Source organism: Mycoplasma hafezii (assembly GCF_049942695.1).
Lineage (GTDB): Bacteria > Bacillota_I > Bacilli_A > Mycoplasmatales > Metamycoplasmataceae > Mycoplasmopsis > Mycoplasmopsis hafezii.
In genome coordinates, this window is sequence record NZ_CP187940.1 from 288357 (window position 1) to 346027 (window position 57671).

The following is a 57671-nucleotide window of genomic DNA, read 5'->3' on the forward strand; positions in this document are numbered from 1 at the left end:
AACTACAAATTAATTTTTACTGCTTGATTAAACAGAAATAAACAATTTAAAGAACTTGAATTAAAGAGAAAGGAGAGTTAGATGACTACTAAAGAATTTAACAGAAAATATGGTTTAAACTTATCAGATAACTCTTCTGATCTGTTTAAAAGAGTTCCTAACAAATCTAAAAACTTTGTTAACGTTGCTGGTAAACCAAAGAAAATGGTTGCTGAGATTTTCAAAAGATATTTCACAAACTGAGCAATCGTATTATTTACAGTAATTTTCTTATTTGTTTTAATTACTTCAATCGTAGTAACTGTATCAGCAAAACACAGTCCAAATGAACCTATTTCTGATACTATGTTTTTTAGAGTTCCGAAAACTTGAACTTTAGATGCTAAAACAAATACATACGTACCAAGTAATTATGAGTGAGTTAAAGGAAGTGGTGAAATTAGAAACTTACCTCCAGCATATAAGCAATGAATTCCGCTTCGTGCGTTTATGGAACAAAGTAACTACGCTAAATATATGCAAGCTTTTAACTCTAATTACGGTGGTTACATTGCAAAAGAAATTATCAAACCAATTACTGATAATGATTCAGCAATAAAAATCGTAAAAACCGAGATTATCCAAAGTGATGGAAAACCTGCCGTTAAAACAGAAATTTTAATTAATGCCTTTAGATTTTATGAAGCAATGAATTTAAACATTTTCTTAAGTGAAGGTAATTTCCCTAAAAATGCTTCATTACCTCAAACTCAAGCAGCTGTGAATACATTATTAAGTGTTAATGGTGGTAGTTTATACCCAACAACAATTTTAGGAACAAATCAAGCTGGTATTGATATTTGAACTTCTTCATGAATTGGTACTTGAAACGCTATTAGACTTGCTTTAATTGTTGCTACATTACAAACAATCATCGGAGTAGCTGTTGGTTCATACTTAGGTTTCCACGTAGGTTCATGAATTGATACAGTAATTATGCGTCTAATTGAAATCTTTGTTGCTCCACCAGGACTTATTTGATTACTTCTTTTTGCTTCTACATTCGGTACAAGCGACTTAACACTTATTTTAGCTCTTGTATTCACAGGTTGAACAGGTGCTGTTGGTGGAACTAGAATGTTTATCATCACAGTTAAAGATTCAGAATTCATTACAGCTTCTAAATCAGTCGGTGCTTCAAAAGCTAGATTAATTTATAAACATGCTTTACCTGCAATTATTGGAAAAATCGCAAACAGCTATGTTTCTAGAATTCCAGGTATCATTCTTTCAGTTTCATCACTTGCCTTCTTAGGATTTTTCAAAGGTGATAATACTAACCTTGGAGCATTACTTTCAAGTGCTGCTGGTGAAGCTTCACAAAACTTCTGAATTTTACTTTTACCTTCATTAATATTATTATCAATTTCAGTTTCATTACACTTTATGGCTTTAGGTATTCATGATGCTCTTGATCCTAAAGTTATTAGAGGAAAATAGGAGATTTATGGAAAAAGAAACTTTACTAAGAGTTAGAAACCTTAGGGTTAACTTTAAAACAGGTCGTAACAAGTTTATTAACATTGTTCGTGGTGTTGACTTAAACATTAAAAAAGGACAAATTGTTGGACTTGTAGGTGAATCTGGAAGTGGTAAAAGTGTTACAAGTAAATCTTTAATTAATATTAATGAAAATGCCTTCATCACTGCTGATGAAATGGTAATTAATGGTATTGACTTAACTCAATCTCAAAAAGAAAAATTCTGACAAACTATTCGTGGACACCAAATTGGATATATTCCACAAGATCCTCTTACATCATTAAATCCAACTAGAAAAATTGGTAAACAATTACTTGATGCTTTAAATACTAATGCAGAATGAAAAAGTAAACCATATGTAGAAAAAAGAAAATACTTAGTTGATTTACTTACTCGATTTGGAATTAGATCTGCAGATCAAGTGTTTGATATGTATCCACACACACTTAGTGGTGGAATGAAACAACGTGTTGTTATTACAATGGTTGTTGCTTTAAAACCAAGTTTAATTATTGCTGATGAACCTACTACAGCACTAGACCCAACTGTGCAAGCATCAGTTTTAGCCTTATTTGAAGATATTCGTAAACAAATGGGTATTTCAATTATTTTAATTAGTCACAACATTAGTGTTGTTGCTAAATTCTGTGATTATATTTATGTAATGTATGCTGGAAAAATCGTTGAAAAAGGTACAAAGAGAGATATCTTTGCTGAACCTGCTCACCCATACTCTTGAGCTTTAATTTCAGCTATTCCAGAAAATAAAGAAGATCGTTTATATAGTATTAAAGGTACTCCGCCAGATATGTCTAACTTACCTCTAGGAGATGCTTTTGCACCTAGAAATGATTATGCTTTAGAAATTGACTTTATTAAAGAACCACCACTTTTCAAAATTAGTGAAACTCACGCTGCAGCAACTTGATTGCTTCACCCTGATGCACCTAAAGTGGAATTACCAGAAGAATTAGTACAAAGATTAGATAGTTTTAGAAAGGTTTTTGACAATGAAAAATAACGAAGAACAAAAAATATTAGATATTTCTGGACTTAAAAAATACTTTGTTAACGGAAGCAGAGTTAACAAAGCTGTTGATAATGTTAGTTTTGATGTTAAAAAAGGTGAAATTGTCGGACTAATCGGTGAATCTGGAAGTGGTAAAACAACTGTAGGTCGTTCATTACTTAGACTTTATGATGACTTTAGTGGTTTTGTTACATTAGGTGATCAAATTATTTCTGGTAAAAGAATTTCTAAAAAACGTGCAAAATATATGCATAAAAATATTCAAATGATCTTCCAAGACCCAATGGCTGCATTAAACGGTCAAAACAATATCTTTGGAATTTTAAAGGAACCACTTGTAGTTAATAAAATTATTAAAAACAAGATTGATGATATTAAAGTTGACTGAACTGATGTAGCTCACAACTTCCACTATACATTTTTAGAACAAGCTTTAAAATTAAAACTTGAAAACCTAAAAATTACTAACAAATTGTACGAACCATTTATTAAAAAATGACAATCAGTTAAATTAAATGATTTTAATTTAAACGAATCATTAGACGACCAATTTAACTCATACTTTGCTTTCTTAGAAGAAAAAAACAAAATTAACTCAATCATTATTAATAACCTTTATAAAAACTCTGAAACATTAATTAACTTATTTGAAACTAAACAAAATGATTTTAGAAACAAACAAATTGATTTTGATGAAATTGAATTAGCTGCTGCAAAAGAAGAATATTTATATCAAAAGAAACTTAGATTTAATACTGAAACATATTTACGTGCAAAAGGAAAAAGACGTAGAGATTGACAAGAATGAAGAAAATATGTCAATTATACTAATGACTTTAAATCTGTTTCTAAAAACGCAATTAAAAACTTTAAATATGAAGCAAAAAACGAAGCAAGCATTCATAAAAATGAAGCACTTAGCACTTCTAGCTTAGGATACTTTTTCCACCAATATAAGCTTTACAAAATTAATCAGCAAATCAAATCTGAGTTAAGTCGTAATGCAAAACATTTATACTTTTTAAAATTAAAAGATTTGAAAAGATTAATGAATGAATTACAAGAATATGGAATTGAGTTTTATGAAAAAGAACTAAATGTTGATGAAACCTCAAAAGCTTCAGTTGCTGAAATTAAAAGAATAATTAAGAATAGATTTAGTTTTGACTTTGAAATATATGAAGATATTTCAGAAAGAAGACAATTTATACTGCGTGAATGAAAAAAAATAACATTCCAAAGGTTACTTAGCAGTTCTTTATTTACATTTAGACAATGATTCAAGTTTCCTAAACCAAATAAAGAAAAACTAAATGAAGCTAAAGCAAAATATGAAGCAGCACAAGAAGTGTTCCAAAGAGAACTTGATAAATTCGTTGCTGAATATAACAAGAGAATTAAAGAGTACCGTGCTGAAATTCAAAAATTAGAAGCTACTAAAAATGAAGTTTTACAAATTGAAAAAGAAGAAACTAAAAAATTCTTCGAAATTCATAAAAAATTCAATGATTTCTACAAAAAAGAAGTTATTTTACCTGCTAAAAATAAATATTTAGAAGCAAGCAAAGAAGCAAACTTTATTTTAAGATTAAAAGAACTATTCATTAAAAACAAAAAAGAAGTTGCAGAACCTAAAAACAAAGCTGATCATTTAAAAAATATATATAGACAAAAAGTAATTGATTTAAAAATTTACAACACAAATATTGTTGATAAAGTAAATAGTAATAAATCGTTTAATGTCGAAATGAAATATGTTAACAGAGACATTAAAAATATTTATTTATTATTAGGTGTTTCGCGTTTTGACCAAAAAGTAGTTAAATTTAAATCTAAGAAATTACTCCAAAAATTATTCTCATGCTATAGAAATCATAAGTTAGCACAATTATTTACCCAAACTACAATTTATAAAGCACTTGAAGATGTTGGGTTGCTTAAACAATTTGCTTACCGTTATCCACACGAATTCTCAGGTGGACAACGTCAAAGAATTGTTATTGCACGTGCTTTAATTACACAACCAAGTGTAATTGTTGCTGATGAACCAATTGCTTCATTAGATATTTCTATTCAAGCTCAAGTTGTTAACTTACTTAAAGACTTATGTAAAGAAAAAAACATTGGTATGGTATTTATTGCTCACGATTTATCAATGATTGAATATATTGCTGATAGAGTGCAAATTATGCACCTTGGTAAAATTGTTGAATCTGGAGACACTGAGAAAATTTATAACAACCCTGTTCACCCATATACAAAGAATTTATTCAAAGCAATTCCGAAAATTTCAAATGCTAACGAAAAATTCAAGGATGTTTCTTTTGAAACTTCATATTTACTTGAACAACAATATCCAAATGTTCCAAAAGTATTTGAAGTTGAAGAAAATCACTATGTCTATGGTACAAAACAACAAGTTAAAAAATGAACATCTAAATAAAAGCTGGTATAATATACCAGAGCCGACATCGAGCAAAGCAAACGCTTTAAATGATGTTAACAGCCATCGTAGATGGCTTTTTTAATAAAATTAAATTAAAGTAGGTAACCAATGACTAAATATAACGATATTATTATTTGCACCACAGACACCGTTTTAGGAATAGGTGGAAAAATTACAGATGAAGTGCTTAGTCAAATTTATGAGCTTAAAAAACGTCCACTTGAAAAGAAAATTATGATTCTAGTTGGAAGTATTGCTCAAGCTGAAACCTTTCCACAATGAACAAAAGCAGCTACTCAAAAGGCTCAAGAAGTCTGACCAGGAGCAAATAGTATTATTATTAATAATCAAGGTTTCAGAATGCCTAATCAACCTCAATTAATTGAATATTTATTAAAAAATGGACCTATTTATATGACTAGTTGTAATCTTTCTGGTCAACAACCTTTATCACTCAAAGAGGCTCATGAAGTTTTTCCAGAAGTTAAGCATTTTTATGACTTTGGTCCAATGTCTGGAAAACCAAGCACAATTTATAACTTAGATACAAATGAAGTAATTGAAAGAAATTAAGATGAGTGTGGTTAAAGTTTCAAATAAAAGCAGAACTATATTATCATCACTATCGTTCTTTTTAGGTTGCTTTGGTGCTGATCGTTTTTACGCTGGAAGAATTACTTTAGGAATTATTAAGATTTTCGGAGTATTCTTAACTTTTGGTATTTGAGCAATTGTTGATTTTGTTTTAGCTCTTATTGGTAAACAAAAAGATGCTAACAGTGCTTATATTCAAAACTGATAATTATTAAAAAGGTTAGTTTAAAGTTGATTTTTACTATTTTTTAGCGTTATAAGTAAAATATTACTTAATAAAAAATGTTTGTAAATTTATTATTTTGCTTTATAATTTAGTAAGAATTGTTAACAATAAAAAATAAAGGAGCATTATGGCTAGAGAAGGATACACACTTGTATGTACAGAGTGTAAAATGGAAAATTACATTTCAAAGAAAAATAAAAAGAATACTCCTGAAAAAGTAGAACTTAAAAAATATTGCTCAAAATGTAATTGTCACCAAACACACAAAGAAAAGAAATAATAATTTATTTGAATAGTTTCTACTATTCATTTTTTTATTAACCACGAAAGGAATAATTATGGATAGAAAAAAATTAGATGAAATGTTTGATAAATTAGGTGTTGAAGTTTTAATTTCAGAAGCACCTCAAACACGTTTATGATATGCTGGAATCCAAACAACAGATGGAATGATTGCGATTGAAAAAGATAAAGCTACTTTATTTGTTGATGGAAGATATATCGAATACGCAAGAAATAATGCTAAAAATGTAGATATTGTTTTAATTAAAGGGAATTCAATGTCTGAATGATTTAAAAACCGTGGATACAAAAAAATCGCTTTAGAAAAGAACTACTTAACTAAAGAAGTTGAAAATAGAATTATGAAAATGGTTAATCCAGAAGTAGTTGAATGAGTTGATGCTCAAGAACTTAGAATCGTTAAGTCAGATGAAGAACTTCAAATTATGCAAAAAGTTATCGATATTACTTTAGAAGCATACGATGAATTTATGCAAAATGTTAAAGAAGGAATGACTGAAAAAGAAGCAGCAGCACTACTTAACTACTACCTTAAAATGCACGGTGCTGAAAAAGAAGGATTTGATGAAATTATTGCAGCAGGTCCATCATCAGCTGAACCACACCACCACCCTACAGATAGAAAAATTGAAAAAGGTCAATTACTTAAAGTAGACTTTGGTGCTAGATACAAAGGATATACAGCTGATATTACACGTACAAGCATTTTCGGTGGAGAAGAAACAGCTAAAAATCCTAAGTTAGTTGAAATCTTAAATATTGTTAAAGAAGCAGCTTACGAAGGAAGAAAAGCAGTTAGACCAGGAATTAAAGCTTCAGAAGTTGATAAAGTTTGTCGTGACTACATCGCTTCAAAAGGTTATGGAGAATACTTTGTACACTCAACAGGACACGGTTTAGGAATTGATGTACACGAATGACCTTCTGTATCACCATTATCTAACTTCGTGCTTGAACCAGGAATGATTTTAACAGTTGAACCAGGAATTTACATTGAAGGACTTGGAGGTGCTAGAATTGAAGATGACGTTCTAGTTACTGAAGATGGACACTATGTATTTTCAAGACCTAACGAAAAATAATAATGTCAAAACTTTATAATGAAATCGAACCTTTTGAACAAGGTTGATTAAAAGTTTCTGAATTACATTCAATTTATTATGAAGTAAGTGGTAATCCAGAAGGAATACCACTTTTATTTGTACATGGTGGTCCTGGTGGCTCAACAAGTCCAAAATGTAGAAGATTATTTAATCCTGAAAAATATAAAATCATTCTTTTTGATCAAAGAGGTACAGGTAAAAGTTTACCGCTATTTGAAACAACAAATAACAACACTTGAGAATTAGTTAAAGACATTGAAAAATTAAGAGAATATTTAAATGTCGAACAATTTGTTCTTTTTGGTGGTAGCTGGGGTACAACATTAGGTTTAACCTATGCAATTAATCATCCAAATAGAGTAAAAACATTAGTTTTACGTGGTGTCTTTTTAGCAAGACAAGAAGATATTGACTTTTTATACGAAAAAGGTGCTGATGCTTTTTATCCTGAGTATTTTAAAGACTATGCAGATTTTGTTAAAGATGTCCCAGAAAGTTCAATTTTAAGAAAATATTACAAAGTATTAAATACTAATGAATATGATGTTGAAACTAAAGAAAGAGCAGCATACTTATTTGCTAACTGAGAAGGTTGCTTAGTGAGTGTTAATCATCCAAAACTAAGTGATGAAAAAGATGGAAATATGTCTATTGCTAAATTAGAGTCACACTATTTTTATCACGGTTCATTTTTCCCAACTGATAATTACATCTTAGAAAATACCGATAAAATTAAAAATATTCCAACTTACATTGTCCATGGCCGTCAAGATATGGACACTAGACCAATTGGAGCTTATTTATTAAATGAAAAGCTTAATAACTGTGAATTAAACTTTATCGACACAGCAGGCCACACAATGTGAGATGAAAATAATTTAAGTAAGTTAATTGAGATCTTTGATCGTATTTAGAAACAAGAGTTCCTTTTATAAGGAACTTTTTATTTAACAAAATTGCGAAAAAAACTTGCTAAGCAAGTTTCGGTCAAATTAATGAAATGGAGCGAGTGAAGGGAATCGAACCCTCATAGTCAGCTTGGAAGGCTGAAGTTCTGCCATTAAACTACACTCGCATCTGATTTGCTTTAATATTATAACAGCATTTATTTTAAACACAAATATTTTTTTAAAATTTTTTTATGCATTTTTAAAGCTGAAATAAATGTTAAAAAATATTATATTTTTTATTTGACTTAATGTTAATTATTAATTAATTTGTCCACCTGGATAGATACTAAAACTATAATTGTATTAGTGTCTTGAAAGGTGGTTTTCTTATGAAAATAGAAACTAGAACAGCGTATGAAGTACAAAGAATGCATAAATACGAAATGATAGGTAGATACTTTGAATTATCAAATCAAAAACTTGCAACAATGCTTAATGTTTCAACTAAAACAATACAAAGAATTAAAAAGGATATTTTAATCAAGAAAGAAACTAAAGAAATCTTTTATTCTTTTGTTCACGGAAATAGATTTAAGACAAAAGAAAATTGCGGAATAACCCAAGAAATTTATAACAACGCAGTCGACAAATATAACCAAATCAAGACTGCTATTTTTCCGCATCAAAATTCTACTTTTTCAGATATTACAGTAAGTGATTTCGTAGACAGATTAAATTTAAGCGAAAGACAGTTCTATTCAAAATCTCATTTTAAAAAGCTTTTACGTAAAAATGGGTTTGCTAATTCTTTTTCTCATAAGAAAACTAAAAGATATGCAAAGAAATTACTTCAAAACAAATTAAAACAAGAAGTGTCAAAACTAACAAAAACAGAAATCAACAGATTAACCAAAATTATCGAGCACATAAATCAAACAGATGAAAAAATAGAAAAGAGACAATATTTAAATATTAAGGAAAATAGAAAATTTGGAGAATTTATTGAATTAGATGCTTGTATCGAAGTGTTTTGAAATAACGAAACTGTGCTCTTATTTCACGCAGTAGATTCTGCAACTGGTAAATTATTAGCTATTCATTGTGAAAAAACCGAAACTGCAATAGGATATCAAAGACTACTAGATAAAGTTTTTAAAAAATATGGTTTTCCACAAAATATTTCAACAGATAGAAGAAGAAATTTTTGAATCAATGGTGAAACAATGACAAATTTTGAAAAAGCTTTAAATAAAAGAGGTATTAAGTTATTAACTTCAAGCAATCCAACGTTCAAACCTAATGTTGAGCGTTCTTTTTTAACAGCACAAATGAACTATCCTTTATTTTTTTACGAAAATCAAATAAATTCTATTAAGTCATTAAATGATAATTGAGAATTTATTGTAGATTTTTACAATAATAAATTCAATAAAAACAACATATCAAAATCAAATGTTTTTGAAAAAGGAAAGTTATTTGATGATAATCCTGATTTTTTAATAGAAATTAAAAGAAAAATTACATCTGGTGTTTTTAAAATGAACGGTAATTATTACGCACCTTTTGATAAAGAAGGGAAAAGAATTTATATCAGAAGTAGTGTCGAAGCAACATTGGTTACTGATATAAATCAAAAAATTTGATTTTTAATAAAAGGTCAAAAGTTTGATGCAAGAATACCAAACGGAAAACAATTAAGTGAACAAGAATTATGATCACTAGCTAAAAATTTAGATATTAATATTCCTTTAGTTCAATGTTCTTTCAAATGAAATTAAGAAAGCGAGAGAGTTCCATAAATTTTTACATAAAGTTAAAGAACTGTTGCAAAAGAAAAGAGAACTCCCTGACGAAATTCTCTTTAAAATTCAAAGTGTTCTTGAAAGGTTCTCTAGTTCTCTTGATAACATAGAAAACCAAATTAAATTATGCTAGAAATATCTAGCATTAATATGATATTATTTTTTTAATAAAACAGGTGGACAAAATAAATAATAATTCATATAAATGTTAAAAAATATTATATTTTTTATTTGACTTAATATATATTTGTGTTAAAATATTAAAGCAACAACGAAAGACGTTGCAAATCACAAAAAAGCTTAAAATAAAAAAATAAAAAAAATGTTTTGATTTTATAAAATTTGATTTATAATATTAAAGCAAACAAAAGCCCAGGTGGCGGAATGGTAGACGCAAGGGACTTAAAATCCCTCGGTAGCAATACCGTGCTGGTTCAAGTCCAGTCCTGGGCACCAATGATGTGCGTCCTTAGCTCAGCAGGTAGAGCAAATGGCTTTTAACCATTGGGTCAGAGGTTCGAATCCTCTAGGACGTACCATTTCAAGAGATTGACCAAAGAATAGCGAAAGCTATTCTTTTTTTATACATTTTAGGTTAAAAAATAAGCAGACTTGCTACTTATTGTTTATTCATTAAGATATTTTCAATGATTTGAACTTGTTTATTTAAAATGTCTATTTTAATATTAGTTGAGTATTTATTAAGAGATTTAACAAATCTAGCATCTTGCAGTAAATTTACTTCGGAAAAAATAAGAATTAAATATTTTTGATCGATAAGTTTTTTATCATTTAGTTTTTGATAATAATTAATATATTTTTGATAATGGTTTATTTTGTAGAATAAAAATTGGTCAGTACGTTTTTCAATGAAAATAGAAATTAAGATATCAATTGCTTTTTTAATCGCTTTGTTTTTCTTTGAATTTGCAAAGAGGATAAATAGAACTACAATGATTAAACCAACGTGCAGTGAAGCTTTAAGGCCTAATTTTAAGAAGTCAAACTTAAAATCTAGTGTTGCTAAAATATCTAAAAAGAAAAATAGAATTAAAAAGAATAATGAGATTCTAATTCAAACATTAATATATTTAAAGCGAATATTTTCATAAATTGATTGTATTCCTAAATTACAAAAGTTATCTAGTTCAGTTAATAATTGGCTAACTTTATTAAAGTTAAATTTATCAGTGTATTCTAATAAATCAATTGTACGAACTGAACGCTCAGTTTGGTTTAATAAGTCTTCTAGGTATTCTTTTAGTTTAATATCAGTTGTTTGTTCCATATAAGCATCAACCTTTTTTAATACTTGTTTGGAAAGTAAAACGATTGCGAATGAAAAAGCAGATTTGACAATCATTCAAATAAATGAACAAATTGCAGCTAAAATTAAGATTGCTACGTATAAATTAAATGTTATTTTAAAATCGGTAGCAATTTTAACTAGTGGTACAATCGGCAAGAAAATTAAATAAAACAATAATCCAAAAAATAGGAATTGCAACGTTAAGGTTAACAAAATCTTATAATTCCATTCTTTAGTATCGTCTGCTTTTTTAGCAAATGATATTGTTTCTAAGTTTTGCTTAATAATTAAATTATTAAGCTCACTTTTCTTTAGTTTAATTAAATTAAATAAATGCATAAAATTATTATAGAATAAACAATAAAAAATGTAATTTAGAATACTAATTTTTGTATCTAAATTACATTAGTTAATTATTTATTTAATAACATAGCAATTTCTGCTTTATAAGGAGAAATACCATCTTCTCAAGGCGTTTCTAAAATTTTTGAAACAGTTTCAAAATCTGGGTCAAAGACTATTTTTTGCAGAGTTGCTAATCCGATAGTTCCAACATTAATATTGGCGTGACAATCTTTATGAGAACCTAAAATATTTTTAGAGTCGTTTAGGTGAATGACTTTAATATGTTTTGTTAGGTCTCATTTTTTTAATTCTCCTGAGTTTCCGAGTTGGAAGCTCAATTTTTTATTCTAATTTTTTCTATTATTTACTATGTAAATAATAGGTAACACTAATTTTCTTATTTTTTTACTTGTATTACTTGTATAAAATGATATAATGAAAATATGGAAAAATTCATTGTCATCAAACATAAAAGAAAAAATCATACATATGTTTCGGTAGCAGTTTCAAACGGTTACGGAAAAGGTTATAGTAATCAAGTAGGAATTGGTAGGTTGGAAAAGTTAATGGAAATTGTTTCTGACCCAATTAGTGTTCTCAAAAAAGAAGCAGAAAAAATCCCTACTACTGAAAGCAAGGAAAAAGTTAAAGAAATTTTACTGAAATCATTAAATAGTCAAACCGTAGAAACAAAAACAGTTAAATATGGTGTTGAAACTATTTATAAAGTAATTGATAGTATGAATTTATTTTCAAACATTCAAAAATCTAAACATAAAGATTTAGATAAATTGTTGAAATACACAATTACTTCACGTATTTTAGACCCTACAAGTATGATCGGAATTTTTCAAAATAAACATAAATTTGTAGAAACTCCAGATGTTAAGAAAACGTCATTTTACGGTTTATTAGATTATATTTTCGACAAAAAGAATCAATTATTAATTAATTTAAACCAAAGAATAGGTGAATTAACAAATAGAAATGTGAATTTATTTTTCTTTGATTCAACCACAACTTACTTTGAAAGTTTTGTAAGAGATGGTTTAAGATATCCTGGTTATTCAAAAGATGGAAAATTTAAAGAAGATCAAGTTGTGATTGGAATGGCGACTGATATTAATGGAATACCAATACATTTTAAAGTATTCAAGGGTTCTACTGCAGATTGCAAAACAATGATACCTTTTATGTTGGAAATAATGTCAATTTACAAAATTCAAAATGTCACAATTATTGCTGATAAAGGTATGAGTATCAACTCTAATATTCGTTTTTTAGAGCAACATAAAATTAACTATATTATTTCTTATAGACTAAAAACAAGTAGTAAAAAGTTTAAGGAATATGTTTTGGATGAAAGTGATTACATCGAAAAAAATAATATTAAATTTAAAGAAATGACATATGCTTCGCTTTTTAAAAGTAAAAGACCTAACGGTGAAGTTAGAAAAAGAATTATTACTTTCAGCGAAAGTCGTGCAGCAAAAGATAGAGAAGATAGAAAAACTTTAATAAACAATTTTAACAAAAGAAAAAATAAAGATGGTTATGTTAATGCAAATGACTTAACCGGTTCTAAAAAGTGTCGTTTTTTCAAACAAATTGGTAAATCTTACTATGAGTTAGATGTAGAAAAAATTCAACAAGATGAAAAATATGACGGTTATTACATTTACGAGACAAATAGATTTGATTTATCTCCGTTTGAAATAATTGATATTTACAGTCAACAATGACAAATAGAAGAAAACTTTAGAACATTGAAAACAGCTTTAGAAGTTAGACCAATGTATGTGTGAAAAGATGAACACATCATCGCACATTTTACATTATGCTTTATGTCGTTAGTTATTTTAAAATACTCACTTTATTTAGTAAATTCAACTTTGGAAAATAGTGGAGTTTTATATGAACATTACACAAACAAAAGATTTATTGAAGCTATTGTTTCAGCTGAATATTTTGTTAAGTATATAAACTCAAAAGAAGTAGAAAAAACTTTCATTGAAAATGAAGATAATAAAAAACAAGTACAAGATTACAAAACAATATCAAATATTGTAAATGCAATTTTGTACAAGTAATTTTATTTTAGGTTTACGAATACACCTATTTTTTAGGTGTATTTATTTTTACCTAGTTACAACTCGGAAACCCAGGAAAATTATTATAGAATAAACAATAAAAAATGTAATTTAGAATACTAATTTTTGTATCTAAATTACATTAGTTAATTATTTATTTAATAACATAGCAATTTCTGCTTTATAAGGAGAAATACCATCTTCTCAAGGCGTTTCTAAAATTTTTGAAACAGTTTCAAAATCTGGGTCAAAGACTATTTTTTGCAGAGTTGCTAATCCGATAGTTCCAACATTAATATTGGCGTGACAATCTTTATGAGAACCTAAAATATTTTTAGAGTCGTTTAGGTGAATGACTTTAATATGTTTTGTTAGGTCTCATTTTTTTAATTCTTGTTTAAATGCACCGTATTGATGTAAATCATAACCTGCATCATAAATATGACAAGTATCTAAACAAATTTGAATTCTCTCGTCATTAACTTTATCAAGAATGTATCTCATTTGCTCGAAATTAATACCAATTTCAGTTCCTTTACCAGCCATAGTTTCCAAACAAATTACAACATCTTTGGTGTTTTTTAAAATATATTTTAGACTATCTACTAAAGTATCTAGTGCTGTTTCGCTGCTATATTTAGTGTATGCCCCAGGATGCAATACCATATATTTGCAACCGATATAATTCATTCGTTCAATTTCAGAAATTAGAAAATCGCATGAGTATTTACTTTTTTCTGGGTTAGCTGGATTAATAATATACGGAGCATGCACGATAATGTTTTCTTTTGGAATTAATTTTTCATATTTTGCTTCGTATTCAGCTAATTTATATTCACTAACTGGTACACGTTTAGTAGTTTGAGGAGCTCCTAAATAAATCATCATAGTATTTGCGTTGTATGAGAGAGCTTCTTCAACTGCACCTACTAAATAATCTGGTTTTTTAAAAGAAACAAAGCTTCCTAATTTAATCATTAGATACCTCTGTATTAGTTTGAGAGTTTGAATTATCATCTAATTTATTTTCGATTTGATTAACATCATCTTCAACTTTTTCAATTACAGTTTTCTTTTGACGTTTTTGTTTGCTGCGTTCTTGCATTTCTGAAAGGAATGAACTTGCAATAACCCCAGAAGGAATAGCGATAATAGCAATAGCAAGAAGTGAAATAAACATTACGATAATTCTTGTAACAGGTGCATGTGGTACATAGTCACCATATCCGATTGTTGTTAATGTGATAGTTGTAAAGTAAATAGCAGTTCAAAAATCAGTTACATAACCATTACTTAAAGCTAAGTAATCAGAGTTTTGAATTCTGTTTAAAAATTCCATTGTAAGAGTAATTAAACCGTTTGTTTCTTGATCGATAGCGTTACGGTCTTGTAATTTATCAAATGGTGTAACTAATAAGTTATGTACAATAACTTGATCGGTAGCTTTACTTAAATCAAATCCTTGAGTTTCTAAGAAATGAATTCATTCTTTGTTTTCAAGAGTTTTAGCAGCCATTGGAAATTCTTTGTTATTTTGTAGACTTAAAATTCAGTTAATTGCGAATTCTCTTTGAGTTACATCTTTTAAGTAAGCTGTTTCATTGTTTCAAATAACAAGTGAGAATAAAATAATTAAAATTACAATTAATCCAAACACAGAAATTAAAATTCTTTTTTGACTTTCAAATACTTTTGCAACAGACATAAATGGTGCAAAAATAGTTAATACCATAAATAATCTAATAATACGTGCGATGTTTAAAGTTTTAAATGCATCAAATGATTTTTTAGTTTCAAGAGATACGTTTCCAAAGTGTTGAATAATGTGCATTGATGCTAAAATACAGCAAAAAATAATGATAGCATTTCAGCTGATTAAATATCTAAGATAACTTTTTCAAAATTGTCCTTTATAATTAGATGCATAACTATAAGTTAGCATATGTGCAACATAGTCAATAATAAAGATAAAGAATGTTAACACAGAAATTAAACTAATAATAACTTTTAATCATGTTGCAGTAATATCAAATAATGATGAAAATGATATTAAACAAGATATTGAAATTGTAATTGCATAAATTCAACGCAGTGTGGTAATTAGTTTATCGTATTTTTTTAAGTCAGGATGTGTACTTTTACGATTTCAAACAATATCTGTTAAACCAAATCATAAAGTACTCTTGCTGACGTTTTTCAGTTGTTCTTTAAGTTTTTTGATCATAAATTTCTCCTTTTCTAAAATTATATTAAATAATAAAACAAAAAATTGATGCTATTGCATCAATTTAAATAACTTGTAATCTAATAAATTTAGTTTGTATTTGATTATCATTTGATTCGCTGATAAATAACATTCTTTCAATTTCGTACCCAATTTTAGCGTAATCAATGAAAATTTTAGATTTATAGTTATTAATGTTATCGTAAATTGAAGTATAACCTATATCTGTAAGTCTTAAACTTCTTGTACCAATAACGGCAAGAGAGATGAAAGATTCGTGGGTAGAACAAACAATGTTTGAATATCCGTGTTTTTTAGTAAATTTATCAAATTCAACAATATCTTTTTGTTGTTTACGGTTTCCAATTGCGTAGTATTCGTATTCAATCGCTAAATCTTTACATGCTTTTTCAAATCCTCTAAAACGATCTGCTCGTTGTTGTGGAGCAAGTTTTTCATCGGCTAAAAATAACATTTTTTGGTTATCTTTACCAAGTTTTTCAAAAAAGTTACGTGTTAGCTGTTCAAAAGAACTAGTTTCATCTGGTTTAATTCAAGATACACCATCTACTTGATGTCCATAAACTACGAAGTTAACATCATCGATTTCTTTAATGTAATTAAAAACTTCAGGATCATTGTGTGGAATAAATAAAACCACTGAAGTAGGACGTCAAGAAAGAATGTATCTAATTGTTGCGATGTAATCTTCTGTGGTAGTACCAGTGTATGATGTATTAACTCTTTTACCATTTTTCTTGGCAGAAATAATAATACCATTAACAATTTGTGAGTAGGCTACATCACCTCAGATAGGCATAATCACAAAAATAGATCTGTCTTTTCCACGGATTAATCTAGCACCATGGTTAGGGAAATATTGATGTTTTTTTACCACAGCTTCAATTTTTGCTCTAGTAGCTTTTGAAACGTAACCTTTATTATAATAACGACTAATTGTAGATATTGATACTCCAGCAATATCTGAAATATCCTTATATGATATTTGTTTTTTCATAGCAAAATTATAGCAAATGTGAAAAATTTTCCACATTTTTTCAATAAAAAAGACTACATAACGTAGTCTCTAATCATTCTGTGAATGGCGGGATATATCGCAAGCAGTGATAACTTATAGTTATCTCAACCTTGTTTTTCAACAAGCATCGTTAATATTATAACAGTGTTTTAAAAAAATAGTAAAAAAATATTTTTTTATTTAAATATTGCGACGTACATATAACTCCTAATTTAATTATTCAATTATGTTTTACAATCCTTTTATAATATATTATAAAAAACGCATATAAGTGTTAAAATATACTTTTAATAAGTTATAATTTTTTAGCATTAGCAGAATTGAGGTTATTTTGTGAAATAATAGTTTGCTTAAATTTAAAAATTGATGAACTGATTTTTGAGCTCACAAAGACTTATTTAGGAAGTTTATTTACACAACAGTTTTATTAACATTGTTTGTTATTGGTACTACAATAACTTTACCTTTTGTTAAAGTTTATACCAATTCAATTGATAATAACTCTTTTGTAAGTACACTTAACTTAATTGGTGGTGGAGGTTTAAGACAATTCTCTATTTTTGCATTAGGAATTAGTCCATTTATTAACGCTTCACTTATTATGATGATCTTACAAACTAAGATTTTTCCACCAGTTTATAAATTAAGTCAAGCAGGGCCACAAGGAAGAAAAAAGATTAATGTTATAACTAGATGTTTAACATTAGTAATTGCGTTTCCGCAAGCAATCTTTTTAACAAAAGGTTTAGCTGCTGGAGATAATCCATTCATTAGAATTATTGGAAATGAATATCTTTCAGCTAACTTTTTAGCTTACTTTTTACTTCCATTAATGTTGATTAGTGCTTCATTATTTGCACTTTTCATTTCAGAAGAAATTACATCAAAAGGTGTGGGAAACGGAACCAGTTTAATTATTTTTGTCGGAATTGCTGCACGTATTCCATTCCAATTCCAAACAGCATATACAACTTATGTTGCAGGAGCTAATACAAACGGAACAGCTGTTGGGATTATTAATTTCGTTACTTATCTTTTAGTTTATCTAATTGTTTTAATGGTTGTTGCGATTGTTTATGTCGCTGAAAGACATATACCAATTCAACAAGTTGGGGCTGGACGTTCTAAATCAGTTAAAGAAATTGGAAAATTACCAATTAAACTGAATCCAGCTGGAATTATGCCGATTATTTTTGCAATGATGGTACTTTCATTCCCAGGAATGATTGCAAACATTTTGCCTAATACATCAGGTGCAAAACAATGAATTAATCATAATTTACAATTTACTCAACCATTAGGTTTTGCTCTTTTAATTATTATCATTTTCTTTTTCTCATTAATTATGGGTATTCAACAATCTAAGGTTGATAAAATTGCTGAAGACTTTGCGAAAAACTCAACATTCATTCCAGGAGTTCGTCCTGGTGAAGAAACTCAAGACTACTTAATTGCTGTAGTATTCCGTTTAAGTGTGTTTTCATCAATTTATTTATTAATTTTAGGAAGTATGCAATTTGTTGAAATTATGACTGGAATTTTAAACCCGGCTATTGCGTTTGGTGGAACATCAATAATGATTTTAGTTTCTACATCAATCGAAACAATTAGCCAAATTCAAGCACGTAGAAAATCTAATAAATTAGCAAAAGCTAAACGGCTAACAACTCAAAACCTCGAAGCTGGTAATCTAGAAGAAAACGAAGGGTTATTATGATAAACAAAAATATTATTTTCATGGGAATGCCTGGAGCTGGTAAGGGAACAGTTGCAAGCATCATCAAAGAACAAGGTAATTTAAAACACCTTTCAACTGGTGAAGTATTTAGAAACGAAATTAAAAATCAAACAGAATTAGGTAAAAAAGTTCAAGAATTCGTTACAACAGGTGGATATGTTCCTGATGAAATTACTAACCAAATCGTTGCAAACGCAATTGATAAAATGGTTGCAGAAAAACAAAGATTTATTTTAGATGGTTATCCTAGAACTTTAGCACAAGTAGAATTTTTAGCAGATAAATATGGAGATAAATTTATCGCTATTGAATTAAAAGTATCTGAAAAAGAAGTTTTAGAACGTCTTGGTGGACGTAGAATGTGTCCAACTTGTCAAGCTGGTTACCACGTTAAATTTAAACAACCTAAACAAGAAGGTGTTTGTGATAACGATGGTACACAACTTTTAGTCAGAGCAGATGATGAAGCTGCTAAAATTGTGAAACGTTTAGAAATTTACAAAAAAGAAACTGAACCACTTTTAAACTTCTACCAAAAAGCAGGAAATTTATTTATTGTAGATGCTACAGATACACCTGAAAACGTTGCTAAAAAAGTTTTAGAAATTATTAATAATAATTAATAAAAAGTGTTAAAATGTAAGTACTTTAAGAATGCTTGCATTTTTTATTTTCTTAATTTGTTTATTCGAGGTATTTTATGATTAAGATTAAAGACAAATCAGCAATTGAAAAAATTACTAGAAGTTGTCAAATCTTGGCAGAAGTCAAGGCAGTGCTTTGAGACTTTGTAAGACCAGGGGTTTCTTTAAAAGAACTTGATCAATTAGCTTTTAAAGAAATAACAAAAAGAGGTGCAGAACCAGCCTTTTTAGGTTTATACGGTTTTCCAGCAACAGCTTGTATCTCTGTTAATGAACAATTGATCCACGGAATCCCTTCTGATTATGTAATTCAAGAAGGCGATTTAGTCAGCATTGATTTAGGATGTAAATATCAAGGATACAACTCTGATAGTGCTTTCACAAAAGGAGTTGGTAAAATCAGTGCAACCGACCAAAAAATCATTGATGTTGCAAAAGGTTCATTTGAAGCAGGTTTAGCAGCAATTAAAAAAGGTGCTAGAGTTGGTGATGTATCTTATGCAATTGGTCAATATATCAAGAAACATAACCTATACACACCTGATGAATTCTGTGGTCATGGGATAGGGCTTCAATTACACGAAGATCCAAACGTAATGAATGATGGTAAAAAAGGAACCGGCCCATTACTCAAAGACGGTATGGTGATTTGTATTGAACCTATGATTACTCAATCTCCAGGTATTAAAATTTTAAAAGATGGTTGAACAGTAGTTTCTCGTGATGGTAAGAATACCGCACATTATGAACATACTGTGTTAATCAAAAATGGTAGAGGTGTTGTTTTAACGAAAGGAATTTAATTTGGCAAAAGATGCTATTAAATTAAAAGCAACCGTTAAAGAGATTCATTCAACAGATTTATATTCTGTAGAACTTGAAAACGGAATGATTATTAAAGCTCACATTTCAGGTAAGATGAGAGTGAACCACATTCGTATTCTTCCTGGTGATGTTGTGGATGTGGAAATGAGTCCTTACGATTTAAACCAAGGACGTATTGTCTACAGACATAAATAAAAAGGAGAAACTATGAAAGTTAGAGCTAGTGTTAAAAAAATGTGTAAAGACTGCAAAATTATTAAAAGAAAAGGAGTTATCCGTGTAATTTGTGCTTTACCAAAACACAAACAAAGACAAGGATAATTTAGAAAGGAAATTATATGGCACGTATTTTAAACGTAGAAATCCCAAATGATAAACGTGTAGTTATTTCTCTTACATACATTTACGGTATTGGGAAATCAACAGCACAAGAAATTCTTAAAAAAGCAAACGTAGATGAAAATGCTCGTGTTAAAAATCTTTCAGAAGACGAATTATCAAGAATTCGTGAAGTTGCTAAAGATTACATGACAGAAGGTGACTTACGTAGAGAAGTTACATTAAACATCAAACGTTTAATGGAAATTAAATGTTACCGTGGAATTAGACACCGTAAAGGATTACCTGTACGTGGTCAATCAACTCAAAAGAATGCTCGTACACGTAAAGGTCCAAGAAAAACTGTAGCAGGAAAGAAAGGTAAATAATAATGGCACGTAAATCAAAGAAAAAGAACATTACAAGTGGTGTTGCACACATCCACTCAACTAACCAAAACACAATTGTTACCTTTGCTGATGAAAACGGAAATGTAATCGCTTGAAGTTCTGCTGGAGCTATCGGATACAAAGGAACTAAGAAAAAAACTCCTTACGCTGCTGGACTTGCTGCTCAAGCTGCTGCTGAAGCTGCTAAAGAACAAGGAATTAAAACAGTTAAGGTTGAATTAAAAGGTCTTGGAGCAGGTAAAGATGCTGCAAGAAAACAAATCGAAGTTTCAGGAATCACAGTTACAGAAATTAAAGATGTTACACCAGTTCCACACAACGGAACAAGACCTCCAAAACGTATCTTAAAACGTGAACGTATGAAAAAATAATTTTAGTTCGTAATTGAAAGAAGGTATCAAAATGGAAAAAATGAAACAATTAGTTTACTTAGAAAAACCTGAGATTAAACAAGTTGGAGAATATGAAACAACTTTCGTTCTTCAAGGACTTGAAAGAGGATTTGGTAACACATTAGGTGTTGCTCTTAGAAGAGTTTTACTTTCAAGTATTACATCTCTTGCTCCATTTGCTGTTAGAATTGAAGGTGTTGAACACGAATTCCAAACAATTAAAGATGTAGTAGAAGATGTTCCAAGTTTAATTATGAATCTTAGAAAAGTTCGTTTCTTATACAATCCAGAAACAATTTCTGATTCAGATATTATTAAAGTTACTTTAACTTCTGATGAAAAAGGAAAAATTATTTCTAGAGATTTAGAAGTTAAAAATCACGCTGGTATTGAAGTTATCGATCACAACTTACACATTGCTGAAGTTATGACAGAAGGCGCTTTAAAATTAGAATTATTCTTACGTCCAGGTCGTGGATTTATGTCATTTGAAGAAAACAAAGCTTTCTTAAACAAAAAAGAAGCAGAACTTGAATCAGACATTAAAAGAGGTAAATTTATCGCTGTTGATTCAAACTTCTCACCAATTGATAAAGTATTTTACAATGTAACAGAACTTAACTCATCATCAACAAAAATTGAAGAAGCTTTAGAATTCACAATTAAAACAGATGGTACAGTTAAAGCTAAAGATGCAATTAAAACAGCTAGCGAAATCTTAATTGCTCACTTACAAGTAATTGGTGATGTAGATCAAATGACTAAAATCGACTTATTCGAAGAAGAAGTTTCGGAAGCAGAAAACAAAGACGAAGACGATATTGATATTACACAACTTAACTTATCAGTTCGTTCACTTAACGCTCTTAAGAGAATTAAGAAAACAAAACTTAGTCAAATTGCTTCTATGAAATACGAAGAACTTGAACAAACTAAGAATCTAGGTAAAAAATCAATTCAAGAAATTGTTGACAAACTTAAAGAACACGGTTACGAATTAAAAGAAGGAGATGAATAGTATGGCAAACCCAACTCAAATTTACTCACGTGATACAAAATGAAGAAATGGTGTAATGCGTTCATTAGTAAGTGAATTATTTGCTAATGGAAGAATTGTAACAACTGTAACAAGAGCAAAAGAAGTTAGAAGACACGCAGAAAAAATGATTACAAAAGCTAAAAACCCAACTTTAGCAAACAGAAGAATTGTTGCTGGATACTTACGTCCAATCAACGCTAAAAACGGTGATGATGTTTTAAAATATTTATTTGCAGAAATCGCACCTAAATATCAAGACAGAAACGGTGGATACACAAGAATCATTAAATTACCTAAACGTTTAGGTGATAGCACACGTATGGCAATTATTGAATTAGTTTAATCACATAATTTTCGCTTTAATAATTAAATTCAAAAATATCAGTTTAATGCTGATATTTTTTATTGTTCATTTTTAGTAAAATATTATTAAAAGGATATTTATAAAATATGAAACTTAAAAGATGAATTTGATCACTTGTGATTGCTGTACCAATTATTGGTGCAGCTACAGGTGCGATTGTTGTAACTCAAATAAAACATAGTGAAACCAAACAAGACGTCACTAGTTATGAAGTAGAATGAGTTTATGACGGAGATACGATAAAATTAACCGATGGTAAGAAAGTCCGTTTTAGAGGTGTTGATACGCCAGAAACGTTAAAACCGTCAACAGTCGGTAAACTTGCTAAATATGAGAACTACTACGCTGAAAAAGCAACAGAGTATGTTTATGATGTAATTAAAAAGAATAAAAATCGTGTATATTTAGATATTACAGGTGAAGATAAATACGGAAGACTAGTAGCGATTGTTTACTTAGATAAAGCAAAAAACTTAAAAGATAGCATTAATAATTTACTTGTTGAACATGGATTTGCTCGTGTTGCATACATTACTGTAAATAACAAACATAGCATATATAATGCTGAAACAGAATTAGAAATAAATTTATATAACATACTAATGAAATCACAACAAGAAGCACAAGCAAAAAAACTTGAAATTTTTTCGCATCCACTAAATGAAGTATTTTACAAAGGGTATTAAAAAATAGACATTGCTGTCTATTTTTTAATTTAATTAGAATTTATTTTCTGGTAGGTATACATAACCATCTATACTTGAAATTTCTGAAATATCAATAAAGGCATCAGGATCGACACTATGTACTTTCTTAATAATACGGATAACTTGTCTAAATAATGTAATTGAGGTAATTACGTTAACATCTGAGTCTTTGTATCCACCTTTTGCTTTAAAGATTGTCATTCCAGTAACAATTCTGTTATCTTCATTAATTAATGATTTAATTTTTTCTCATTGTTGTGAGTAAATTTCAACTCTTACAAGTTTGAATTTAGGATAAAGTTTGTTTAATACGATTATGTAAATAATATTTGTAAGTACGGTTGCAACAAAGTTAGGTGAAAGATATAATTCAAATGTTCAAGCTTTTCTAATTATTTCAACTGCTTGTGTATATGGTGTTCAAACAGCGTTAAATGAGGCTCCATATCCCTTTTCGAAGACAATATCTTGAATTTCAGTAGTCATTGCTAAGAATTTTGAATAATGCATTTCTGATTGATGTTTGGCAAGTTGATATGCTAATGCATATGAGGCATCAGATCTGTTTGCATTGTATAAGTTTTGAATTTCAGTAGATAAATCAAATGATTCTTTATTACTTAAAAAGTCATTAATAATTTGTCCTGCTTGTATTTCTTGTCCGTGTGCTTTAACACGTAAAACATCTTCGATTTGGTATGTTTTAGCATCTTGTAAAAGTAATGAACCTGGGATTCATGATCCGACAGCAACAGAAATAAAGACAATGATAATATTCATATATCCTGAAATTGAACCGAATGATTTTTGCTTTTCGTTAGCATATCATTCACCAATAACTCCAGTAACACCAGCTGTTCCACCGATGATTTGAATAATAGCAAAGATTCAAGCTAATAAATATCCATAAACAATAGCGTAAATCATTAAAGCAATAATATTACCACCATCGCTTCAAAGCAACGGAATAATTCCACTTAATGCTCGTTTAAATTCTGGTAAGACATTTTTTATTTCATTGTTATCAAAATTACCAATTAAGTATACTTGGTTCGCTCCAGGAATAAGTCCAATAGAGAATGATACAAGTGATGAAACAACAAGGAATAATACTGTTAAGTTAGTAAACATTGTTCCAATCTTTTTATATCCAAAAATAAAGATTGGAATACTTAAAATAATATAAAGAACTCAGAACACAAATTGGTCAACAAGGTTTCTCATTGCTTCGGTAATTTGATCTGGTTTAAGCATTGTAACTAAAATTCTGGCTGCAGCTTGACCAAAAGCGGCAAGCCCGAAGTTATAGATACCAACGTTTTTAACGAAAAATACACTAATTACACCAAACACAATTGCTGTGACAATTGTAATTCACACGATTTTTTGTGTAGACATTTTGGTATAAAGTGAACTAAGTTTAAGACCAAAATTTGACATTCTGGTACGTTTATAAACTGTGTTTTTTTTCTCGATTTTCTCGTGGATATCATAACCGCTAAGAGAGTTTTGAATGTCTTCTTTAACTCTTTTTCGATTAAATAAATTAAACATATAACCTTTCGTGTTGATTATTAAAAAATAATAAAGTTTAGCATTAAAAAAATAACAAATTAGCAAGTGCTAATTTCTTACCTTCTTTTTTTATTATATACCTAAAAGATTATGGACCTTAATTTTTTACTATTTTGTGGAAAAATAGCACTTTTGTTCCACATTATTTAGTTATTTCGTTCATTCTGTTTTGTATTTCGGTACGTAAGTCATTAATATCAAAATCTTTAATTTTAAATTCTCTATTTTCATAAACGACTTGACCATTTATTATTGTTGTATAGACGTCAGATTTAGTAGTTGAATAAACTAATGAATTTAAAATATTATTGTTTGGAGTATGATGGATATTATCTAAATCGATAAAAATTAAATCTGCTAAATATCCAGCTTTAATTTTTCCGAGTTGTTTCTCCATTCCTAATGATTTAGCAGCATTTGTGGTTGCTAATTTTAATGTTTCGAATGCATTTAGTTCAGTTGGATTAAGTGTGATACCTTTAGCCAAAAGAGAAGTTATTTTAATGGTTTCAAACATATCTAGTGTGTTATTTGAAGCGGCACCATCGGTTCCTAGAGTTACATTAATTCCGTTTTTAATATAACTAGAAATTAGTGCTATTCCAGATGCTAGTTTAAGATTAGAAATCGGATTATGAACTATTGTTGATTTAGTTTTGTTTAAAATCTTTATTTCTTTCTCGCTTAAATATGTTCCGTGAGCAATAATTGTTTTTTCGTTTAATAAACCAAAATGATTCATTCATTCAATTGGAGTATATGAAGTTTCTTTGATGCAGTTATTAATTTCTGATTTACTTTCGTTTAAGTGGATTGTCATTAAAGGATTGTTTAAAATGGTTTGTAGTTCTTTAATTTTGCTAAAAGAATATTCGTTATTTGTATAAACTGCATGTGGAGCTAATATTGGTGTGACTAGATTAGAATTATCAAATCTTTTAAACATTTCAATAACTTGACTAAAACGTTGATCAATTGAATTTTGTGCTAAGCCCATGCCGATAAAACCACGAACATTCATTTCTTCACACATTTTGGCAGTTTCATTAGCAAAGAAATACATATCAATAAATGATGTAGTTCCTGAAGCAATCATCTCAGCAGCACCAAGTTTTGCACCTAAATATATGTCTTTTTCTGTAAATTTGTCTTCGATAGGGAAAATATGATTGAATAATCAATCTTCAAGATTTAAATCATCACTAAAATTTCTCAATAATGTCATTGAAATATGTGTGTGTGAATTAATTAAACCAGGCATAACAAGATTGTGTTTTGCATCTATGGTTTTAGTTGGAATAAAATCATCTAGTTCTTTAGAACCTACATATTTAATTTTGTTATCAGTAATATAAATATTTTGGTTTTCTAGAATTAATGGTTCATCCATAGTTAAAACTCTTGCGTTTTTAATTCAAATTTGATTCATAATACTCCTTTATATATGAAAAAAGCCCATTACGGGCTAAAAGGGTCAATTTCTTGAAATGGTACATCGTACAGGGTTCGAACCTGCGACCCGCTGGTTAAGAGCCAGCTGCTCTACCGACTGAGCTAACGATGCAATATGATTATAAAACTTTTTTTAATGTGTATAAATAAAAAATAAATATTATTAAAAAATACAAAAAACACGAAAATGAATATTTAGAAAATAAAAAAATATAGATTATTTTTTTAAATTTATATAAAAGTTATTATTTTGTATATTTTTTATAATTTTTTGGCTTTTTTACGATTTTTTATAAATATACACAGTTAAGATATTAATTTGTAAAAGAATATAATAATATTGTAGATATGAATGGAGGCATATCAAAGAAAAAATATTACATATATAGGAGGAAAAATGAAACCGAGATTATGGAAAAAAGTATTTTTTGCAAGCTCATTAACATTATTAGCTTCCGCAACTCCGCTTGTTAGTTTATCTACTAGCAATATTATTCATAATGAAGAAAAATCAAACAATGAGTACATACTTAATTCTGAATTAGTAAGAATTAATAGAATTGATTCTACAAATAAACATAAAATATTATTTTATAAGTACATAACTGATTTAAATAATCGAAAAGTAATTTTAGTAGCATTTGATGGTTTATACTCTGTTATTGATTTCCAAAGTTTAATCACTTTAGAAACGATTTGACAAGATATTTCAGAATACGAAAATAACGATAATTTATTTTATGCACCATCATATGGATTAATTGAAAAATTAACTAATTTAAAGTATAAACAATTATTAAATTCTAATATTTTAAATATTGACAAAATTGATGATTTAATTATCAAACTCAATATACCTAATAATTCGTTAGTTAGTGAGATCGAAAAAGTTAGAAGAATTATTCCGAATAACTCAGGATTTATTACATTAGGCAATAAAGACGACAACAAAACAACTGTATATACACCAGTAGAATATGCAGGCATATGAAGAGGAGCAAAAGAAACATTTTATTCCAATCCTAATGTTAGTAATTTATCAGAGCATGCATGGTGATGACTAACAAGAGACTCATATAATAGAGTAGGATATGATGAAGACAGAGCTGATAAGTATCACGGAGCTGAAAAAAGCAAGGGTTGATGTGCTTATATTGCTTTAGCTAATTTACTGCTATATAATGAATTATTTAAATATGATGGATTATTTTCAGATGAAGAATACAAGCGTTTTATTAAAGATGATTATAATCCGGAAAATAAAATTAGATATACATCACCAGTTTTTAAATGAACAAAATATAATGATCACGCAAAAACTGAAGAAGAGAGAAAGACATTTGCTTATTATTTACATGACTTAAATCATAAGCACTATAATTTTTATAATGGAATGACTGCTGAAAAGTTATTATACTTATATGTTGATTTTGCAAAAGGCAAAAAAGCACAAAATAAGTATTTACCTCATTTTAGTACTGAAAAATATTCATCAAGAAAAATGGCTGTTAACTGAATAGTTAATAAAAAATTACCTGTCATTTTATCAATTAGTGATGTTAATACTAGTGAATACTATGAATACAATCACGTTGCGATAGCTTATGGATATGATGAAGAAACAAGTCAATTTTTAATTACAAATTTATGAGGAAGCAAAAAAACTAATGCTTGTTTAATTTCTAGATATTTAGATAATCATAATAATACTTTTTTTGCTTTAGAACCACAAAATTATTCAGATTACTACACTAATACAAAAAAATATTTCAAATATAAAGGTCAAAATTATGACTGAAGACAAATCGAGGATTATATTATTTATGACAAAACAGCTGATTGTTAAAATGAAGAAACCATATTTTTTAATTTTAAATTGATTGATTATTATCTTTTTATTTATAGGTGTTGGTTCATTAATACTTTACTTGATATTATCTTTTACAAAAATTCAATATACTTCAATGTGTCAACCAGGAAGTGATTGTGGAGATGGTGTTAAGACACTTAATTATTCAATGATTGAATGGTTAGAAAAGTGGTTTACATATTTAATTTATGGAATTATTTTATATTTAATCCAAATAGTTTATTATGTATCCAATAAAAACAATTGAGTTTACGCTTTATTTCCTATTTTTAACTATGAAAAATTAAATTTTGACTTTAAAAATGGAAATACTAGAAAAATATTTGTTTGTGCTTATGCAACAATCATTCTAATATTATTTATTTTCTCTATCTTGTTAAATACACGACTTTTCTTTGAAACGCAAAACTATTATCAAATACCTATTTTAATCGCAATGATACTTGTATTTATGTTTTCTTGTACTTTTTTGTATTTAGAATATTCTAAAAACAAAAAAATTAATTAAATTAAATTTTGACTCATTAGTTTTATAACAATTTTGACTGCATTTGATTTATTTCTTCAAGTTTCACAGATAAAAAGCTTCCAAAAAGATTTTTTCCAAAATTAATTACTAATGCAAAACACACTTTAAGAAAAAAAGAAGTGTGTTTTTTTGCATCTGTATTTAAATTAATTTATAATTAAATTAATTATTTAAGGAGAGAAATATGACTAAGAAAGTTAGAACTCGTTACGCTCCTAGTCCTACAGGATACTTACATATCGGTGGTGCTAGAACAGCTTTATTTTGCTACTTATTTGCAAAACATTTTAATGGTGATTTTATTTTCAGACTTGAAGATACTGATGTTAAAAGAAATGTTGAAGGTGGTGAAGCTAGTCAATTAGATAATTTAGCTTGACTAGGTGTTATTCCAGATGAAAGCCCATTTAAACCAAACCCTAGCTGTGGTAAATACCGTCAAAGTGAAAAACTTGATCGTTATAAAGCAGTAGCTCAAGAATTATTAGACAAAGGTTATGCGTATAAAGCTTACGATAATACTGAAGAATTAGAAAAACAAAGAGAAGAATCTGATGCTAAAGGAATTCCAAGCTTTAGATATGATAGAAATTGATTAAAAATCTCAGAGGAAGAAAAGGCACGTAGAGATGCTGCTGGTGAATACTCAATTCGTTTAGTAATGCCTAAAGATGTAACTCTAGAATGAGAAGATTTAGTTCGTGGACATATCGCATATAATTCAAGTGATTTAGGTGATTGGGTTATTTATAAATCTGATGGATACCCTACATATAACCTTGCTGTGGTAGTTGATGACTACGATATGCAAATTTCACACATTCTTCGTGGTGAAGAACACATTGGTAACACACCAAAACAATTAATGATTTATAAATATATGGGTTGAGAAGCTCCTCAATTTGGACACTTAACAATCATCACTAATATGGAAGGTAAGAAATTATCTAAACGTGATGAAAGCTTAAAACAATTTATTGAAGATTATAAAAATGAAGGATACATGCACGAAGGAATTTTTAACTTCTTAGCATTATTAGGATGAACTGCAGCAGATGGTTCAGAAATGATGACAAAAGAAGAATTAATTCAAAAATTCGATCCTGCTCGTTTAAGTAAAAGTCCTTCTAAATTTGACATTGTTAAGATGAATTGATTCTCAAAACAATATCTTAAAAATAAAGATAATGATGAATTAATTGCAATGATGAATCTTGATGAAGGAATGTTCACAGATGAATGATTAAATTTATTTGTTGATACTTTCAAACAAAGTGCTGTGACAATTACAGAACTTAAATCACACTTAAATGAATATATTAATCTTTCATTTGATAAACAAGACTTTGATGAAAAAGATTTATTAACAGTTAAAACATTCAAAAAACACTTATTAGATTTAACTAATAAGGAAGAATTTACAATTGAAAATATTCAAGCTGCAATTAATGCTACACAAGCTGAATTAGGTGTAAAAGGTAAAAATTTATTTATGCCAATTCGTTTAGCAGCAACATGTATTGCACACGGTCCTGAATTAGCAAAAGCAATTTATTTATTCGGAGAAGAAACAATCTTAAAACGTTTGGAGAACTATGACAATTAATTTTAAATCAATTATTAAACAGAATGGTGAATCACAAACTATTGAATTTGCTTCACCAGTAGAAATTTCAAATGAAAATGGTTTTAAAGTATTTAGCTTTACTGAACCAAGTTTAGATGTAGAAAACAGAATTGAACTTTCAGAAAAACAAATTAATATTTTTGCAGGAAGTTCAACAGTTTTCCTTAAAAGAGATGAAAAAACTGAATTTGAATTATCTTTAACATTAGATGATGGAAAAGAATATACATTTAATTTAGTTTCTCACTGATATAAAGCTGATTTTAAAGAACCTAATTACTATGCATTCGAATATACATTAGCTAAAGGATTTGAAGCTGATGATGTAATTGGAACATACGAAATTGAACTTAAAATTACTGAATAATAATTATTAATACACACACTCATTTACTGTTATGGTAAATGAGTTTTTATTTAAAAATGTTCGCATTATTTACAATGCGAACAGAATGTTATTTGTCGAAATTAAATAATTCTTTGAGATAGTATTCAAAACGTTGGTTTTCAAGTTCGATGAGTTTTGGTAGACTATTTAATGAATTTTTGATGAAATTATCTAAAAATGTTAATTTTTGTGCAATGTCTTTTTGAATTGTAATATCTGGTATTGCGATATCTAGTTCTAAAAATTTTTCTTTTTTCAGAGCTTTTGGGATGGCTGTAGGAATAACTAAATAGTGGAAAATATATTCTTGTTTTTCTTTTAAAGCTTAATAAATAGTTATTAAAAATACAACTTTTACAAGTTGCATCTTAATGTTTAACTTTTGCTAAATCAATAACTTTATTGAATTGCTTTTTAATTTTGGTTTGTGCAATATGGTGAGATATAACAATAATTGTTTTATCCATATTTAAAATGTTTTCCGCAATCATTGTACGATTTGCTTCATCTAAATTTGAAATAACTTCATCAAGAATATAAATTTCTTTATCTTGATAAAAGGTGTTTGCTAATTTGATTTTTTGTTGTTCTCCAATTGATAAAGAATTAATATCAAATTTTAAATGCTCTGTGTAATCGATATTTAATTGTTTGCAAAGTGCTTGAATTTTTTCTAAATCAGGATTTTCATCACCTGAAATTACTTTTGCTAGATTATCAAAAGGTAAGAGCTGAGAGTTGACTTCACAATAACCAATATTTTGACTTAAATCTATTTCTGGTGTGATTAAGTGATTGTTAAAGTAAATCTCTCCATTATAATTCATTAAGTTTAATAATGCTTTAGTTAGAGTGCTTTTACCACTTCCTGATTCACCAACAATTAAAACTTTATCATTAGGTATGATGCTGAATTTAAAATCTTTAAAGATGTAGCTATTATTGTTGTAACTAATTGATAAATTATTACTATAAAATGATTCAAAAGTTTCTTTTACTAAGAAATTACTTTGAATTTTACTTGCAAAATAGTTTTTGAGTTTATTACGTAATTTACCCATTTCTTTGAATTTTTTAATCAATGAAATAATAAAGGTAAATTGAATTAAGATTTCATTAAAGTAAAGAATGATGGTTAAAAGAATTGCAAAGTCAATTAAATGAGCTTTGTATAAAGCAAAACCAGCAACAAAGAACGATGCTAATAAACCAAAATCAATTAACTTAGTAAATAAGTCAGCAATACTTTCTGAGTTTTTGATTTTAAAATGGTCTTTATAAATTTTTGCGGTATCTTTTTTAAAGTAGTTATAAAGCATTAGTTTTTTATTACCAAAAATAAAGTTATGAATGCTATCGATTCAAATTGATACTTTTTTAATTCGAGTATCCTCAAGATCCATTTTTTTAACTTGAATTTTTGAGTTATATTGAGCGACAAAAATATTTAAGCTAATTTTTAAAAACACCACAATTCCTAAAATTAATAAAACAATCGGGCTTCCAAAACTTGAGAAGATTATGATTACACCTAAAATATTAACTATTCCATTAACTGCATTTTGCCAAGACATTATTCCTTCGGTTAATTTTTGTCCTTCATTTTCAAGTTTATTTAAAAATTCATCAGGATTAGAGTTAACAAAATAACGAGGGTGTAATTTTGAGATTTTTTCCATAATTTGAACACGCATATTACTAAAAACAGCATATTCTAGTCTAATTAAATATCTTTCCATTAAAGGAAAAATAATGAAGTTTAATAGATTAACTCCTACATAAACGTAAACTCAAGTAAATACATCAGCAAGCTCATGATCAACAGAATGCTTAATTATTTCATTAAAGAAGTTAACAGTAATTCAAATATTTAAAGATTGAATTACAGCGTTTATAATTCATAAAAAGAGGTTAAAGAGAAAAAGACCCATATGTCCTTTTCATAGCAAACTATGCGTTTTCATATAGACCTCCTTCTCTTAATTCATATTGTTTTGTAAAGTATTTTTGATGTTTAACACTCGTGGTATTAGATACTAAAATAAAAGTATAATTGTTGTTTTTTAAGTAATTTAGAATAATTTCGGTGTTATCAACATCAATGTTTGAAAAGCTATCATCAAAAATTAAGAATCTTTTACCAGATAGAATTGCTTGTAAAATTGCTACTCTTTGAGTTTGACCGACTGATAATGGAACCGAATCAAGTGAGACATTACTTTCTAATGTTTCGATAGTTAGATTAAATAATTTAGATAGTTTAATTGCTTCATCATTTTTGGTATCATCACCGAAAGTAATATTTTCTAAAATAGTTCCAGGGTATAAATTTGCATTATTTTTAACTAAATAAAAATCTTTATAAAGATTAGCTTGTTCATTTTTAATATTATTTAAGGCTAAATTATTACGACTTAATTGGTAAGTTGGTAATGTTTCATAACTTCCAATTAGCAACCTTAAGAAAGTGGTTTTTCCGCTTCCGCTCGCTCCTGAAATTAAAATTCTTTGGTTGTTTGCAAAGTTAAAATTAATTTTGCTAAATAATTCTTGATTATCAAATCCAAAATGCTCAATCTTTAAATCAACTCGTTCGATTTGTGTTTCGAAATTAAAATCTTCATCGCTTTCTATTTGATATTCTTTATTACTTTTTGATGATTTTGAGATTGTTTCATTTGCGATTTTGTCAGCATTGTTTAATTCATAGAAATTAATAATAATTACCACTCCTTTATCTGCAAGGTTTTTTGCGGCTAAAAGAATTAATGACAATACCCCTATGCTAAGTTCTTGATAAATAGTTAAGAACATAGTACATAAAATCATTAAAAGGAAAATTGTATAATATGCAAACAAACTTGAAAAAGAAAGTGGAAGACGCATATTAGAAAGCTTTTTAACTTTAGTTTTGGTATATTCCTCGTTTTTGTTTTTGTATCAATTAAAGAGATTTTCAGAATTATTTAATTTATAACTTTTTAAGGCATTTAAAGCAATTAAATCTGTTTTATATGGATTAGATTTCACTTCTTGTAATTGTTTTGCAAATTTATTACTTTGTCTTTTGAAAAACATTGGAACAATGATTGCAACTAGTGCAAGTGGAATAATATAAGTTAAAGCAAGTGGTGCAAAGTAACCTAAAGTTGCAATAATTGCAACTAAAAATACTAAAGTACTAAAAAAGTTAATAAAGGAAATTCCATTAGCAAGGACAATATTTTGCATTGCACCAGTTAAAAGAAATAACTTTTTATCTTTTGAAACATTTAGGATTTTAGAAATATTTTTATCAAGTAATTGACGTTTGAAAAGTTTAAAAGATAAATCCATTTCTAATTTATAGTAAGCATAATTCGTGATGATATTAGTGATAAATGATAAAGCTATCGCAGCAAAAGATGCTGCTAAATAAACAAACAATTTACCATATTGCTGTGAAATTGTTAGTTTAGTGTTTTCTTCTAAGTTCAAAGTTGATAATTGTGTGATTAAATTTTGAAATAAATAAGCGATGATAAAATATAGTACACCTGAGCATACTGAAGCTATTGTGAGAAAAATAAATAATCATGTATATTTTTTAACTTTTCAAGTCTCTTTTTTTGTGTGTTTCTTTTGCATAATGTTCCTCAAAAATGTATTAATAAAATTATAAAAGATTTAAACAATTTCGCTCAATATGATTTATTTATTTATTAGTTAAATAAATTATTTTTTATGTCTAAAATACTGCACTTTTTAACTTTTTACTAAAAAAATATACAGTGATGAATATGGTAAAATATGTGTATGCCTGAATATCCTGAAGTTACAGTTGTTACAAATTCTTTAAGAGAAAGTTTAATTAATCAAAAGATAATTAAAGTAAAAATTAGCTTAGCAAAACTAATTAAAAATATCGACACCAAAGAATTTGAAAGAAACATTATCAATAAACAAATAATTAAAGTGGAAAATATAGGAAAGTTTATTCAAATTACATTAGAAGATGAAACACGAATTATTTCGCATCTTAGAATGTCTGGAAAATTTTATGTCGGTTCATTAAGTGATGAAACACATTTATTGCATCAAAAGCATAACTATGTTTTCTTTTATTTAGATAATCAAAAAATAGTTGCATATAATGATGCACGTCAATTTGGAGGTTTTGAGTTAGTTTTGAATAATGATAAACGTAGTTTATATGAAATTAAAAAATTAGCTAAGCTTCCAAAAGATGTTGATACCTTAAAACTACATCAAAAGCTATTAAAGAAGAATATTAGCATTAAATCGGTTTTATTAGATCAATCACTAGTTTTAGGGATAGGTAATATTTATGCAGATGAAGCTTTATACCAAGCTAAAGTTCATCCAATGACTAAATGTAATTTAGTTACAATAAGCGAGTTAAATAAAATATTAAATGCAGCACAAGAAATAATGGATGCAAGTATTTTAGCTGGTGGAAGTAGTGTTCATACTTACCAATCCGTTAATGATGCAAAGGGTACTTTTCAAGAACAATTGAAAGTTTACGGTAAAGCAAACACTTTATGTCAAAGATGTAAAAATACTAAGCTTATAAAAGTAAGATTAGATTATAAACCAAATGGAAGGGGAACAACTTTTTGTCCACAATGTCAAATAGAAAAAATGAAATAGTTATAGTTGTAGATATGTTAAAAGGTTTTGCTGATTTTGGACCTTTAGCAAGCGAGAATGTAAAAAACATTGTTCCAATAATTAAACAAATTTTAGAAAGTGCTGAAAACAATTTATTTATTTGCGATGCTCACGCTAAAGAAGATTTAGAAATGAATGATTTTCCAATTCATTGTATAAAGGGTTCAAGAGAAGCTGAAGTTGTAGATGAATTGAAAGAATTTGCTCAAAAGTATGTTTATAAAAATACTACGAATGCTTTTTTTGAGCTTAATTTAGATGAATTAAAAAAATTCGACACAATTAAAATTGTTGGATGTTGCACTGATATTTGTGTTTTACAACTGGTTTTAACTTTACAAACATATTTTTATAATCAAAATTTAAAGAATAAAATAATAGTATATAGTGATGCTGTTGCTACATATGATAGTTTAGAGCATAATGCTGCTCAATTTCAAGAGTTTGCTTTATCGCTAATGAAGAACGCAGGAGTTATAGTTAAAAAATGAAAATAGTAGATTTGCATGGATTAGAATCGCAAGAAGCAAGTATTGTGGTGTTCCAATATATCAATGAGTTTAAGAAAAGAAAAATTGATGCCGTAATGTTTATCACAGGTAAGGGTACTGGTATTTTACAAGCGACTGTAGAAAAAATGCTAGAACAAAATAATTTAAACTATGTTTTAGAAAACGATCGAGGTGCATATTATGTATCTCAAGCGACAAATTATGATTACTTTTATAATCAAGACTTTGATGATGATGATAATGAAATTATTGATGAATTAGAAATAGAAGATATTTTTGAAAAGTTTAAAAAATAGGAGATAGTATGAAAAAAAGATTTAAAAAATTGTTATTAACTAGTGGAATTAGTGTTGTAGCTTCACCACTTTTAGTTCTTTCTGCAGGATGCGATAATGATGTAAAACCTGCACCAGAACCAAAACCTGAACCTGCACCAGAACCAAAACCTGAACCTGCACCAGAACCAAAACCTGAACCAGCACCAGAACCAAAACCTGAACCTGCACCAGAACCAAAACCTGAACCTGCACCAGAACCAAAACCTGAACCTGCACCAGAACCAAAACCTGAACCTGCACCAGAACCAAAACCTGAACCTGCACCAGAACCAAAACCTGAACCTGCACCAGAACCAAAACCTGAACCTGCACCAGAACCAAAACCTGAACCTGCACCAGAACCAAAACCTGAACCTGCACCAGAACCAAAACCTGAACCTGCACCAGAACCAAAACCTGAACCTGCACCAGAACCAAAACCTGAACCTGCACCAGAACCAAAACCTGAACCTGCACCAGAACCAGATAACAATAATAAACCTATAGAAAAAAATATTAAAAATGTAACTGTAATCTTTGATAAAGATTTATTAATGCAAAACAAGATAACTGTTGCTCAACTCAAACAACCAGGGTTTGACTATAAAAAATATATTAAAGATATAAGTGTTTTATATTGAGACGGTGATTTTACAACCGAAAAATACCCAAGTAATAATTTACAATTTGCAAGTTTAGAATTAAAAGAAACTAATAAAGGATTAGTAGCAACTGGTTCAATCGCTTCAATTAAAACTGGGAAATTCCTTTTTAGTGGTGAAATTGATTTAAGAGATTATGAATATACAACAAATGATTATCTTGATTATTTAGTTGATCACCAACTTAAAGCAAAAAACTTATCAGAAAATCAATTAAATAGTTATCCTTCAAGTTATTTAGCTAAAAAAGAACAAGGTATTGATTTTGGGTTTTCATTCTTTGAACTTCCTGCAGAATACCAAATGTACGAAAATGAAGCTATTCAATCAGAAACACAATTTTATCCTAACGACCTTGATGGCAGTTTAACTGTTAATATTTCTTTACGTTATTATGATTCAAATTTTGGAAGTAATGTTACATCAAAAAATCTTGTGCATACATTTACTGGATTTCAATCACTACAAAATCTAAATATGTTTATTAGTCATACAGCGGATTTTGCGATGAATCAAGATAAAAGTAAGAAAGTTTTTGATTGATATGCAGCTGCTGAAAATAAAGAAAACTTAATTTTAGATAAACAAAAATTAATGCGTTTAGGACTTGCTGATATGCAAATTATTCGTCCAACTAATGCAACTGATAGTAAGTTTAATTTGAACTTATCTGCAAATTACAATTTAACAGTGGCAGTCGGTCAAGCAAATTACATTTTAAATAAACAAGGTGATAACTTTAATACTGATAATGGATTAGTTGCTAATAAATTCCAAATTCCTTATTTAAACATTAGTTTTAAAGATGCTTCAACTGCACTTTATTCTGAAAATAGAATTGAAATTTTAGTTAATTACACAATTGCTGCCGAAGTTTATAATTCAAATGATTCTAGTTCAACAACTACCAAAGAATTTAGTGGACAAATGAAACTTTACTTTACTAAATAAGAGACTAAAAAATCTTACAAGGAAAATAACTTGTAAGATTTTTTCTATTTATATTTAAGTGATAAACTTTGAATAAAATATCTATTTCTAAGATATTGCATTGGTGAAAAAATACTAAATACCACGAATACATAAATTGGCATAGCAATAAATGATTTTAAGGCAAAAAGCATCATTAATGAAAAGTATCAATCTGCGTTAGTTTCATATTTATCACTTCTAATTTTTCCAACATATTCTGAATATTTAATTCAAGCATATGGACCTCAAATTCAACGTGCGATCACAACTACACAAACAACAATTGTGGTCAGAAAAATAAAATTCATTAAACGATCGGCAAATTTCTTGTGAGCACCACGTTTTTTAAATCAATATAAGGTTGCTAATAAAATAAAAATATTAAATGCAACTATTAAACCAAATAAGACTCAACCAACTACAATAGGTAATGACTTGATTTCAAAAATAACTGAAATTCTAAAAGAATCACCAGTAGTAATAGCTAGTCTATGAATAAATAACACTGTAAATAAAATTAGCACTAATCATAATACTACATTGGAAATAATAAGCATTAGACTCTTTTTCAGTCTAAATAATTCAAACATTAGTGAAGCAAAAATAACCACAAAAATAGGCACAATAGCGTAAACTCAGTATCATAATCCGATATATCCACTAATAATTAAACCTAGTGCATCAGATAAAAATGCTAAAAATGAACCTTTAACATATTTAAATAAATAAGCATAAACAATCGCAAAAATATATTCAAAGTTAATGCTTAGATACTTGAGTGGAGTGTAGCGTTTTAAAACGCTAATTATAATAAATAATGCAAGTAGCATTGAAGCTAAGGTAAGATCTAAAATGCTAACTTTTAAATATTTTTGATAAAAATCAATTCATTTTTTATTTTGAATAATATTCAAATATTCATCAACATCATATAAATCTATTTGATCGATTTTTTCATCTAGTTTTAAATAAGAATTTTTTAAAAAGTTTCTTATAAAAAGTGGATTAAAAAATAAGATTTTGAAATTAAGATGTTTAATTTTTTGTTTAGCACATAATTTGCCTTGTTTTATATTTTTTGTTCAATATTGGTAATCATAATATTTGATGTAACCAATAAAAATAAGACAAATGAAAGCTCAAATAGATAATAGAACTAATTGTGTAATAGTCCCTTTATTAATTTCTCCTTTTTCAGTATATAAATAAAATATTCCTAAGTAAATAGCAAAGCCGATACTTACAAGTGCAAAGACAAAAAAGAATAATTGAGAAAAAAAGGTAAAAAGAGCTTTTTTTTCTAATTTTTTCCTGATTTTGTCTGTTAAATTATATTCATACATTATATTCATTTTTTGATTATAAGCGATTTACTTATTTTTAAGTCAAATATTTTTTAAAAAAGTCAAATTTATGGTAATTTTGTCGTTCTTTTTCAGTTGTTTTATTTAGTTAAGTTGTAAAAAATAATATAATGTTAATTAAACTTTAAACGAAATTTAAAGGAGTTATCGTGGATAAAACAAGATATATTGCTAAATATTTTAAAAATACACAGAAAATTTTAGAGACAATTAAACCTAACAACATAATTACTTTACAATTCTTTCAACGTAAAGATGACACAATGCTTTTTGGAATGCAAGAAGTGTTAGATTTACTTGAAGAAGTAACTGATACATCAAAATACACTATTAAATATTTACCTGACGGAACAATTATTAATAACTTAGATATTGTTTTAGAATTAACAGGTCACTACCAAGATTTTGGAATCTGAGAAGGAATGATCGATGGTATCTTAGCTCGTAATACTTCAATTGCAACTAATGCATATCATTGTAAAAAAGCAGCTGGTGATAAAGAAGTTATTTTTATGGGTGATCGTGCTGATCACTATATAACTCAAGAAATTGATGGTAAAGCAGTTGCTCAAGCAGGAATTACATTAGTTTCGACCTTAGCCCAACAATCAATGCAAAGTGATTTTAATGAAAACGATCATTCAATTTTCGGAAGTATGCCACACGTTTTAATTCAAGGATTTAATGGAGATACAGTTGCTGCAACTAAAGCATTTAATCAATGTTTTCCTGAATCTAAATTAATAGCCCTAGTTGATTATCATAATGATGTAATAGGTGATTCACTTAAGGTTTATGAAGCATTAGGTAATAAAGTATGAGGTGTGCGTCTTGATACTGGAAAAAATATGGTCGATCATATGTTTGACAATGAAGAACCAGAATACGGAGTAAATCCAGAACAAGTTAAACGTTTACGTAAAGCATTAGATGAAGCAGGAGCTACTGAATACAAAATAGTAGTTTCAAGTGGATTTAATGCTAAGAAAATTAAATTATTTGAAGAACAAAAAGTACCAGTTGATTATTACGGTGTTGGACAAAGTATTTTTAAATTAAGCAATAGTTTTTCAGCGGATGCAACTATGTTAAATGGACAATCACAAGCCAAAGAAGGAAGAAGCTACCGTGAAAATCCGAATTTAATTACATACACAAAAGGTGCATAATACCTTTTGTTTTTATTAGGAGATAAATGATAAACAATTTAACTAACTATTTCTATGTTGATGATCCGATTTCAAACGCTCATAGCAAAATGTTCCATGCACCGTTATGAGTACTGATTTTAATTTGTGTATTAAGTTTAATTTTATCAATTACATTCTTTGTTTTATATTACACATATTCACTTAAAAGGCTTAAAGAATATAAAGCAATGCAACTAGAAGACTATAAAAAAGAAAATCCAAAAAGACAACATATTACTTATGAAAAAACAGGAATGTACCTTCCTTCTTGAGAAAGAGCAAAATATAATTTTCCACTGTTTTTAGGTGTGGTATTTGGTATTATGTTTGTCATATTTTTGGTCGGAAGTGCTTTGAGCTAGGCTTAAAAAAATTTTAAAAAATTTGTAAAACACATTTAAAATATGCTATTATTTTTGTAAATTTCACAAACTTTTTAATTAATAAAAAAGCTTAAAGAAAAGAAATTTATGAACAAATATAAAAAAGCAATGTCAGATTCAAAATCAATGCTTAAGAAAGGAAATATCTTATTCTTAGCTATTGGTTTATTATTAGGAACAGTATTTGGTGCATTAGTAACATCACTTGCACAAGATGTTATTATGGCTCCTATTGCTCACTTATTAAAATTTGATGAGCTTAAATTATGAGTTACAAAGGGTGGTGTAAGAATCGGTAACTTCTTAGCTGCTTTATTATCATTCGTAATTGTTTCACTTGTAGTATTCTTAATTTTATTCGGATACTTCTTAGTGCACAATTCAGTTAAAGCTAGAAAAGAAGCTAAAAACCCTACTCCAGCACCAGCAGCGCCTGCTCCTACAACAGAAGAACTTATTTTAGAAGAGCTTAAAAAATTAAACCAAAACATTGATAAAAAATAATGAATAAAAGCACCGTTTTTGGTGCTTTTTCTTCGCTAAAATTGTATAATTAATATAAAATATAAATATTTTATATTAATAGGAGAAATATGAGTCAGAAAGATAAAAAAAATAATGATGAACTAGAACAAAAACCAAGTGTTACGTTAGAAATTGACACTGAATATGAATACGATGAAGAAGATCGTAAGGTTTTTGGAAAAAAGAAAGTTGTCGAAGTTAAAGAAGAATTCGACGAAGAAATAGCTCCTCAAGATTTTGAAGAATATCAAGTAGAATCGCAAATCATTACAGAGCCAAGAGATGGGCTTGAACCAGTTATTATTGATTCTGAAATGAGAAACTCATTCTTAGAATATGCAATGAGTGTTATTGTTTCTCGTGCTCTTCCAGACGCTCGTGATGGTTTAAAACCTGTTCACCGTAGAATTCTTTACGATATGTCTGAACTTGGAATTACTCCAGGTAGTCAGCACCGTAAAAGTGCTAGAATTGTCGGTGACGTCCTTGGGAAATACCACCCTCATGGTGATAGGTCAGTTTATGAAGCAATGGTAAGAATGGCACAAGACTTCTCAATGCGTTATCCATTAGTTGATGGTCACGGAAACTTTGGTTCAATCGATGGTGATGAACCAGCTGCCATGCGTTATACAGAAGCTAGAATGTCTAAACTTTCTGCAGAAATGCTTAATGGTATTAAAAAAGATACTGTTGATTTTGTAGACAACTATGATGCTAGCGAAATCGAACCTTCTGTATTGCCTGCTCGTTTCCCTAACTTATTAGTTTCAGGAGCTACAGGTATTGCTGTTGGTATGGCGACTGAAATTCCACCACATAATTTAGGAGAAGCAATTGATGCAACTATAGCTCTTGCTAGAAATCCTGAAATTACAATCAAGGAATTAATGAAATATATTAAAGGACCAGATTTTCCAACTGGTGCTACAATTTTAGGAACTAAAGGAATTTTAGAAGCATACGAAACAGGTAAAGGGAAAGTTGTTATTCGTTCAAATTGTGAAGTTATTGAACATGAAAACGGTAAGAGCAAAATCATTGTGCGTGAAATTCCTTACTCAATTAGAAAAACAACATTAGTTCAAAAGATTGCTGAATTACATAAAGACAAAGTAATTGAAGGTATTTCTGATTTACGTGATGAATCTAACCGTGAAGGAATTAGAATTGTAATTGATGTTAAACGTAATGTTAACCCTCATATTCTTTTAAACAAGTTATACCAAAAATCTTACCTACAAAGTAATTTCAATGTTAATATGGTTGCTTTAGTTAAAGGTGAACCAAAATTACTTAATTTAAAACAAGTATTAGAAATTTATTTAGAACACCAAAAAGAAGTTGTATCTCGTAGATTACAATTTGATTTAAATAAAGCTGAAGAACGTGCACATGTTCTTGCAGGTTTAAAAATTGCGGTTTCAAACATTGATGAAGTTATTAAAATAATTAAAAGCTCAAAAACAGATACTGAAGCTCAAGATAAGCTTGCTGCAAGATTTAATTTAACAGAAATTCAAACAAAAGCAATTTTAGATATGAACCTTCGTAGATTAACAGGCTTAAATATCGAAAAAATGAACCAAGAAATTGCTGAATTAGATGCAGAAATTAAACATATTAAATCAATCTTAGCTAATGAAAATGAATTATTAGAGTTAATTATTGAAGAACTTACTGAAGTTAAAAATAAATTCTCTGATGCAAGACGTACTAAAATTGATGAATCAGCAATTGGAAATATTTCAGATGAAGATTTAATTGCTGAAAGAGAAATTATTATTACAGCTAGTGTAAATGGTTATGTAAAACGTGTTGACTTAGAAGATTACAACGTTCAAAACCGTGGTGGTGTCGGAAGTGTTGGAATGAAAACATATAATAATGATGATATTCTAACTTTAATCCACACATCAACTCATACTGATTTATTATTATTCTCTAACTTTGGAAAAGCTTATAAATTAAGAGGGCATCAAATTCCAGAAGGTTCAAAACAATCTAAAGGAATTCCATTCATTAATATTATCCCAACTCTTGATGTTAAAAATGGTGAAAAAATCGTTTCTATCTTAGATGTAAATGAATATTCAGACGATTTATATTTAGCAACAATCACCGAAAGAGGATTATTCAAAAAATCACCTTTAAGTTATTTCGAAAGCATTCGTTCTAATGGGCTTAAAGCCTTTGGACTTAAGGAAAATGATTTATTAGTTAGAGCATTTATTGTTTCTGATGATGATTATATTTTAGTGGCAAACAACGATAAAAATATTGTTAAATTTGAATCTAGTGATGCACGTCCAATGGGTAGAAGTGCTTCAGGAGTTAAAGCGATTACTTTAACAGAAGAACAAAAAGTAATCTCATGTTCTTCAAGTCGTGATGGTGAATTTATTTTATCAATCGGAAGTAAAGGATATGGTAAATTAACACCACAAGAAGAATATCGTCTTACAAAACGTGGAGCTAAAGGTATTACAGGAATTAATACTGCAAAAGCTGGACATTTAGTATTTGCTCGTTTCGTTTCATTAACTGATGAATTATTAATTATTACCTCAAGTGGTATCACAATTAGAACAAAAATCGATCAAATTAGTGAATCATCACGTAACTCAAAAGGAGTAAAAATTATCAATCTTAAAGATAATGATGAAATAGTAGCTATCGATGTTATCAAAAGCGAAGAAGAGCCGATAGAAGAAAATTAAAATAAAATGTGGAAATGTTCCACATTAGAAAATATAAAATACACCAAAAAGTGCAAAAAAGCATTAAATTTGGTGTATTTTTTAACTTTACGTAGAAAAAATAAAAAAGTTGGTATTGTTTTCATACTAAAAATTTATTTTGCATTATACTAATAAAGAGGGGTGAAATATCCCCTCAAAACAAAACACAATATAACGTACTCAAAAATCAAATTCAATAAATTTTTATATCTCGTTTATATCTCAGAATATTTCATTTTATTTTATAAAATTCATTTTATTAAAAATCAAAAATATAGTTCAATATTTATTATCTTATATATATTTATAGATACATAGCAAACCAAAATATTAGTAAAAATAAATCGAACTCAGTGAAAATCTCAAAATCTATTCTGTAAAAATTTCGAATTTTTAATTCTATTTCATTATTTGTTGTAGTTACATCGGAATCTCATTAACATTTGTTTAGAAAAATCGGTATAAAGAACTTATTATTTTTATCCTCTATTGATGCTGAAAGTTAAGTCATTACAAACGTTTTTATATTCATAATGAACTCCTTTATAATTAGCACTTGTTCTCCTTTCTTTCGTATAATAACAAGTGCATTCAAATAATAATGTTTTGACAGCCTAATAACGACTTAGGCTGTTTTCTTTTCTGCTTTTTGAATATTAAACCAGGATTTAGTTTAAATTGCATCATGTTTGCGGTTTTCGATCCTAATTCTTTTAAATCCATTATTTTTTATCCTTAATAGTATTTAACATTTTTTTGGATATTGCAGAAATAACATTAACAGTCATTTCGTTACCTGCTTGAGAAAGTAGTTTGCCGTTTGATAATCATTTAATTTCTTTCGATTTCTGTGCAATTGTTTTTGGGAAACCTTGCAACAACAAAGCTTCATATCCAGATAATTTGTGTAGCTTGTGATTTTTAATATATAAAAGTCCGTGTCTACCAGTTCTTAAAGTCGGAAATAAATTATCATAAACTCTAAGATCTGATTGTCTTCAATCTATTACGACATTATCTGTTTCTAGTAATTTATTTATATCGTATGTATTATTGTTGTATTTATTTGCTAAATATTTTTGAAATGTTGGATTTTCTAAATCTAAAATATTATTATTTTCATCATCTAAATACTGATTAAAATCTGTATTTAAGTTAGAGGTTAGCGGAAATTCAAAAGTAGTAACATTTAAATCTTTTCTAAAACCTACTAAATAAATTCTTTCTCAAGATTGTGGTACACCATAGTCCTTGCTATTAAGAACTTGATAAAAAACGTTATATCCAATTTCATCTAGTTTGTTGAGAATTATTTTTAACGTATTTCCTTTATCGTGGTTTAGTAAGCCTTTAACATTTTCTAGTAAAAATAGTTTAGGTTGTTTTATTTTTAAGATATTAGCAAGGTAATAAATTATTAATCCACGGTTATCATCAAAACCCTTGCGATTGCCAACAATACTAAAAGTCTGGCAAGGAAAACCGGCGATTAAAAAATCAAAGTTAGGTAATTCTTGTGGAATTATTTTTGTCAAATCACCATAATTGTTATCATCTTCAAAAAAGTAACTATAAGTTTTTGCGGTTAATAAGTCAATTTCAGAATGACCAACACATTTTAAACCATTTTGTTCCAAACCAAGACGACCACCACCAATTCCAGCACAAAAATCAAAAAATTTCATATTACCTCACTTGTGTAGTTTTATTTTACTGAATTAGATCAAAATTTGCATAAAAAAAGTAGCGTTAACTACTTTTTTATTATTTAACTAATAAAGATTCTTCATCCATTTGTGCAGGTTTTGCAATACCAACATAATCTAAAACTGTAGGTGCAACATTAGCGAGTTTTCCATCTTTAAGTTTAACATTTTTGTCTGTACAAATTAACATTACTGGACTACTTGTGTGTTTTGTAGCTGGTTTTCCATCTTTATCTTCTGTAATTTCAGCATTTCCGTGGTCTGCTGTAATAAATACAGTAACATCATTAGCTTCTGCTCAATCAACTATTCTTTTAATTTGTGTATCAAGGAATGAAACGGCTTCGATTGTAGATTTTAAGTTTCCTGTGTGACCTACCATATCAGGGTTAGCAAAGTTCATAATTGTTACATCATAATTTAAAGCGTTAACTAATAATTCGTCTGTAATTCCTTCAGCTGACATATGTGGAGCATCTGCGTATGATTCAACTTTTAAAGAAGGAACCATAATTCTTTTTGAATTTTTGAATTCAATATCGTTTCCACCATCCATGAAGTATGTAACGTGTGCATATTTTTGTGTTTCAGCAATTCTAAGTTGACTTTTTCCAGCTTGTTCAAGTACTCTACCAATTGGCATAGAAACTTCCATTTCATCAAATGCAACGATTGTTTCGATACCTTCGTATTTCATCATTGAAACGAATTTGTTAATGTGAACTGGGTGAGCTGGTTTTTCGTTGTAAAGTGGTGAACCAATAAATAAGTGTGTAAGTTGTCTTGCTCTATCTGGACGGAAGTTAAAGAAGATAATGCTATCTCCGTCTTTAGCAAATGCAGATTTATCTAAGTTTGCATTAATTGCAGGTACAAAGAATTCATCTGTAATTCCTTGTGAGTATTCGTAATCAACGTATTCAACAGCGTTATTGAATTTATTATCTGTAAGTCCTAAAATAGCATCGTATGCTTTTTCAACTCTATCAAACATTTTATCACGGTCCATTGCGTAAAATCTACCTGAGATTGATGCAATGTTGTATCCGTATTTATCACAAATTGATTGTAATTTTTCCATTGATGATTTGATTGATTGTGGAGCAACGTCACGTCCATCACCAAAAGCGTGAACAGAAACATTTTTAACTCCGTTTTCATGTGCTGCATCTAAAAGTTGGAATAAGTGTTCTTCTAATGAGTGAACACCACCAGGTGAAAGTAATCCCATTACGTGTAATGTAGAGTTGTTTGCTTTAACATCGTTAAATGCATCTAAAAATGCGTGATTTTTCTTGTATGAACCATCATTTAAAGCTTTTTTAATTAATGATAATCCTGTGTAAACAACTGTTCCAGCACCAATGTTAAGGTGCCCAACTTCTGAGTTACCCATTTGTCCTGCTGGTAATCCTACGTATTCACCACTAGCTTGAATTAAGCTGTGTGGATATTCTTTAAATAATTTGTCAAATTCTGGTGTATTTGCTAATGCAAAACCATTACCTTGTGATTCAGATCTAAGACCTAAACCGTCGATAACTATTAATACAGTTTTTTTCATTTAATCTCCAATTTTCTATTAATAATATAATTTGCTTTATTATATTATTTTTTAATAATTTTGAGTATTTTTGTTAATTTTATTTATCACTATTTTTAGCTTTTATTACTAAAATACAAGTAAAAACATTCTAAAAAAATAACTAATAGTATAATTATTTTATGAATAAAAATAAATTCAAAATTGTAGTATTTACTATACTTACATTTGGTTTAATATGAATTAAGTGAAATAAGCAAACCAAACATCAAAGTAATACAATTTATCAGGTCGATAAAATACCTTTTGATATTAAATTGTTAATCAACTATCTTGGAAAGGACAATTACGGAGAAGTGGAAATTAAACCTTCAAGAATTGTTATTCCAGTTAAAAATATCAAAGAAGTACAATTAGAAAAAATTAAAGAATTAAAAGCTGTTACTGGAGTTGTTGCTAAAAGTAACAGTCTATCAATTATATTAGGAGAGTTTAGCTCCGCAGTAGCTAAAGGATTAAATTATGATAAACACAACTAATAAATATAAGGTAATTTTAGATAATCTGCTTGAAGTTTCAAATAATGACTCTGCAATTTTTACAAAAGTAAACGATAAAGACTATTTTGATATTCTTTCATTAATTAGACCAGAAGAATTTAAAAGAATTTGTTCTGTAGAAAACTTCGAAGTTAGTCTTTACGAAATAGGGTTAAATAAAGTTGTTGCAAAATTAAAAGAAACAGAAAATGCTGATGATTTTATAGCTGTTTTAAAAGAATGAACTGATATCAAACAAGATGAAATTAATCAAATTAAAAAAGATTACAAGAAAATGAGAAATCACACAATTTCATCTTTAGAAGTAAAAATTCAAAAGTCACTTTTAAAATGAAAAGTTTTAAACGATAAGACAATCAATATTTTAGACGAAACAAATATTTGACCTTTACATTTAGGATTCCTTTTTGTATCTTTAAGAAAAGAAGATAAAGCTATTTATGCACCTTTATTCTTTAAAGAAGCACATATTTCATTTAAAAACGGTCGTCCATATCTTTCATCAAATGGTGATATTAAAATTAATGAAAAATTATTATTCTTCTTAAATAACCAAGGATTTGACTTATTTCTAGAAGATCAAGTTAAAGAATTAGAAATTGATAAATTATTAGAAAGTCTTAAACAAAATTGAGCTGGTTTATATACATTACCAAAGGATATTTGCAAAAACTTTAAGAAATTCCGTCCAGATGAAATTCAAAATCAATCATTAACATTCTATCCAGGTGCTGTGCTTGGTATTTTCCAACCAGGTGGTGGATTCTCAAGAACAAGAATGAAAGAAATTATTCAAAATGGTGAAATGGATGAAATTATTGATGTTGAATTCAATAAAAACATTTACAAAAATAGAATCGATCGTTCAATCTTTAACCCTAAATTAGCTTTATTTAAAATTACTGAATCTAACCTTTCACAAGATAAAGCTATTTTAAGTTCATTAAATCAAAATACTGTAATTTGAGGGCCTCCAGGTACTGGTAAATCTCAAACTATCGTTAACTTAATTGCTAATATTCTAGTTTATGGTAAAACTGCTATTGTTGCATCTCAAAAAAGAGCGGCGTTAGAGGTTATTTATCAACGTCTTAATAAACTTTCTCCATTTGCTTTATTTATTACTAACTCAAAAGAAATGAAGAAAACAAGTTTCTATCAACCAATTCAAGACTACCTTGAAATGCTTGAAAATTTTGATGAATATAATCAAATTAAACACTGTAGTACAATCACAGCTGAAGAGCTTATGTTCGTTTCAAAAGCAAGCGAATATTTAGCAGATCCAGTTTCTCAAGATGTTTTAAAAGCATACTACTATATTAGTGTTCATAAAAAAGACTTTGATTTTGAAAAAGATATTAATTTCTTAATTAACTTACCTAGAGACATTTTCTATCCGACAGATGAATTTAAAGAAGGTGAAACAGCCAAAGAATTGCTTAAAATTAATAATTTAACATATATGCCATTTGTTAAAAAATATTTTGAGCTTAAAAAATTAGGGACAGAAATCGATAAACATTTACCAAGTTTCAATGGTACATTACATGATTTAATTTTATTTATGCGTAATATCGGTTATACTCCTGAAGCGAACGGAGTAAATCCATTTGATAAAATTAACGAATTAATGCATTTAGAAACATTTGTAAATTATGAAAACTTAATTTCTGATGAAGAAGCAATTAAGAACGTAGTTTTAGAAAGAATTTTTAAAGTAATCGCTAACTTTAATGAAGAAGAAAGAATGCTTTACCGTGAATTTGCTCAAAGTATCAGAATTGTAAATTATGAACCATATCGTTTCATTAAGAAATATGCTCCAATTATTAAGAAAATTTTCCCTATTATTATTGCAACTCCAAATACAGACTTATCTAACTGAACTAAAAATGAATTTGATTACGCTATTTTAGATGAATCAAGTCAGATTTTTATTGAAAACGGTTTACCAATTCTTTATTTAGCAAAAAGAAAAATTTTAGCTGGTGACACTCAACAAATGAAACCTAATAACTGATTTGGAACACGTCAATCTGATGATTCTATCTTCGGACAAGTAGATTCATTACTTGACTATGCACTTTCTTTAGGTGTATATCCAATCTTACTTGATAAAAACTACCGTTCAAATCACGCATCATTAATGACTTTCTCAAGTAAATACTTCTATAATTCAACACTTGATGCTATCGACAGTGCCGATTCTTGAAGCATCAACCCTATTGAAGTAATTCAAGTTGATGGTCAATGAGAAGGACAAAAAAATATCGCAGAAGCTCAAAAAGCAATTGAAATTGCAATTGAAAATCTTGATAAATATAACAAAATTATTATTCTTGGTTTCAACGGAAAACAAAGTGATTACATTACTTGATTAATTTTTAGAAATCACCCAGAATTAGAAGAAGCAATTAAAAAACGTAGATTATTAATTAGAAATATTGAAAATATTCAAGGTGATGAAGCTGATTTAGTTATTGCTACACTAGCATATGACAAAAACACTAAGATTGGATATTCATATGTTGCACGTCCAGGTGGAAAAAATGCTCTTAACGTAGCTATTTCACGTGCTAAAGAAAAAATGATTGTTTTAAAAACAATCAATTCTAGCGATATTGCATTAGTCCCAAATATGCCTGAAGATTTACGTATTTTCAAAAAATGACTTGAATTTTTAGAGTTATCAGTTGAAAATAGAAAAGGTTTATTAAAAGAAGCATTTAAACAACCAGAAGAGGTTGATGAAATTCTTTCCGAACGTGAAAAATGATTTAAATTAGTCGCTTACACTTATTTACGTGAATTAAGTAAACAGCTTCCAAATTGCGAAATCTTTAGAGATTACGTTGTTGGTTCAATGACAATTGATATTGTTATTACAGTTAATAAAATACCTTATAAATGCTTTGTATTTGATACTTACAACTACAATTCTCAACCAATTAATTACGCTAAAGTAAGAGACAAGGTTCGTTTCTTAAAATCTAAGAAATACGATGTTCGTGTAATTACCCCCATTTCATGAATTGATTTACAAAACGAAGTGTTAAAAGACTTTAACCCTGGTGCTGTAAGAAGATTTTATGATAACTCAATCCAAAATGCTACAAGCACATATTTCTTAAACAAAGAAGTTTTAGATGAACAACCTAAATCAACAATTTTAGACACTTGAGTTGGGCTTGATCCTAAAAAAGTAAATAACATTACTGCGCAAGTAAAAATTAACAAAGAAGAAATAGAAAGTTTTAGAAAACTTAATAACTTTGAGTTTACAGATGATAGTCTAGAAACTTCACAAGCTCAACAAGAAAAAACAGAAGAAACTATCCAAACAGTAAAAGTTTGAATTGATAAAACTAAAACTGAAGAAGTACCAGTAAATACACAAACTCAAGATGTTCTTGCATCTTTAGAAGAAAATACTAATACTGCAAATATTGATAAAGTAGATGATATTAATGTTGATGATAATATGTTTAATATCACTAGCGAATGAATTTTAGATGATACAATAAGTGAAGAAAAAAACACACTCGAAACTGAACAAGAAGGGTTTAATGAATCATTTAGTTATTCAGTTGATGATGAGTTTTTAGATAATTTAAAAGACCAAGTTGAAAATAATAAGGAATAATTATGACTACAACACAATTATTAACTATCTTATCAAAAGAAGTTAAATTAAAGCTTATTATTCATTTATACTCATGTGTAGACAACGAATGCGAAGTAAACTCATTTGTTGATGCATTTCACGAAAAACAAGCAAATATTTCAAAACATTTATCAGATTTAAAACATTTAGGAATAGTAGATGCACACAAAAACGGTGTATATGCTTATTACTATATGAAACCAGAATTTAAGAAAAAATATTCTAAGCTACTAGATGAAATAATAGCATTAGAACATTTAGAAAAATTCGAATGTAAATGTGCCTAAACTACCGTAATGGTAGTTTTTTTAATTGGGACAGTAATTTCAAGAATGAGAATTAAGATTATGTTTTATTTTGATTCCGATTAGTTTGTGCACAGAGTTATTTTTGATCTTGTTTTTAATTTTTTGTAAAATATTGTATTTGTTAAGTTCTGATAATTCTTGTTGCATTATTTTATTATGTACATTAGTTGTGCTTTTGATAAATTCATCAATGTAAAGCTTAAATAAGAACTTAAAACTTGAATAGTAGTCGCTGATGAAGTAATCTGTATATAATAATAAACCTTCATTTGTTTTATCTTCTTTACTGTCTTTAAGGCTATAAACCGTAATAAAATAAACTTCATTGTTATAAATTAATATTGGAAGAACGTTACTTGTATTTATTTGATATTGTAAGATCAAATTGTTTGATATAGTTTGATTTAATTTGTATATTTGAAAAAGTTGAATAGTAGTCATATTTTACCTCAAATAATAAATATAAAAATTTATAAATTGAACAAAAAATAAACAAAAAAATAAGCTTATTAGCTTACTTCCTTAATTAACCTTTACAGTGCAACACTTAGGTTAAAAATAGAGCCGACATTAATTTGTCGGCTTTTTCACAACTTATTCAAGTTCTGCTAACTTTTCTAGCTCCTTATTTAATTTGTCTATTTCGTCTTTTAAAACTTGATTTGAGCATTTTCATCCGAGTATTTTTCTTGGTAAATTGTTTATTTCTCAGACTGTTTTTTCTATTGCCTTATCACTAACTTTAGTAAAGTCAGTACCTTTTCTATACCTTCTACGAAATAAACCATTCGAGTTTTCGTTACTACCACGTTGAAAAGAACAATATGGTTCTGCTTTGTAAATATTGAATTGAAATTTCTTAGCTACGAATTGTAGTTTATTAAATTCAAAACCGTTATCAGAAGTAATAGATAAAACCGGTATATGCAAATTTCACAAATCTGTAATTATTCTATTCAAAACCTTATTGATTTCTAAAGGGTTTTTAGAATGAACTCTTTTTGCTATAAAAAACCTTGATTTACGTTCGTTGAAAGTTAATATATTATCAGTGTTTGATCTTTTCAAACCGATAACTAAATCTATTTCTCAATGTCCAAATTCTATTCTACTTTCAATGTGTTTTGGACGTAAACCAATAGGAAAAACGTATTTATTTCGTGTTAATCTTTTAATTCCATAACTTCTTTTTGGAGTTAATGATTTATGTCTAATTTTTTTGTAACTTTTCTTTATTTCAGTGTCTATCATTAACTTATTTATAAACAGTTTTTTAGTGCTAGGAATAGATATATTTATGTAATTGTGTTTGATGAATTCAATAGTAGGTTCAATTTTCATATATTGCTTTTTATAAAGTAAATTAAACAATTTTATGAATGTTTGATATTTAGGATCAGTAAACGGAAAAGACTTTTTTCAAGAATATCTTTTATATGCTTTTACATTAGTTTTTTGTGATTCATATTCTCCGTTAATTTGATTTCTTTTAATTTCTCTTGAAATTGTCGATGGTGAACGTTGTAAACTTTTCGCAATGTTTCTAATGCTTTTATGTTCGATATTGTATAAAGTATCAATTATTTCTCTTTCCTTACGTTTTAAAGTTTTAAATTTTGGTTGCATAATTTATAATATTTAAGCATCCACTATTGTTTAAGCTGTGAAGTGGATGTTTTCTTATTCAAATTTGGCAGAATAAAAGCAACACCCTAATATTATTTTACTAATAAAAGGGTGTTGCACTGTAAAGTACAATTAGGGAAGTAAGCTTATTAGCTTACTTTTTACATTCAATAACTATTCGTGTGCAACATGAATTGTTGCTTCAAATACTTTTGGTTCTCCTTTTTCATCTTGGAAGAATTTAATTTCATTATTATCATTTTTTGCCACAACATATTTAAATGTGTATACATATTCGTTATTTTCATCCTTAAATGAAACTAATTCAAGTGGACAGAATTTTGTTTTTACATTCACTTGTGCACTAGGTGATGCAAAAATATAAGTTCAAGTTTTTTTACTTTTACCAAATTTAATATTTGGTACAGCATATAAATCTGTGTATTGTTTACCTACTGAGTTAGTTTGAGTATTAGGTATAATACGAACATATCCATTTCCACTACCTGAAACGCTAAAGACTAATTTATTATTACTGTTGATTTCGTAGCCTACAGCATCTTGTTTGTGCGGCATATTTCCTGATGATTTTCGGAAAAATGTTTCTGATGAAATATCTTTTGCTAGAGAACTAAATAATTCTGCGTTTTGATTATTAGTTACTGACTGGGGTTTCTGAAGGAGCAGGTTGTTCTTGGTTTTCTTCTGTTGTTGGTTGAGGTGTTGTTTCGCTTTCTTTTGCTTCTTCTTTGTTTTCTGTTTTTTCAACTTTAGCATCACCGTTTGGTTTAGAATTTTCTCCTTCAACTTTAGGTTGTGCTTGGTCACCTGTAGGTTGTGCTTGACTTCCTGCTTGAGTTCCGTCTGCAGGTTGTTTATTTTCTTCTCCTGAAGGTTTTGTTTCTACGTTTGGTTGTGAATTTTCTGTAGATTTATCATCACTTGGTTTTACTTCTTCAGCTGGTTTAGAAGATGTTTCTTCACCTAATTTAACTGTTAAAGTAAATGGTTCACCATTATTTGTGAATACTTGAGTAATTTTGTTGCTTGATGAAAGTTTGTATGCATCAAATTTAATTGTAATTTCATTTGCATCTTTGTTATATGAGCTTACAAGGTCTGTTTCCATTTTTTTAGAACCAACTGTTTGTCCTGGTACACCTAATCTGTATTGTCCTTTTATTAATTCATTTGCAATTGGTTCTGAGTATGGGTTACTTGGATTGTCTTTAAATTTAAATATAATTGATCCATATTTTGGATTAAAGTATACTTTTTCGAATGTTTTACCTTCTGCTAATAATTTTGCAACCCTTTCTTTTAATTGTGGAGTAATGAATGCTCCTTTTGTTAAAGCATCAGCAAATGGTGCAGGTTCAGCAGGTGTTTCTGTTCCTGTTGAAGGTTGTTCTGCTGGTGTTTCTGTAGAAGCATTAGCGTATGCACTTAAATCAAATACTGATTCAAATGGTTGCCCGTTGTTAAGAACAACACTGTAGTCGTTGTTAGCTTTTCTGTATACTAATGAGTATTTGATTACTAATTTATTTGTTAATAAGTTGAATGAAACTTCTAATTGACTGTTAGGGTTTCCTTCTGTGTAGTGTCCTGGTTTTAATGTAGGAGCACCTAATTGAACTTTTTTGAAATCTTTAAGCTTTGGTAATTCTTCACCATAAACTGTAGCGATTTTAGCAGGACGTTCTTTACCTTTTTTATCTGTAGTTGTTTTTCATGTACTTACTGTACTGAAAATAACTTTTCTTTGTTTATAGTTGTAGTAAGCTGTTAATTTTGAGTGAGCAAATAAGTCAATTGCACTTTCGTGAGCTGCTTGGTAAATTTTAGCAAGTTCTGCTGATGAGAATAATACATCACCGTTATTTGCTGTAAAGACAGGAGCTCATACTTGTGTTAAGAATTTTTCGTGTGCGAATTGTTCTTTTTGTGAATCGTAGTTAGATTGCACACCGTTTTGAAGTTCTTCGTGTAATTTTTTGTTGTTTGCTTCAGCATCTTTTTGAATTTCTGCAGGAATTGTTTGTTCGAATAATGTTTTTAAGTTTGAAGCCGCATCTTTTAATTCTTGTTCTGATGCACGTTTATTTTGTAATAAAGCTTTAGCGTTTGTGATTTCTGTACTTAATTGTTGAACGTATTTAGCGTCTCACATTGATTGGTGAGATTTAAGTGAATTTCGTGCAGCTAATACTGCTAATCTTAAATCTTTTTGCCCTTCTGTTTCTGATTCGTGGTTTCCACATGAAACAGCCATGATTGGTAAGATTGGAGCAGCTGCTGAACCTAAAATAAGTCATGTTTTAAATTTCATATCTACCTCATATAAATTTAATATATATATATATATATATATAAACTAGTAGCCCTAAATACTAGCTGTATTTAATTTCCTTCTCTAAGTTATAAATTAAATTACATTAAAATTATATTTTTTTAAATACACTTAGTATTTTTTTACGATAAAAAACAGTAAAAGTGAATATAATATTCACATTTTTTTTCACATTTTTAATAATTTTTTTATTTTTTATATTCAAAAAATATATTTTCTAGTTAAAATTAAAACGAAAAATATTGTTTTGATTTTTTGTAGGGCATTTTTCATATTTTCATATTTTTGTTATTTTAATAAATTTATTATGACTAAAATTGAAAAAATAAATACATTTATAAAAAATACTTTGCAAAAAATAATTTTGAATTATAATAATAAAGCAATTTAAATGGCACCATAGCCAAACGGCCAAGGCATGGGTCTGCAAAACCTTGATTACGGGTTCGAATCCCGTTGGTGCCTCCATTAAAATTTGTGCGCCCGTAGCTCAACTGGACAGAGTGTTAGGTTACGGCCCTAAAGGTTGCGGGTTCGACTCCTGCCGGGCGCGCCATATAACAAAAAGTTACCATTAAAATAAGCTCGTTTGAGCTTATTTTTTATATAATTGTTTCAATATGACGCTATTAATTGTTTATTTTTCACTTTTTTCTTTTGGAACTCTTTCAATTGTATTGGTTATTAATAAATATTTTAAGAAGTTTTTTGACCATTATTGACTAAGAGTTTTATCTGCTAGTTTAATGTTAGGATATTTAATTTTATTCCGGTTTGCGCCTATGTGAATACAAATAGGAAATTTATTTAAATATGAAATTCCAAGTTACTGAGATGAAGGTTTTAGAGATTATTATTCTCACGTTCTTTCAAAATCATTTTTTCTTGACCTTTGTCCGTTTTTTAGTGTTGCACTATTTTTAACCATGATTATCGATCGCAGCAAATATTGAAGCTTTTTAGTTAGTCCATTTTGTATTTTTGCTTCAACAATTGTTATACCCTTTGTTCCACTTACTGATCCGAATCCAGAATTTAGTTTTTGATTTATTTTTTATGGTTCACCAAAAGCCGAACTTTATTTCTTTATGCATTGGATCTTATTAGTGTTTGGATGTTTAGCATATCAAAATTATTCATTAAAAAATAAAAATGCTTTTAAAATCTGAGTTGATATTCAATTAGTTGCTACTGTCTTTTTTTGCTACATAATAATTATTTCATTTGCATTTAATATTGATAAAAATACCACAGGACTTTCATATAAAGATTGAATGAAAGGTGGATCATTTTATGCAATTTATAAAATGTTACATCTACCTCATCCACTAGAAGCTGTTGCGTTCTATATTTTTGCTTACATTGTAATTAACTCAATTTGATTAATTAAATATTACTGTGCAAACCGTACTTTTACAAAAATAAACAAAAACAGAATGATTGAAAACAAAAATTCTAAAACAAGTTTAGAAAAAGGTAAATATATCTATTTTTTCTAATTAAAAGTTTTTATTTTTTTGTTTGAAACAAATAAAAATAAATTTATAATATTACTGATTTTTCTACTTATTTTATAAAAATAAGTCACGTTGAAAAAGAGGAGGCTAAATTATGGCTAATATTAAATCAAAAATTAAAAGTATTTCAAAAATGGAAGCTGCTCGTGTAAAAAACGCTGCAATGAAATCACGTGTTAAAACAGCTATCAGAAAAGCTAGAGAAGCAGTTTTAGCTAAAGCTGAAAACGCTGATGCACTTGTTGCTAATG

The 57671-nt window shown here is 28.3% G+C and carries 54 protein-coding genes and 6 tRNA genes (2 of these 60 cut by a window edge); 42 read left to right on the top strand and 18 right to left on the bottom strand.

The window, feature by feature from the left end:
- The 9 genes from ACPYPZ_RS00950 to pip form a co-directional block, all read left to right on the top strand.
- On the top strand, window positions 1–81 hold the 3' portion of the coding sequence (locus tag ACPYPZ_RS00950; protein ID WP_426461465.1) for an ABC transporter permease. The gene continues 1080 nt to the left of window position 1, outside the view; only the last 81 of its 1161 coding nucleotides appear in the window; its start codon lies beyond the left edge, outside the window; its stop codon occupies window positions 79–81.
- Window positions 82–1479 (top strand): ABC transporter permease, encoded by a 1398-nt coding sequence (locus tag ACPYPZ_RS00955; RefSeq protein WP_426461466.1) that lies wholly within the window; start codon window positions 82–84, stop codon window positions 1477–1479. It begins immediately after the preceding gene.
- A 7-nt stretch (window positions 1480–1486) separates the two neighbouring features.
- Window positions 1487–2542 (top strand): ABC transporter ATP-binding protein, encoded by a 1056-nt coding sequence (locus ACPYPZ_RS00960; RefSeq protein WP_426461467.1) that lies wholly within the window; start codon window positions 1487–1489, stop codon window positions 2540–2542.
- Window positions 2532–4994, top strand: a complete 2463-nt coding sequence (locus ACPYPZ_RS00965; RefSeq protein WP_426461468.1) for an ATP-binding cassette domain-containing protein — start codon at window positions 2532–2534, stop codon at window positions 4992–4994. Before ACPYPZ_RS00960 ends, ACPYPZ_RS00965 begins: the two co-directional genes overlap by 11 nt.
- Before the next feature lie 111 nt (window positions 4995–5105).
- Window positions 5106–5570 carry an L-threonylcarbamoyladenylate synthase gene (locus ACPYPZ_RS00970; protein WP_426461469.1) on the top strand — a complete coding sequence of 155 codons (465 nt, stop codon included), beginning with the start codon at window positions 5106–5108 and terminating at the stop codon, window positions 5568–5570.
- Entirely contained in the window at window positions 5557–5799 is a 243-nt protein-coding gene (locus tag ACPYPZ_RS00975; protein WP_426461470.1) for a TM2 domain-containing protein, read from the top strand. Before ACPYPZ_RS00970 ends, ACPYPZ_RS00975 begins: the two co-directional genes overlap by 14 nt.
- 145 nt (window positions 5800–5944) lie before the next feature.
- A complete protein-coding gene (gene rpmG / locus ACPYPZ_RS00980) occupies window positions 5945–6097 on the top strand; it encodes a 50S ribosomal protein L33 (RefSeq protein ID WP_426461471.1) in 153 nt (50 codons plus the stop codon).
- 58 nt (window positions 6098–6155) lie between these two features.
- Complete coding sequence (locus ACPYPZ_RS00985; RefSeq protein ID WP_426461472.1) at window positions 6156–7202, top strand: M24 family metallopeptidase; 1047 nt, start codon at window positions 6156–6158, stop codon at window positions 7200–7202.
- Between the two features lie 2 nt (window positions 7203–7204).
- A complete protein-coding gene (gene pip, locus ACPYPZ_RS00990; RefSeq protein WP_426461473.1) occupies window positions 7205–8137 on the top strand; it encodes a prolyl aminopeptidase in 933 nt (310 codons plus the stop codon).
- Window positions 8138–8224: 87 nt separating this feature from the next.
- On the opposite strand, the gene ACPYPZ_RS00995 is transcribed toward pip, so the two are convergent.
- A tRNA-Gly gene (locus ACPYPZ_RS00995) sits at window positions 8225–8298 on the bottom strand.
- A 204-nt stretch (window positions 8299–8502) separates the two neighbouring features.
- Here ACPYPZ_RS00995 and ACPYPZ_RS01000 point away from each other — a divergent pair.
- The 3 genes from ACPYPZ_RS01000 (at window position 8503) to ACPYPZ_RS01010 (ending at window position 10454) form a co-directional block, all read left to right on the top strand.
- On the top strand, window positions 8503–9891 hold the full coding sequence (locus ACPYPZ_RS01000) for a hypothetical protein (RefSeq protein ID WP_426461474.1): 1389 nt from the start codon (window positions 8503–8505) through the stop codon (window positions 9889–9891).
- A 394-nt stretch (window positions 9892–10285) separates the two neighbouring features.
- Window positions 10286–10371: transfer RNA gene (locus ACPYPZ_RS01005), tRNA-Leu, on the top strand.
- Window positions 10372–10378: 7 nt separating this feature from the next.
- A tRNA-Lys gene (locus tag ACPYPZ_RS01010) sits at window positions 10379–10454 on the top strand.
- Window positions 10455–10534: 80 nt separating this feature from the next.
- Here the strand turns inward: ACPYPZ_RS01010 and ACPYPZ_RS01015 are convergent.
- Window positions 10535–11563, bottom strand: a complete 1029-nt coding sequence (locus ACPYPZ_RS01015) for a hypothetical protein (protein ID WP_426461475.1) — start codon at window positions 11561–11563, stop codon at window positions 10535–10537.
- A gap of 74 nt (window positions 11564–11637) precedes the next feature.
- A complete protein-coding gene (locus ACPYPZ_RS01020) occupies window positions 11638–11907 on the bottom strand; it encodes a TIM barrel protein (RefSeq protein WP_426461476.1) in 270 nt (89 codons plus the stop codon).
- A 105-nt stretch (window positions 11908–12012) separates the two neighbouring features.
- Here ACPYPZ_RS01020 and ACPYPZ_RS01025 point away from each other — a divergent pair, with 105 nt between their 5' ends.
- The gene (locus tag ACPYPZ_RS01025) at window positions 12013–13659 is read left to right on the top strand and encodes an IS1634 family transposase (RefSeq protein WP_426461477.1); all 1647 of its coding nucleotides are present in this window, start codon (window positions 12013–12015) and stop codon (window positions 13657–13659) included.
- Window positions 13660–13809: 150 nt separating this feature from the next.
- On the opposite strand, the gene ACPYPZ_RS01030 is transcribed toward ACPYPZ_RS01025, so the two are convergent.
- The 3 genes from ACPYPZ_RS01030 to ACPYPZ_RS01040 form a co-directional block, all read right to left on the bottom strand.
- A complete protein-coding gene (locus ACPYPZ_RS01030) occupies window positions 13810–14637 on the bottom strand; it encodes a deoxyribonuclease IV (protein WP_426461478.1) in 828 nt (275 codons plus the stop codon).
- Window positions 14630–15883 (bottom strand): potassium channel family protein, encoded by a 1254-nt coding sequence (locus tag ACPYPZ_RS01035; RefSeq protein WP_426461479.1) that lies wholly within the window; start codon window positions 15881–15883, stop codon window positions 14630–14632. Before ACPYPZ_RS01035 ends, ACPYPZ_RS01030 begins: the two co-directional genes overlap by 8 nt.
- A 64-nt stretch (window positions 15884–15947) precedes the next feature.
- Window positions 15948–16901: a LacI family DNA-binding transcriptional regulator gene (locus tag ACPYPZ_RS01040; protein WP_426461480.1), complete on the bottom strand. Its 954-nt coding sequence runs from the start codon at window positions 16899–16901 to the stop codon at window positions 15948–15950.
- A gap of 367 nt (window positions 16902–17268) precedes the next feature.
- On the opposite strand from ACPYPZ_RS01040, the gene secY reads away from it, so the two are divergent.
- The 10 genes from secY to ACPYPZ_RS01090 all read left to right on the top strand — a co-directional run bounded on the left by secY (window position 17269) and on the right by ACPYPZ_RS01090 (window position 23338).
- The gene (gene secY, locus ACPYPZ_RS01045) at window positions 17269–18642 is read left to right on the top strand and encodes a preprotein translocase subunit SecY (protein WP_426461481.1); all 1374 of its coding nucleotides are present in this window, start codon (window positions 17269–17271) and stop codon (window positions 18640–18642) included.
- Window positions 18636–19283: an adenylate kinase family protein gene (locus tag ACPYPZ_RS01050; RefSeq protein ID WP_426461482.1), complete on the top strand. Its 648-nt coding sequence runs from the start codon at window positions 18636–18638 to the stop codon at window positions 19281–19283. Before secY ends, ACPYPZ_RS01050 begins: the two co-directional genes overlap by 7 nt.
- Window positions 19284–19360: 77 nt before the next feature.
- Window positions 19361–20107, top strand: coding sequence for a type I methionyl aminopeptidase (map, locus tag ACPYPZ_RS01055; protein WP_426461483.1), 747 nt, complete (start codon window positions 19361–19363; stop codon window positions 20105–20107).
- Between the two features lies 1 nt (window position 20108).
- Window positions 20109–20324: a translation initiation factor IF-1 gene (infA, locus tag ACPYPZ_RS01060; protein ID WP_426461484.1), complete on the top strand. Its 216-nt coding sequence runs from the start codon at window positions 20109–20111 to the stop codon at window positions 20322–20324.
- Window positions 20325–20336: 12 nt separating this feature from the next.
- Window positions 20337–20450 carry a 50S ribosomal protein L36 gene (gene rpmJ, locus ACPYPZ_RS01065; RefSeq protein ID WP_027333497.1) on the top strand — a complete coding sequence of 38 codons (114 nt, stop codon included), beginning with the start codon at window positions 20337–20339 and terminating at the stop codon, window positions 20448–20450.
- A gap of 17 nt (window positions 20451–20467) precedes the next feature.
- On the top strand, window positions 20468–20836 hold the full coding sequence (gene rpsM, locus ACPYPZ_RS01070) for a 30S ribosomal protein S13 (RefSeq protein WP_426461485.1): 369 nt from the start codon (window positions 20468–20470) through the stop codon (window positions 20834–20836).
- A 2-nt stretch (window positions 20837–20838) separates the two neighbouring features.
- Window positions 20839–21228: a 30S ribosomal protein S11 gene (rpsK, locus tag ACPYPZ_RS01075; RefSeq protein ID WP_036452879.1), complete on the top strand. Its 390-nt coding sequence runs from the start codon at window positions 20839–20841 to the stop codon at window positions 21226–21228.
- A gap of 40 nt (window positions 21229–21268) precedes the next feature.
- A complete protein-coding gene (locus ACPYPZ_RS01080; RefSeq protein WP_426461486.1) occupies window positions 21269–22267 on the top strand; it encodes a DNA-directed RNA polymerase subunit alpha in 999 nt (332 codons plus the stop codon).
- Between the two features lies 1 nt (window position 22268).
- Entirely contained in the window at window positions 22269–22631 is a 363-nt protein-coding gene (gene rplQ, locus ACPYPZ_RS01085; protein WP_426461487.1) for a 50S ribosomal protein L17, read from the top strand.
- A gap of 107 nt (window positions 22632–22738) precedes the next feature.
- Window positions 22739–23338: a thermonuclease family protein gene (locus ACPYPZ_RS01090; protein WP_426461488.1), complete on the top strand. Its 600-nt coding sequence runs from the start codon at window positions 22739–22741 to the stop codon at window positions 23336–23338.
- A 33-nt stretch (window positions 23339–23371) separates the two neighbouring features.
- Here the strand turns inward: ACPYPZ_RS01090 and ACPYPZ_RS01095 are convergent, their stop codons facing one another.
- From ACPYPZ_RS01095 to ACPYPZ_RS01105, 3 genes are all read right to left on the bottom strand, one after another.
- Window positions 23372–24913: a YitT family protein gene (locus ACPYPZ_RS01095; protein WP_426461489.1), complete on the bottom strand. Its 1542-nt coding sequence runs from the start codon at window positions 24911–24913 to the stop codon at window positions 23372–23374.
- A gap of 163 nt (window positions 24914–25076) precedes the next feature.
- Window positions 25077–26363, bottom strand: a complete 1287-nt coding sequence (locus ACPYPZ_RS01100) for an amidohydrolase (protein ID WP_426461490.1) — start codon at window positions 26361–26363, stop codon at window positions 25077–25079.
- 59 nt (window positions 26364–26422) lie between these two features.
- Window positions 26423–26498: transfer RNA gene (locus ACPYPZ_RS01105), tRNA-Lys, on the bottom strand.
- A gap of 285 nt (window positions 26499–26783) precedes the next feature.
- Between ACPYPZ_RS01105 and ACPYPZ_RS01110 the strand changes: the two genes are divergently transcribed.
- The 4 genes from ACPYPZ_RS01110 to ACPYPZ_RS01125 all read left to right on the top strand — a co-directional run bounded on the left by ACPYPZ_RS01110 (window position 26784) and on the right by ACPYPZ_RS01125 (window position 30779).
- A complete protein-coding gene (locus ACPYPZ_RS01110) occupies window positions 26784–28232 on the top strand; it encodes a putative cysteine peptidase (protein ID WP_426461491.1) in 1449 nt (482 codons plus the stop codon).
- Window positions 28210–28764 carry a hypothetical protein gene (locus ACPYPZ_RS01115; RefSeq protein WP_426461492.1) on the top strand — a complete coding sequence of 185 codons (555 nt, stop codon included), beginning with the start codon at window positions 28210–28212 and terminating at the stop codon, window positions 28762–28764. The genes ACPYPZ_RS01110 and ACPYPZ_RS01115 overlap by 23 nt, the downstream gene beginning before the upstream one ends.
- Window positions 28765–28969: 205 nt before the next feature.
- Window positions 28970–30391 carry a glutamate--tRNA ligase gene (gene gltX, locus ACPYPZ_RS01120; protein WP_426461493.1) on the top strand — a complete coding sequence of 474 codons (1422 nt, stop codon included), beginning with the start codon at window positions 28970–28972 and terminating at the stop codon, window positions 30389–30391.
- The gene (locus ACPYPZ_RS01125; protein WP_426461494.1) at window positions 30381–30779 is read left to right on the top strand and encodes a hypothetical protein; all 399 of its coding nucleotides are present in this window, start codon (window positions 30381–30383) and stop codon (window positions 30777–30779) included. The genes gltX and ACPYPZ_RS01125 overlap by 11 nt, the downstream gene beginning before the upstream one ends.
- A 389-nt stretch (window positions 30780–31168) precedes the next feature.
- Here the strand turns inward: ACPYPZ_RS01125 and ACPYPZ_RS01130 are convergent, their stop codons facing one another.
- Together ACPYPZ_RS01130 and ACPYPZ_RS01135 are read right to left on the bottom strand one after the other, a co-directional pair.
- The gene (locus ACPYPZ_RS01130) at window positions 31169–32764 is read right to left on the bottom strand and encodes an ATP-binding cassette domain-containing protein (protein ID WP_426461495.1); all 1596 of its coding nucleotides are present in this window, start codon (window positions 32762–32764) and stop codon (window positions 31169–31171) included.
- On the bottom strand, window positions 32751–34427 hold the full coding sequence (locus ACPYPZ_RS01135; protein WP_426461496.1) for an ATP-binding cassette domain-containing protein: 1677 nt from the start codon (window positions 34425–34427) through the stop codon (window positions 32751–32753). Before ACPYPZ_RS01135 ends, ACPYPZ_RS01130 begins: the two co-directional genes overlap by 14 nt.
- Window positions 34428–34595: 168 nt before the next feature.
- On the opposite strand from ACPYPZ_RS01135, the gene mutM reads away from it, so the two are divergent.
- The 4 genes from mutM to ACPYPZ_RS01155 are packed head-to-tail and all read left to right on the top strand — an operon-like array spanning window position 34596 to window position 37916.
- Window positions 34596–35453: a bifunctional DNA-formamidopyrimidine glycosylase/DNA-(apurinic or apyrimidinic site) lyase gene (mutM, locus tag ACPYPZ_RS01140; protein WP_426461497.1), complete on the top strand. Its 858-nt coding sequence runs from the start codon at window positions 34596–34598 to the stop codon at window positions 35451–35453.
- A 14-nt stretch (window positions 35454–35467) separates the two neighbouring features.
- Window positions 35468–35971, top strand: coding sequence for a cysteine hydrolase family protein (locus tag ACPYPZ_RS01145; protein ID WP_426461498.1), 504 nt, complete (start codon window positions 35468–35470; stop codon window positions 35969–35971).
- Window positions 35962–36282, top strand: a complete 321-nt coding sequence (locus tag ACPYPZ_RS01150; RefSeq protein ID WP_426461499.1) for a Smr/MutS family protein — start codon at window positions 35962–35964, stop codon at window positions 36280–36282. The genes ACPYPZ_RS01145 and ACPYPZ_RS01150 overlap by 10 nt, the downstream gene beginning before the upstream one ends.
- 8 nt (window positions 36283–36290) lie before the next feature.
- Window positions 36291–37916 (top strand): hypothetical protein, encoded by a 1626-nt coding sequence (locus ACPYPZ_RS01155; RefSeq protein WP_426461500.1) that lies wholly within the window; start codon window positions 36291–36293, stop codon window positions 37914–37916.
- 44 nt (window positions 37917–37960) lie between these two features.
- On the opposite strand, the gene ACPYPZ_RS01160 is transcribed toward ACPYPZ_RS01155, so the two are convergent.
- The gene (locus ACPYPZ_RS01160; protein WP_426461501.1) at window positions 37961–39289 is read right to left on the bottom strand and encodes a hypothetical protein; all 1329 of its coding nucleotides are present in this window, start codon (window positions 39287–39289) and stop codon (window positions 37961–37963) included.
- 161 nt (window positions 39290–39450) lie between these two features.
- On the opposite strand from ACPYPZ_RS01160, the gene ACPYPZ_RS01165 reads away from it, so the two are divergent.
- The 4 genes from ACPYPZ_RS01165 to gyrA all read left to right on the top strand — a co-directional run bounded on the left by ACPYPZ_RS01165 (window position 39451) and on the right by gyrA (window position 44119).
- Window positions 39451–40470 (top strand): nicotinate phosphoribosyltransferase, encoded by a 1020-nt coding sequence (locus ACPYPZ_RS01165; RefSeq protein WP_426461502.1) that lies wholly within the window; start codon window positions 39451–39453, stop codon window positions 40468–40470.
- Window positions 40471–40496: 26 nt separating this feature from the next.
- The gene (locus ACPYPZ_RS01170) at window positions 40497–40853 is read left to right on the top strand and encodes a hypothetical protein (RefSeq protein WP_426461503.1); all 357 of its coding nucleotides are present in this window, start codon (window positions 40497–40499) and stop codon (window positions 40851–40853) included.
- Between the two features lie 108 nt (window positions 40854–40961).
- Window positions 40962–41378 (top strand): MscL family protein, encoded by a 417-nt coding sequence (locus ACPYPZ_RS01175; RefSeq protein WP_426461504.1) that lies wholly within the window; start codon window positions 40962–40964, stop codon window positions 41376–41378.
- Between the two features lie 89 nt (window positions 41379–41467).
- A complete protein-coding gene (gene gyrA / locus ACPYPZ_RS01180) occupies window positions 41468–44119 on the top strand; it encodes a DNA gyrase subunit A (protein ID WP_426461505.1) in 2652 nt (883 codons plus the stop codon).
- 743 nt (window positions 44120–44862) lie between these two features.
- On the opposite strand, the gene dcm is transcribed toward gyrA, so the two are convergent.
- Complete coding sequence (gene dcm, locus ACPYPZ_RS01185; RefSeq protein ID WP_426461506.1) at window positions 44863–45825, bottom strand: DNA (cytosine-5-)-methyltransferase; 963 nt, start codon at window positions 45823–45825, stop codon at window positions 44863–44865.
- A 79-nt stretch (window positions 45826–45904) separates the two neighbouring features.
- A complete protein-coding gene (gpmI, locus tag ACPYPZ_RS01190) occupies window positions 45905–47410 on the bottom strand; it encodes a 2,3-bisphosphoglycerate-independent phosphoglycerate mutase (RefSeq protein WP_426461507.1) in 1506 nt (501 codons plus the stop codon).
- A 161-nt stretch (window positions 47411–47571) separates the two neighbouring features.
- On the opposite strand from gpmI, the gene ACPYPZ_RS01195 reads away from it, so the two are divergent.
- Genes ACPYPZ_RS01195 through ACPYPZ_RS01205 form a run of 3 tightly spaced genes read left to right on the top strand, consistent with a single transcriptional unit; the run spans window position 47572 to window position 51903 of the window.
- Entirely contained in the window at window positions 47572–47928 is a 357-nt protein-coding gene (locus ACPYPZ_RS01195; RefSeq protein WP_426461508.1) for a PTS glucose transporter subunit IIB, read from the top strand.
- Complete coding sequence (locus ACPYPZ_RS01200) at window positions 47912–51595, top strand: DEAD/DEAH box helicase (RefSeq protein ID WP_426461509.1); 3684 nt, start codon at window positions 47912–47914, stop codon at window positions 51593–51595. Before ACPYPZ_RS01195 ends, ACPYPZ_RS01200 begins: the two co-directional genes overlap by 17 nt.
- 2 nt (window positions 51596–51597) lie before the next feature.
- Complete coding sequence (locus tag ACPYPZ_RS01205) at window positions 51598–51903, top strand: transcriptional regulator (RefSeq protein ID WP_426461510.1); 306 nt, start codon at window positions 51598–51600, stop codon at window positions 51901–51903.
- A gap of 21 nt (window positions 51904–51924) precedes the next feature.
- On the opposite strand, the gene ACPYPZ_RS01210 is transcribed toward ACPYPZ_RS01205, so the two are convergent.
- The 4 genes from ACPYPZ_RS01210 to ACPYPZ_RS01225 form a co-directional block, all read right to left on the bottom strand.
- A complete protein-coding gene (locus tag ACPYPZ_RS01210) occupies window positions 51925–52365 on the bottom strand; it encodes a hypothetical protein (protein WP_426461511.1) in 441 nt (146 codons plus the stop codon).
- A gap of 153 nt (window positions 52366–52518) precedes the next feature.
- On the bottom strand, window positions 52519–53550 hold the full coding sequence (locus tag ACPYPZ_RS01215) for an IS30 family transposase (protein ID WP_426461512.1): 1032 nt from the start codon (window positions 53548–53550) through the stop codon (window positions 52519–52521).
- A gap of 174 nt (window positions 53551–53724) precedes the next feature.
- Complete coding sequence (locus tag ACPYPZ_RS01220) at window positions 53725–54126, bottom strand: hypothetical protein (RefSeq protein WP_426461513.1); 402 nt, start codon at window positions 54124–54126, stop codon at window positions 53725–53727.
- Between the two features lie 79 nt (window positions 54127–54205).
- Window positions 54206–55882 (bottom strand): hypothetical protein, encoded by a 1677-nt coding sequence (locus ACPYPZ_RS01225; RefSeq protein WP_426461514.1) that lies wholly within the window; start codon window positions 55880–55882, stop codon window positions 54206–54208.
- A 414-nt stretch (window positions 55883–56296) separates the two neighbouring features.
- On the opposite strand from ACPYPZ_RS01225, the gene ACPYPZ_RS01230 reads away from it, so the two are divergent.
- The 4 genes from ACPYPZ_RS01230 to rpsT all read left to right on the top strand — a co-directional run.
- A tRNA-Cys gene (locus ACPYPZ_RS01230) sits at window positions 56297–56371 on the top strand.
- 11 nt (window positions 56372–56382) lie between these two features.
- A tRNA-Arg gene (locus ACPYPZ_RS01235) sits at window positions 56383–56459 on the top strand.
- A gap of 64 nt (window positions 56460–56523) precedes the next feature.
- The gene (locus ACPYPZ_RS01240; RefSeq protein ID WP_426461515.1) at window positions 56524–57402 is read left to right on the top strand and encodes a DUF5378 family protein; all 879 of its coding nucleotides are present in this window, start codon (window positions 56524–56526) and stop codon (window positions 57400–57402) included.
- A gap of 112 nt (window positions 57403–57514) precedes the next feature.
- Window positions 57515–57671: the 5' portion of a 30S ribosomal protein S20 gene (rpsT, locus tag ACPYPZ_RS01245; RefSeq protein WP_426461516.1), read on the top strand. It continues 104 nt past the right edge of the window; 157 of the gene's 261 nt are visible here — the first part of the coding sequence; it begins with the start codon at window positions 57515–57517; its stop codon lies off the right edge, out of view.